37 protein-coding genes and 2 riboswitches (2 of these 39 running past the window's edge) are annotated in these 57,671 nt (G+C 64.9%); of the genes, 19 read left to right on the top strand and 18 right to left on the bottom strand.

The features are described from left to right. Positions 1-470: the 5' end (the start) of a cyclic nucleotide-binding domain-containing protein gene (locus ACN9MX_RS20100; RefSeq protein WP_363828499.1), read on the bottom strand. Its footprint begins 2,044 nt before the window's first position; the window shows 470 of its 2,514 coding nt (coding positions 1-470); it begins with the start codon at positions 468-470; the stop codon falls past the left edge of the window. Between the two features lie 167 nt (positions 471-637). On the opposite strand from ACN9MX_RS20100, the gene ACN9MX_RS20095 reads away from it, so the two are divergent. Further along, the gene (locus tag ACN9MX_RS20095) at positions 638-1,546 is read left to right on the top strand and encodes a tetratricopeptide repeat protein (RefSeq protein ID WP_414714645.1); all 909 of its coding nucleotides are present in this window, start codon (positions 638-640) and stop codon (positions 1,544-1,546) included. Positions 1,547-1,591: 45 nt separating this feature from the next. Here ACN9MX_RS20095 and ACN9MX_RS20090 read toward each other — a convergent pair whose 3' ends face one another. The 9 genes from ACN9MX_RS20090 to ACN9MX_RS20050 all read right to left on the bottom strand — a co-directional run bounded on the left by ACN9MX_RS20090 (position 1,592) and on the right by ACN9MX_RS20050 (position 25,235). After that, the gene (locus tag ACN9MX_RS20090; protein WP_426387700.1) at positions 1,592-5,554 is read right to left on the bottom strand and encodes a multiheme c-type cytochrome; all 3,963 of its coding nucleotides are present in this window, start codon (positions 5,552-5,554) and stop codon (positions 1,592-1,594) included. A 95-nt stretch (positions 5,555-5,649) separates the two neighbouring features. Then, on the bottom strand, positions 5,650-7,473 hold the full coding sequence (locus ACN9MX_RS20085; RefSeq protein ID WP_363828492.1) for a hypothetical protein: 1,824 nt from the start codon (positions 7,471-7,473) through the stop codon (positions 5,650-5,652). A gap of 3 nt (positions 7,474-7,476) precedes the next feature. Next, positions 7,477-9,450: a heme-binding protein gene (locus ACN9MX_RS20080; protein WP_363828489.1), complete on the bottom strand. Its 1,974-nt coding sequence runs from the start codon at positions 9,448-9,450 to the stop codon at positions 7,477-7,479. Next, positions 9,447-10,835, bottom strand: coding sequence for a multiheme c-type cytochrome (locus ACN9MX_RS20075; protein ID WP_363828486.1), 1,389 nt, complete (start codon positions 10,833-10,835; stop codon positions 9,447-9,449). The genes ACN9MX_RS20080 and ACN9MX_RS20075 overlap by 4 nt, the downstream gene beginning before the upstream one ends. Before the next feature lie 111 nt (positions 10,836-10,946). Further along, positions 10,947-17,444: a beta strand repeat-containing protein gene (locus tag ACN9MX_RS20070; protein ID WP_363828483.1), complete on the bottom strand. Its 6,498-nt coding sequence runs from the start codon at positions 17,442-17,444 to the stop codon at positions 10,947-10,949. Continuing rightward, entirely contained in the window at positions 17,444-19,246 is a 1,803-nt protein-coding gene (locus ACN9MX_RS20065) for a ShlB/FhaC/HecB family hemolysin secretion/activation protein (protein ID WP_363828480.1), read from the bottom strand. The genes ACN9MX_RS20070 and ACN9MX_RS20065 overlap by 1 nt, the downstream gene beginning before the upstream one ends. Positions 19,247-19,397: 151 nt before the next feature. After that, positions 19,398-20,147, bottom strand: a complete 750-nt coding sequence (locus tag ACN9MX_RS20060) for a hypothetical protein (RefSeq protein WP_133654360.1) — start codon at positions 20,145-20,147, stop codon at positions 19,398-19,400. Continuing rightward, entirely contained in the window at positions 20,134-22,173 is a 2,040-nt protein-coding gene (locus tag ACN9MX_RS20055; protein WP_363828476.1) for an adenylate/guanylate cyclase domain-containing protein, read from the bottom strand. Before ACN9MX_RS20055 ends, ACN9MX_RS20060 begins: the two co-directional genes overlap by 14 nt. A 5-nt stretch (positions 22,174-22,178) precedes the next feature. Next, on the bottom strand, positions 22,179-25,235 hold the full coding sequence (locus ACN9MX_RS20050) for a CHAT domain-containing protein (RefSeq protein ID WP_363828473.1): 3,057 nt from the start codon (positions 25,233-25,235) through the stop codon (positions 22,179-22,181). 454 nt (positions 25,236-25,689) lie between these two features. Between ACN9MX_RS20050 and ACN9MX_RS20045 the strand changes: the two genes are divergently transcribed. From ACN9MX_RS20045 to ACN9MX_RS20035, 3 genes are all read left to right on the top strand, one after another. Continuing rightward, positions 25,690-28,119, top strand: coding sequence for a TonB-dependent receptor (locus tag ACN9MX_RS20045; protein WP_363828470.1), 2,430 nt, complete (start codon positions 25,690-25,692; stop codon positions 28,117-28,119). 129 nt (positions 28,120-28,248) lie between these two features. Continuing rightward, positions 28,249-29,172: a formylglycine-generating enzyme family protein gene (locus tag ACN9MX_RS20040; RefSeq protein ID WP_363829430.1), complete on the top strand. Its 924-nt coding sequence runs from the start codon at positions 28,249-28,251 to the stop codon at positions 29,170-29,172. 22 nt (positions 29,173-29,194) lie between these two features. Continuing rightward, positions 29,195-29,437, top strand: coding sequence for a hypothetical protein (locus tag ACN9MX_RS20035; protein ID WP_363828467.1), 243 nt, complete (start codon positions 29,195-29,197; stop codon positions 29,435-29,437). 79 nt (positions 29,438-29,516) lie between these two features. Here ACN9MX_RS20035 and ACN9MX_RS20030 read toward each other — a convergent pair whose 3' ends face one another. From ACN9MX_RS20030 to ACN9MX_RS20020, 3 genes are read right to left on the bottom strand one after another with little or no spacing between them, the layout of a single operon-like run. Beyond that, the gene (locus ACN9MX_RS20030) at positions 29,517-30,911 is read right to left on the bottom strand and encodes an efflux transporter outer membrane subunit (RefSeq protein WP_363828464.1); all 1,395 of its coding nucleotides are present in this window, start codon (positions 30,909-30,911) and stop codon (positions 29,517-29,519) included. Then, positions 30,901-32,094 carry an efflux RND transporter periplasmic adaptor subunit gene (locus ACN9MX_RS20025; RefSeq protein ID WP_363828461.1) on the bottom strand — a complete coding sequence of 398 codons (1,194 nt, stop codon included), beginning with the start codon at positions 32,092-32,094 and terminating at the stop codon, positions 30,901-30,903. The genes ACN9MX_RS20030 and ACN9MX_RS20025 overlap by 11 nt, the downstream gene beginning before the upstream one ends. Then, positions 32,087-35,281 carry an efflux RND transporter permease subunit gene (locus ACN9MX_RS20020; RefSeq protein WP_363828458.1) on the bottom strand — a complete coding sequence of 1,065 codons (3,195 nt, stop codon included), beginning with the start codon at positions 35,279-35,281 and terminating at the stop codon, positions 32,087-32,089. Before ACN9MX_RS20020 ends, ACN9MX_RS20025 begins: the two co-directional genes overlap by 8 nt. A 352-nt stretch (positions 35,282-35,633) precedes the next feature. On the opposite strand from ACN9MX_RS20020, the gene ACN9MX_RS20015 reads away from it, so the two are divergent. The 10 genes from ACN9MX_RS20015 to cobJ all read left to right on the top strand — a co-directional run bounded on the left by ACN9MX_RS20015 (position 35,634) and on the right by cobJ (position 47,806). Then, positions 35,634-36,569, top strand: a complete 936-nt coding sequence (locus ACN9MX_RS20015) for a LysR substrate-binding domain-containing protein (protein ID WP_363828455.1) — start codon at positions 35,634-35,636, stop codon at positions 36,567-36,569. 118 nt (positions 36,570-36,687) lie between these two features. Further along, a riboswitch (cobalamin riboswitch) is annotated at positions 36,688-36,915 on the top strand. Between the two features lie 153 nt (positions 36,916-37,068). After that, positions 37,069-38,160: a HoxN/HupN/NixA family nickel/cobalt transporter gene (locus ACN9MX_RS20010; RefSeq protein WP_363828452.1), complete on the top strand. Its 1,092-nt coding sequence runs from the start codon at positions 37,069-37,071 to the stop codon at positions 38,158-38,160. Next, the gene (gene cobW, locus ACN9MX_RS20005) at positions 38,157-39,197 is read left to right on the top strand and encodes a cobalamin biosynthesis protein CobW (RefSeq protein WP_363828449.1); all 1,041 of its coding nucleotides are present in this window, start codon (positions 38,157-38,159) and stop codon (positions 39,195-39,197) included. Before ACN9MX_RS20010 ends, cobW begins: the two co-directional genes overlap by 4 nt. Continuing rightward, positions 39,197-42,961: a cobaltochelatase subunit CobN gene (gene cobN / locus ACN9MX_RS20000; RefSeq protein ID WP_363828446.1), complete on the top strand. Its 3,765-nt coding sequence runs from the start codon at positions 39,197-39,199 to the stop codon at positions 42,959-42,961. The genes cobW and cobN overlap by 1 nt, the downstream gene beginning before the upstream one ends. Continuing rightward, positions 42,958-43,563 carry a cob(I)yrinic acid a,c-diamide adenosyltransferase gene (gene cobO / locus ACN9MX_RS19995; RefSeq protein WP_363828443.1) on the top strand — a complete coding sequence of 202 codons (606 nt, stop codon included), beginning with the start codon at positions 42,958-42,960 and terminating at the stop codon, positions 43,561-43,563. Before cobN ends, cobO begins: the two co-directional genes overlap by 4 nt. Then, positions 43,560-44,189, top strand: coding sequence for a 5,6-dimethylbenzimidazole synthase (gene bluB, locus ACN9MX_RS19990; protein WP_414714644.1), 630 nt, complete (start codon positions 43,560-43,562; stop codon positions 44,187-44,189). The genes cobO and bluB overlap by 4 nt, the downstream gene beginning before the upstream one ends. Before the next feature lie 72 nt (positions 44,190-44,261). Continuing rightward, a riboswitch (cobalamin riboswitch) is annotated at positions 44,262-44,480 on the top strand. A gap of 170 nt (positions 44,481-44,650) precedes the next feature. Then, complete coding sequence (locus ACN9MX_RS19985; protein ID WP_363828440.1) at positions 44,651-45,715, top strand: cobalamin biosynthesis protein CobG; 1,065 nt, start codon at positions 44,651-44,653, stop codon at positions 45,713-45,715. Continuing rightward, a complete protein-coding gene (locus ACN9MX_RS19980; protein ID WP_363828437.1) occupies positions 45,715-46,344 on the top strand; it encodes a precorrin-8X methylmutase in 630 nt (209 codons plus the stop codon). Before ACN9MX_RS19985 ends, ACN9MX_RS19980 begins: the two co-directional genes overlap by 1 nt. After that, positions 46,341-47,060 (top strand): precorrin-2 C(20)-methyltransferase, encoded by a 720-nt coding sequence (gene cobI, locus ACN9MX_RS19975; RefSeq protein ID WP_363828434.1) that lies wholly within the window; start codon positions 46,341-46,343, stop codon positions 47,058-47,060. Before ACN9MX_RS19980 ends, cobI begins: the two co-directional genes overlap by 4 nt. Further along, complete coding sequence (cobJ, locus tag ACN9MX_RS19970) at positions 47,057-47,806, top strand: precorrin-3B C(17)-methyltransferase (protein WP_363828431.1); 750 nt, start codon at positions 47,057-47,059, stop codon at positions 47,804-47,806. Before cobI ends, cobJ begins: the two co-directional genes overlap by 4 nt. On the opposite strand, the gene ACN9MX_RS19965 is transcribed toward cobJ, so the two are convergent. Further along, on the bottom strand, positions 47,782-48,531 hold the full coding sequence (locus ACN9MX_RS19965) for a cobalt-precorrin-6A reductase (protein ID WP_363829424.1): 750 nt from the start codon (positions 48,529-48,531) through the stop codon (positions 47,782-47,784). The two genes, cobJ and ACN9MX_RS19965, sit on opposite strands and share 25 nt — an antisense overlap. On the opposite strand from ACN9MX_RS19965, the gene cbiE reads away from it, so the two are divergent. The 5 genes from cbiE to cobF are packed head-to-tail and all read left to right on the top strand — an operon-like array spanning position 48,530 to position 52,938. Then, positions 48,530-49,738 (top strand): precorrin-6y C5,15-methyltransferase (decarboxylating) subunit CbiE, encoded by a 1,209-nt coding sequence (cbiE, locus tag ACN9MX_RS19960; protein WP_363828429.1) that lies wholly within the window; start codon positions 48,530-48,532, stop codon positions 49,736-49,738. The genes ACN9MX_RS19965 and cbiE overlap by 2 nt on opposite strands. Continuing rightward, the gene (locus ACN9MX_RS19955) at positions 49,735-50,100 is read left to right on the top strand and encodes a cobalamin biosynthesis protein (protein WP_363828426.1); all 366 of its coding nucleotides are present in this window, start codon (positions 49,735-49,737) and stop codon (positions 50,098-50,100) included. Before cbiE ends, ACN9MX_RS19955 begins: the two co-directional genes overlap by 4 nt. Next, a complete protein-coding gene (cobM, locus tag ACN9MX_RS19950) occupies positions 50,097-50,879 on the top strand; it encodes a precorrin-4 C(11)-methyltransferase (RefSeq protein WP_363828424.1) in 783 nt (260 codons plus the stop codon). The genes ACN9MX_RS19955 and cobM overlap by 4 nt, the downstream gene beginning before the upstream one ends. Beyond that, positions 50,876-52,195, top strand: coding sequence for a cobyrinate a,c-diamide synthase (locus ACN9MX_RS19945; protein ID WP_363828422.1), 1,320 nt, complete (start codon positions 50,876-50,878; stop codon positions 52,193-52,195). The genes cobM and ACN9MX_RS19945 overlap by 4 nt, the downstream gene beginning before the upstream one ends. Further along, positions 52,192-52,938 carry a precorrin-6A synthase (deacetylating) gene (gene cobF, locus ACN9MX_RS19940; RefSeq protein WP_363828420.1) on the top strand — a complete coding sequence of 249 codons (747 nt, stop codon included), beginning with the start codon at positions 52,192-52,194 and terminating at the stop codon, positions 52,936-52,938. The genes ACN9MX_RS19945 and cobF overlap by 4 nt, the downstream gene beginning before the upstream one ends. 15 nt (positions 52,939-52,953) lie before the next feature. Here cobF and ACN9MX_RS19935 read toward each other — a convergent pair whose 3' ends face one another. From ACN9MX_RS19935 to ACN9MX_RS19920, 4 genes are all read right to left on the bottom strand, one after another. Beyond that, positions 52,954-53,157, bottom strand: a complete 204-nt coding sequence (locus ACN9MX_RS19935; protein WP_133654337.1) for a hypothetical protein — start codon at positions 53,155-53,157, stop codon at positions 52,954-52,956. A 163-nt stretch (positions 53,158-53,320) separates the two neighbouring features. After that, on the bottom strand, positions 53,321-54,862 hold the full coding sequence (locus tag ACN9MX_RS19930) for a SpoVR family protein (RefSeq protein ID WP_363828417.1): 1,542 nt from the start codon (positions 54,860-54,862) through the stop codon (positions 53,321-53,323). Positions 54,863-54,875: 13 nt separating this feature from the next. Beyond that, positions 54,876-56,183: a YeaH/YhbH family protein gene (locus ACN9MX_RS19925; RefSeq protein ID WP_363828414.1), complete on the bottom strand. Its 1,308-nt coding sequence runs from the start codon at positions 56,181-56,183 to the stop codon at positions 54,876-54,878. A 20-nt stretch (positions 56,184-56,203) separates the two neighbouring features. Continuing rightward, a protein-coding gene (locus ACN9MX_RS19920; protein ID WP_363828412.1) for a PrkA family serine protein kinase crosses the window boundary here: on the bottom strand, positions 56,204-57,671 show its 3' portion. Its footprint extends 476 nt past the window's final position; 1,468 of the gene's 1,944 nt are visible here — the last part of the coding sequence; its start codon lies beyond the right edge, outside the window; its stop codon occupies positions 56,204-56,206.

Below are 57,671 nucleotides of genomic sequence, written 5' to 3'. Positions count from 1 at the left end.
AGATTGGGATTGCCCTGCGTGCCGATGGCCATGACGACGGCATCGGCAATCACCTCCCTCCCGTCGTTCAGCGTCAGCCGATAAGGTGGCGCGAAGCGCTGGATTTCCTTCGTTTCGCTCGTGCCGTCACGCTTGCGCTCAACGATTTTCTGGATGCTGCCCGCGATCGGATCGCCGGTGCCGACGATCGCCTTCACTTCCGCATTATAGGCTATATTGATGGCCTGCGCGTCTGCCTGTCCGTTCCAGCGGTCGAGAATCGATTCGCGCTTGCCCGCCTCGAAATCGCAGTCCGACCGCAGCACGAGCTGGCTGGGCGTCGCCATCACATGCTTGCCCTTCTGATATTTGAAGATGGTGTCGGACAGATGGTCCGTCTTTTCTATCAGCAGGTGCGAAAGCCCCAGCGCAGCGGCGCGCGCGGCCGCACTCAGCCCCGCCGGCCCCGATCCGACGATCGCGATACGCACGCGGTCATTCAATGATTGTCCCCCGATATGCCCCTGTGTTCCGGCTGTTACCGGACGCTGTCCCGGGCGGCACTCTATCATTTCCGCAGCGTCACGCTAGAGAAGATCGCGGGGAACAACCGGGGAGTGCAAGAATAATGGGTTGGAACTGGAGGCGCGTGTTGCTGATGGGCGCGGTTGGCATCGCCGCTCTATCCATCGGCTATAATCTGACGCACGCGCCCGAGGAAACGAAGGTGCCAGCGCTGCCCTCCCCATTGGCAGCTGGCCAGGAGCCTGCCGATCCGGAGGCGGTGATACGCGCGCTTCAGGAACGGGTCGGGGCCAACCCCAACGATGCGGAGGGCTGGCAAAGGCTTGGCTGGGCTTATTTCGAAAGCGGCCGCCATGCCGATGCGGTGCGCGCCTATCGTCACGCGACAAAGCTCGCGCCCGGCAATGCGACCTTCTGGTCGTCGCTAGGCGAGGCCGCGGTGATGGAGAGCGAGCGTGATCCCATGCCGAAGGAAGCTGCGGACGCCTTTGACCGGGCCATCGCACTCGATCCGAAGGATCCCAGGGCGCGTTACTTCCTGGCGGTGCGCAAGGATCTTGCGAAGGATCATAAGGGCGCGATCCGCGACTGGCTCGCCCTGCTGGGCGACACGCCACCGGGCGCGCCATGGGAAACCGATCTGCGCCGGACGATAGAGCAGGTGGGAAAGATCAACGGCATTGATGTCGCGGAACGGCTGGCCGCGGTGAAGCCGACTGCGCTGCACCCGCCATTGGGTGCCGGCATGTCCGTGGCGACGGCGGCGATCCCTGGTCCCAGCCGCGAGCAGATGCAGGCCGCGGCACAGCTTCCCCAAGGACAGCAGGACGCGATGGTCGGGGGAATGGTGGCCAGTCTGGAGTCCCGACTGAAGGCCAATCCGGGCAATGTCGACGGCTGGATCATGCTGATGCGCAGCCGCATGACGCTGGGCGAGACGGGCAAGGCGGTGGCGGCCTATGCGCAGGCGCGGTCGGCCAATCCAGCGCAGGCAGCGCGGATCAGGGATGAGGCGCGGATATTGGGCGTGCCGGGCGCCTGAGCCACGCGCCGCCAGTCCTGTCGGGCCAGTCATCCCCGGCCAGTTTCAACGAAGCAAAGGCGGTCGCCAGCCCTTCATATCCACTTCGTCGCTGACCTTATAGGGTATTCCCCGGGAGGTCAGGAACAGCCGCTCCATTTCCGGGCGGGTAAAGGGGCGCGAGCCGAGGCGACCGAACACCGCGATCTGCCCGCCCGTTTCGTCCACCGCGCGATCGCGGTCCAGCCCTTTGGACAGCGCCAAGGCCGGCGAAGGCGTCCGTGCCCAGGCGATCAGCTCCGGCTTGGGCGCTGGCGAAAAGCCGTAGAAATTGGGCTGGCTGGCCGGACTGGTCAGCTGCACCACCTTCAGGCCATTCCGGCCATCCGCGACATAGGCGAACAGCGACGCGTTGGTCGTGCCGACGATCACATCCTCCACATCGGTCATCTGGCCACCAAACGTCTCCTTGGCGTAGACGACGGGACGCAGCGGATTGGTGATGTTGACGATTGCAAGCCCTTCGGACTTGGCCGCCACATAGGCATAGGTCCGGGCAAGATAGATCCGGCGCGCATCGGCCAGCGGCACGGTGGCGGACGGCACCGCCACCGGATCCGTAAGCTTCGTCACGTCGAACAGCTTCAGCCCTTCTGAATCCGTGACCCACAGATAGCGGAACTGGATCGCGCTGGCCCGCGCGTCCTTCATCGGGCGGACGGCGGCAAGACGGGGGTGAAGCGGGTCGCTGAGGTCCACCACGACCAGTCCGACATCGGCAGTGATATAAGCGATCTGCCCCGCAAGCTGGATATGCCGCGCCCCGTCGAGCACGCCGTCGGGATTCCACGTGACTGCCCGCTTCAGGAAATTGTTGCGGAAATCGCCATCGGCCATGGTCTCGATATTGACCATGATCAGCCCTTCGACGCTGTCCGTCACCGCCGCATAGCTGTAGATCGGCAGGAAGGGCTGTTCCTGGTTGATCCGGCGCAGTTCCGGCGTGTTGCGCAGCGGATTGACCGGCTGGTTGGTGGCAAGCGCCATGCAGGTCGCGTTCCTGGATGAAACGCCGCTGTTGTGGCCCAGCTTTGAGAAGGGCGCACTCAGGATCGGTTCGGAAATACCCTTGTTCGCGATGGATGCCACGTCATAGACGCGGAAACCGCCCTTCCCCTCGGCCACATACATATATTCGCCGCGCAGTTGCAGGCATCCGACGCGATCGGCCGTCCCCTTCACGACATTGCGGAACTCTTCCACGGCATGGGTCTCGCCGGAAGCCTTGCCGTCGAAATATTTGCCGCGCACCCAGTTCTTCAGTTCGCGCTTGTTCTGCTCGACGTGCAGCTTCCAGTAATCGGGATAGGCATATTTCTGCAGATAGCTGCCGATCACGGCCTGCGGCTCGTCCCATTCGGTGACGCGGATCGCCTCGAATCCGCTCTCCAGCCCGGTCCAGGCGTTCAGGCCGACGAAATTCACGAAATTGGTGCCGAGCAGCAGCAACTGCGACATGATGGCATTATTGTCGTCCTTGGCCGACAAATGACAATCCGTGCAGGTCTTTGTCTCCGTCCGGCGCACTGTATGCGGGAAATGGGGGGCAAAGGCCTGCGACGAAAAGCCGATGCCCGATATCGGCGGCTGCTGGATGTAGATGCGTTCGCGGTTGATGTTTGTGGATGACAGGACCAGCGCCGAAGTCGAACGAACCGGGGCCGTTTCATTGCCCTTGGTCGTCATGTGCTTGCCGAGCTGGAACATCTCGTCGCGCGCCACCTGCGGGTTATAGGTCGCGAAGTTGCGCGTTTCCTCTCCATCAAAATGGTGAAGCGAGGTCTTCCAGTTCGCTTCGATCGGCAGGTGGCAGCCACCGCAAGTGGTCGTCCAACTGAGGTGGCAGGTGAAGCAGGCCATGCTGTCGTCGCCATGCGCCCGGTCTTCCTTGGCGACGCCCGGCCCAAAGGCAAAGCTGCCGTCCTCCGCGCCCGAACGGCTCATCAGCTTGGCGCGAGCGGCCTTGGCGTTGAAATGCGGATTGGCCGGATCGACCGAATCCTTCACCAGCGACACTTCCCACTCCAGCTTCGGGTCGACGATCGAACGCTGGATCAGCCGTTGCCGCCCGCTGGCATCGAAATACCATTCGAACCGCCGCTTGCCGTCCGGATTGCGCAGCAGCGCAAGGTTCGTCCCCTTGGGCGGCGCGGCCGGGCCGGAGGTCAGCAGCGTCGGATAGGCGTCGGCCGTACCATGGCAATCCTTGCACCCGATCTCGATCGCATTGGCCACCTCGCCATAGATGAAGCCGTTGCCATGGCTGTCCTGCGCGAAATGGCAGTCGGCACATTGCAGGCCTTTTTCGGCATGGATGTCCATAAGATGCACGGACTTGCCCGGATTGGTGCCGACGGGGACGAACTTGCCCTCCCCTTTCCTGCGCCATTTTTCCGGGTCCTCGGGTGACACGATCTTGCCGTCCGCGTCGAGCAGATTGCCTTCGCGGTCGCGCTTGAACACGCCGCGGAAGTTCCAGCCATGGCCATGATAGTCCGCGAACTGCGTGTCCTTCGCCTTGTCGTTCAGGTCATAGACGTTGCGCAGAAATTCCAGGTCCGACCATTTGCCGCGGGGACTGGCCCCCTCGGGATTGCGTTCCAGCGTCTGGTGCACCTGCGCCGCGGTCGGATATTTCTGCTTTTCCGGCCACATCAGGGACGCGTCGGACTCATAGTCCCACATGGTGTAGCCCAGATAGCTGTTCAGGAAGATATTGGGCTGGTGCATGTGACAGTTCATGCACTGCGCGGTCGGGATCGCGCGGGTGAAGGCGTGGCGGATCGGATGACCGCTTTCCTTGACCGCGCCAACGGGATGATCGGGAGTGATCGTCTCGCCATGGGGCCCCTTCAGCCCACCATGGCTGATCTTGGCCGCAATGGTCGGATCGATGGTGGCGGTCTGCCCATCGCGGCCATATTGCGCATAGATCAGGCTGTGGCGGGGCTCGCGGTCATTGGCATAGACGACATGGCACCCGGAACAACCCGAATGGCGATAATCGCCGGGCTGGTCGTTCGTGCCCATGAACCACATATAGGGGTCGTTGAGGCGGGTCTTGTGAATGTTGAGTGCCGGGATCGCCACGCGCAGCCCCGTTCCGGGCCCGCGATTGGACTGCTTGAGGTCCGGTCGCCCGGGTTCTTCCAGCCGCTGGATCGAGCCGGTGGGATTGGGCAGGCCTATTTCCGCGAATTGCGTGTTGATATTGCGCCCGCCTCGCTCGAACACGCGGAAGACGTCGCCCGGTGGAATTACCTGCCACGTCGGCAGCGGATAGAGTTCGGCCAGCGCGCCGCGCGCCTTCTCCCCGGCGGTCAGGGTGCCGGGGGGCGTTCCGGGCGAGACGATCTTCGCCGGCTTGCCGTCCTTGGTGTAGGCTTCCCCGAAGATATAGTTCTTGAAGGGCACGATGCCGTTATTATAGGCCGCCCCGCCCCACAGCATCGCGCCCGATGCCATCAGGGATCGCTCCGCCGCCTCGATGACCTGCATGTGGCACGAGCCGCACGCTTCCCGCGCCACGCGATAGTCGCTGGGGTTGACGAAGCGGACGAATTCCGGCGCCTCCCGGTTCAGCAGCGTGTAGGTGCGCTGCGGATTGGCGGAGGAAGGGTAATGCCAGCTCCTGGGATAGCGGGGCAGGACATGCGCTTTCTCCCGCGCGGCGACATAGGCAGGATCCTCAAAGCCCAGAGCCGGATCGCCACGCACTGCCGCATTGCCGCCATGACAGTCGGTGCAACCCAGCATGACCGCCGGGGTGGCATGCATTGATGGCTCGTCCGTCTTGCTATGGCAGCTGTAGCAACCATCGGATTTCGCGGCGACCTGTTCGGCGGTCTGGCTCATCGGTGCGGGCGGCACGACGGCGTAATGGCGCTCCACCGGCTTTTCGGCGTCGGAGGCGTGGAGGATGGCGACGGGGATGAGGAGGGCCGCGAGCAGCAGGAGGAGCAGCGCCATTCCCGCAAGGGCAGAAATCCTGTTCCCGGGTCGGACCGCGGCGCGTGCCTTCGCGCGAGCACGATAATGCGACAGGGAGGCGGCGGGCCAGCGCATCAGTAACTAAGGATCAGATTTGCGAGCACCGAATAATAGTTTCGGTTGCGCTCGCTGTTGGTGAAAAGGTCGCGAAATCCCGCGCCGGGCAACAGGGTTGCACCCGACAGGCGGAAGACGATGTTCTGCGTCGCCTTGGGTCGCCAGATCGCAGCCGTCGACAGATCCCATCCGATGGACCTGGGAATGCTGCCCTCATTGCGCAGCGCCTGGAGCGTTGCCGTATTCTGGAACCATAGATGGTTGGCGTTGGCCGACAGGCGAAGTTCCGGCATCAGGTCGAAGTCGCCGCCGGCGCCGAGCAGGATGGTGCCGGGATTGTTGAAGTTCGACTGGCCCTGTTCCTTCGAGGAGCGCAGGGAGTTCAAGATTCCGTTCCGTCCGTTGACTCCAATGACGCGCCCGCCGCCGGCGAAGGGAATGGACTGCCTGATCCAGTAGCTGGTGTCGGCTCCCGCAAAGACTGGGTTTTCGAAAATCGCATCGAACCCGTTTTCGCGATTGTCATGAGGATTGCCATCGCCGCTGGCGTACAGGCCTGAGATGCGGAACCGCATCCAGTCCTTGTCGATGCTCGCTTCGGCCGCCGCGAAGAACGCCCTGATCTGCGCGGGACGCGAGGTGAAGAAGCTGTTCCGGTCCTCCCCCAGCGCACCATAGAGCGACGCCGTCAGGTTCACCCGCCCGATCCGTCCGTCCGCATTATATCCCAGATAGACGACATCATATTCCCGCCCGCGCAGGTCGCCGAGCAGCGCCGGACGGACCGGAAAGCCGTTATCGTCGATCTCGATGTCCCGCTTCTCGCGGTTCATGTTGTAAACGGCGGTGATCTGGCTGGTGAGGCCAGGGATCAGGAAGTCCTGGCGATAGAGATTGGCCAGGAATATCCAGTCCCGACGCGGTGACTGCACAACCGAATTGAGTCCGCTGTTAGTGTCCTTCTCCAATCGCCAGAAGGCAGCCAGATTGAACTGGAAGCGGTTATTGTCGCGATTGCCGAACAACCGGATTCCCAATTGCTGATCATTGAACAGGAAACCGCGAAAATCCGACTGAAAGGGCTGGATGCCGACGCGCAACGACCGGAAGTCGTAGCGATCGGACGTGTTGGCAAGGTGATAGTCGACAAAGGCTTCCTGCACGCCCAGAAAATGATCGGTACGATGGGACGGCCGGGAGGGCTGCACGAACAGCACGCGCCGCTCAGGCACGTCCGCATGGTTGACGTTGAGCGCCAGCGTCAGGCGATATTCGATCTCCGGCGGCTTGAAGGCGGTCGCCCCCTTGATGAGGGCCACGCCGCCGATGAAGGTCTGGCTGAACACATAGCTCGCGTCCTTGCCGAAGACGTCGATGCTGCCCGGCCGTTCCGTCGTCTGCACCCCGACCGGGATCGGAAAGGTCCGCGGCTCCAGCACCGTGTCGCTCACCGCATTGGCGACGAAGAACCAGTCGTCGCCCTTGATCGGCAGCCATTTCACCTTTTCGCGGTCGATCGGCCTGTCGCCCTTCAGCGTGTTCTGGTTATAGGGATCGAACCAGCGCTCCTTCACCACACCCAGGCTCTCTATCAGGCGCCAGCGGTCCGGGATCGGAACCTGGTCGGTCGGAAAGGCCTCTGGCGGAGGCGCGCGGACCGCGCCCTTGTTGTCCTGCGTCACCGCGTCGGGCAACGGCGCCTCATATCCGGGGCGACGGCGGCCCTCTATGGACTGCCCATCGGCGTCCAGTATCTCCTGCCAATTGTCCGGCGGAGGCGGCGGCACCGGCTCGCCCGGCTGCGCCAGCGCGAACAGGGGCAGGAGGGAGACGAGACCCATGCCCTACAGCCCCGCGCAGACATTTTGCGATGCGCTGGCAAGGAACGGCGCAAAGGGACAGCTTACATAGCGCAGCCGCACCGTCGCATTGCCCAGATCGACGACGATCTGATCAGCGCGGATCGCGGCGGGCGCATTGCCGATCCCGCCGACGCGCGCACCGCCATTGTGCAGACCAAGAAAGCTGATCATGTCGTCCTGATCGATGCCGTCGCCCGATACACCGATGCCGCCGACCAGAACATTGCCGCGATAAATGGGTACGGAACCCGGAAAGATCTGAATGCCGTTCTGCACCCGGTTCCGGTTGGACACGGTCGGGACAGCCGAGCAGCGCTGGGGCGTGTCGGTTGCGTTCGCGCCCGTCACATAAGCGAGATGCGCGGCAAGGTCGCCCACCACCAGCGCAGATTGCAGGCCGGTGGAGAAGGGATTGAACTGCGCGATTGGACGCGAAAAGGGTCCGTTCGGCCGCCCGACCTCCCCATCTGGGAAATAGGGTCGGGAAAGATTGCCATTGGCGCGGTCGGTAAAGGCATGCTGCCCGGTCAGCGCGGAAGGATCGTTGAGGAACGTCCGCGCCTTGCCGACAAAGGCAGCGACATCGGCGCTGCTGCTCGCCGACAGGTCTGCCGCCGCATGGGCGCCGGAGAAGAAAGCCGCCGTACGCGCCTTCTGCAGGCTGACGTCGGTGCCGAAGATTGGCGCATCGGGCGATCGGACGATCCCCAGTGCCTGCCCGCGCGTATCGACCAGGCTGATCGTCACCTGCGCCCGGCTGTCCAGCGGTTGGCGGATCTGCGCCCTGGCCCGGCTCATGACGGCGAAGGCTTCTTCAAGGATCGCGGTCACTTCCGCCGTAGTGAGCGGCTGCGCCACATCGCCACCGTCGGTCCCGGCGCGTATCGGGAAGCGGTCATTGCCCGATCCGTCCGTCAGCACGAAGGCGTCCATATTGGAAAATTCGGCTGATCGCGCCGGCCGGATGCCAGACGCCTCCGTGCCATAGGCGACGCCGGGCAGGATCGCAGGCGCCGGATCACCATAATAGCCGCGCACCGCGACCAGTGAACCCTCGCTTCCGTTGATCGCGGCAAAACTCACGGCACCCGTTGCGATCAGGCCGGAATAGGCTGCATCGGAATAGCGCAGCGAAGTGCCGTCCACCGTGATTCGATCGGCGCGGATAGCCTCGGGCGCTTCAAACCCCAGGGTTCCCGCCAGCGCGACATATTCCTCTGGATCATTATCATCATCAAGGACATTGCTGTCGGAGCCGTATACCCCGTCCGCCATGACGCCGACGCCGCCAACCACCACGCCATTCTTGTAGAGGGGAAAGCCCCCCGGATCGGCTGCCAGCCCCAATGGAGAGCGCTTCGGCCCGATCATCGCCTGTGAGCCGGACGAGACAAAGCGCGCGGACAGGTCGGAACAGGGCAACTGGCTGAACTGCACCCCGAACAGCGGCCCGCTTTCCAGCCCGGCGGTGGTCGGTGCCGGCGGGAAATGCTGCTGCACGATCATGCTCGCCGTGCGGGTGGAAAAGGCGTTGCCGCCGCTCGACAGATAGGCGCCGGTGATCGCCTTGGCGATGGCGCCGGCCTCGGCGGGAACGGTCAGGTTCTGCGCGTCGATATTATCACCATTGGGCGCCGCGCTGGTGATGGCGCTGGCGCGTGCCCCCGCCATGCGGAATATCGCGAGCACATTGCCCACCCGGTCGGTCACCGCGACCACGGCGGGCAGATTGCGCGCCTTCGCCTCCGCAACGGCATGCGCCACTACGGTTTCGACGTCCGCTATCGTAAGCGACTCCTGCGCAGGCGCTGCGTAGAGGCTGGACGGTGGCGGCGTTGGCGCAGGGGTCGACGTACCGCCGCCGCTGCCACCCCCTCCTCCACCGCCGCCGCAGGAGGCAAGAACCAGTACCGCGCCAGCGGCCAGGGCGCTCAACCGGTGGAGCCTGCCACTCATTGCAGCGCCCCGATACCGCGCGCCGCGCTGCCAAGAGATGCACGGAAATCTCCAGGGCGATAGCTGTTCGGTTCCTTGACCGCGGCATAGGCGCGGTTGACGTCCGCCCGGATCCCCGCCGCGGCGCCCACGGTGACGCGTCCGGATTTCACCAGGCTGTTGAGCAATGTATCGATCGCCATGACGGCCTGTACGGATCCTTCATAATCGGTGAAGCGCGGCGATATGGCGCTGCCCGCAATCTCGCGCACGATGGCGAAGGCCATGTCGCCCCGCATTCCCCCAGCGGCAAAGGCATCGGCCAGGGCCCGCGCGCTGCCTGCCAGTTTGCCAGCGGCAGCTATCGCCGCAGGGCGATCCCGCGCGATTGCCGCGTGGAACGATCGGCTGTCGGCGTCGAAACGCCCCGCAAGTCCCGGCGCTGCCACGCGCGCCGCCGCGGACAGCAGGATCATGTTTTCGTCATTGAAGGGGGGCATGCCTGCCGGGATCGGGCGGCCCGGATTGGCTTCCCAGGTCTTGCTGCGTTCCGCCTGGTCATAGATGCGGCGGTGGCAGCTCTGGCAATCGAAAAAGTAGAATTCGGGGAAAGTCCCCTCCATGCCCTTTGTGCCGGCATAGAGGGCCAGGGCGCGTTCCACGGCCATCGCCTGCCCGACCGCCCATAGCTTCAGGCTGTCGGTTCGCCCCTTGCGTCGTGCGTAATCGGCATCTTCATCATGATGCGCCTGCATCGATGAGAAGAGGTCGAGCTCGAAGGAGATGCGCGGATGGCCTGCCGCCATGATCCGATGCGTCACGAACTGACCGTCCCGCGCACTGCCGAAATGACAGTCGAGGCAGACCGATGCCCTCGTCTCCGGCTGGTCTAGTGGGGTCATGCCGGCTGCGACATTGGCGGCATGGCTTGCGCCCACCGCGTAATGGGACGCTATCCAGCCGCTTGCCGCGCCGTGGCACGCCTCGCAGCCGACGCCGTCCTGCGCCAGAAAACGCGTGCCGCGCGCTGCGGCCGGCGTGGAATGGCAGCCAAGGCACGCGGGCGCAGAGGACGGGTCGCCCAGTCCCAGCGTCGCCGCGATCTGTCGCCCCCGCGTGCCGTTCAGCACCGCGAAGGCGCGGCTATGGGCGCCGCCCGGCGTCGAAGGCTCCTGCCAGCGCATAAGCTCATCCTGGCGTACGACCTTGCCGTCGCCTTCCATCCGGCCGTGGCAGGTGGAACCGGCGCAGGAAGCGACGCCAGTATAGGTGCGAACAGCCGACGCGGCATCCGCCACACCCGAACCTGCACCCGGCAGAGCGGACAGCAGCAGCCATCCCAGCAGCATGGCGACCAGCGCCATCCCGCCCAAGGACCTGCCTATCACCCCGACCTTGCCCCTCATTTGTCACGCCCCCGTGCAGGCTGATTCGGGCAGTTTCCCCTGCGTCAGCCGCGCATTTCTCTCTACGGGATCAACCCGTTGTTTCAATCACGTTTTGCCCACGCCGCCCGATCAGTGCGTACCACCGTCCCCGCAGCCCGCTTCGTCAGGTCCACCGCAGGAGCGTTCCCAAAGATCCTCATTGCCCGCACCTGTCACAGGTTCGTCAATCAGGGGTGGATAGCCCTGTGCGACGATGTCGCGCAGTTCGATCAGGGACAGGGTGAAGATGCGGCTGACCGATACCGAAGGGTCCAGCACGCCGTTCCATGTGTCGCGGCTGTCAAAGCTGACGCTGGTGCAGGCAGCCGGGCTGCCGATGAGGCAACCGTTGATCCTCGATCCCAAGGCATAGCCGCCGTTGACCGCAACCAGCGGGATCGTTTCCAGGCCCTGCGCGAACGCCCCCGTCGAGAGGGCCAGACGCCCGTTGATGGCGATCTGCAAAGCTGGACCCTGCGAACCGATCACCAGATTATTGGCCGTGAATCCGCGCCGGTCCGGGATCGCTACCGAGAGGCCGCTATTCTGGATGAAGAAGGCCTGGGACGCATTGGCCCGGATTGTTCCCGCACGCAGGATGCCGGCATCGTCGACCGGGCCGTCATTCTGCGCCAGGCGCAAATCCCTGGCGGTGATCGATCCTGTGGAACCGATGTCCGCTATGGCCGACAGAGATGCCGCCATGATGATTGGGCTGTCGAGCGTCAGCACGCCGCCCAGTGCGCCATTGCCGTCGCTGATGTCGATCAGGCCGGCGCCGGCTATGATTTCCAGCCGTCGGCCTGCCGTGAGGGCCAGCCCTCCTTGCCCTGATCGCCCGATCAGCCGCACCGCGCCCTGGACGCGCAGATGCCCGCTGGTGCCGATCGTCAGCATCCCGCCGCTCGCCAGATTGGCCGCGCCCAGTGTCAGGTCCTGCACGATGATGTCCGGCGATCCCGCAACGCTGCGCGCCGGGGCATTGAAGGCGATCTGCGTCGCCGTTACCCGCGCCAGTTCCGCCGCTGACAGGCTGTAGGTTCCAGCGACGTCATTTCCGCCAATATAGGCCGGCTGCTGCAGGTTGATGGCATTGAAAACGACCTGTCTCGTTCTGTTCACGCTGCCGAGTTGGGCCGAACCGCCCAGGACAATGTCGCGCGATCCGATCGTAATCGTCCGGGCGGATGCGGAACCGGTCAGCGTCAGCAGGCCGCCGCCGTTCAAAAGGATGTCGCCCGCCAGCGATATCACATCGCCGAAAATTGCCGAACTAGCAGCCGTGGCCGTCAGCGAATCTCCGGCAGAAAGCCGGGTCGCATTGATCAATCCGCCTGAGAGGGTCATGCCGGTTGCAGCACTGGCGTCGGCGATGGACAGAGCGCCACCCGCTTTCAGCAGCAGCGCTCCTGTCGATGCCGTCGCCTGCGCTATCGTCATGCCGCCCGTCGCGCCAAGGCTGACCGCGCCGCCACTCGCGGTGATCGGACCCGCCGATGCGATATCGCTGACCACCAGGCGGCCGGCGCCCGCATCCAGCAGGCTCTGACCGCCAGCAACCAGGCTGGCGGCGTTGATCCCCTGCGCGGACAGCGTCAGATTTCCGCCAGCGGTCAGCACGCTGCCGGCGGCGAGATTGATATTGCCCGCCGCGCTGAGGATCGTCAGATCGTTGACCGCGCGCAGACTGCCCGCCGAGGACATGGTGATGTTGCCCGGCGCGGTGAAAAGGATGCTGTCCGCAAAAAGGCTGTCACTGCCCTGCGGTCGCCCGACATGGCTGAAATCGATGCGTGTTCCCGACACGCCCGTCAGCGCACCGGTCGCCATGATATCGCCAGCCCCGGCGAAAGCGAAGGAGAGTGGCCCGTCGCTCACGAAGTCGGCATTGCCACCGATCCGCACGAGGTTGGTCGCGCCCACGGAAACGCCCGAAAAGCCGGCGGTCGGGATGCCGAGACTGGAAAGCCGGGCCGATCCAGTGACCCTCAGTCCACCATTGGTGGCCGTGCTGCCGTCGGTCAGGCTGACGAGACCGCTCGCGTCTCCACTCGCGCTCATCAACAATGCGTCGATCAACCGCTGCGCGCCCGGTGACAGCAAGCCGTCATCACGATTGGCAAAGCTGGCGGTGCCGCCGCTGCCCAGGCCGGTGACGCCCGCGGCAGAGGCGCCGCCCGGCGCTTTGCCGCCGATCCCGCCCAGTCCCCCCTGTCCGTCCGCGCGCAAGGTCATGCCGCCTAGCACATAATCGCCATTGCTGGAATCGAACGCCGCAAGGCCGCCCGCGCCGTTTCCACCGTTGCCGCCCAGGCCGCCGGACAGGCCCGCATTGCTACCCACGCTGCCATCGGCGCCCAGCCCGCCCTGGCCATTTGCGGTGATGCTGTAAGCGGGCATTTGAGGCAGGGCGCCGCCCAGCACAATGCGTGCATCCGCAATCCGTAATGTCGCCGAGCCAGCCAGGCCATTGCCGCCCGCTCCACCATTGCCGCCGACCGGCCCGGCAGTGCCAAGAGCGCCATCGCCGCCCGTCGCATCGCCGCTGATGCGCAGCGCCAATCCGGTTGTCGCCGTCGCGCCGGAGCCAAGTGCGAACAAGGCCGCGCCGCCGGTCGCATTGCCGCCGTCCGCCCCCAAAAGACCCGCGCCGCTGCGCACGCCGCTTTGGCCGCCAGCCCCGCCGATCGCTTCCGCCAACACGCCGATATCGCCGGCATCCAGCAGGGTCGAGGCTCCGGTCAGACCCAGCGACGCGCTTCCGCCGAATGCATCGCCGCCGCGCCCGCCGCTGCCATCATAGCCAGTGCCGCCTGTACCGCCCAGACCGGCAGCGGTGACGCGCAGCGTCCCGCTCACTGTCGTCGCGCCGAATGAGAGGCCGAGTGTCGCGGCGCCGCCCATTCCGAAGCCACCCGCGCCGCCGGTCCCGCCACCGCCGCCCATGCTGCCGATGCCGTCGGCGCTGACGGTCAGGTTCGCGAAAAGGGGATCGACGTCGACCAGCATCGCGGCGCTGCCGCCCGTTCCCCGGCCACCCGCACCGCCGCCCGTAGTGCCGTAGAAGAAAATCGGGTTGCCATTATTGTCGAAGCTGCTGAAGCCGCTATTGCCCGCCTGACCGCCAATCCCGTCGGCATCGACGGTGACAGCGCCAATGGCATGGCCTTCGTTCAGATAGGAAAAAGCTGCCGTGCCGCCCAGCCCGTCGCCGGCCGCCGCGCCGGGTCCGTCGCTGCCATTATTGCCGCCCGCGCCGCCCATGCCCTCCGCCGAGATCAGCAGCGACGGCGCGGTCAGCACGCCGCCCGCCAGCGTCACGTCCGCCGTCCCGCCCGTGCCAAGACCGCCTGCGCCGGCGCGATAAAATCCGGCGCCGTCGGCGCCGGTTTCCGCGCCATCGCCACCCTTGCCCGTTGCGCGGACGATAGCCGCGCCCGTGATCGTGACGGCCCCACTGCTTCCCGCAGCCAACAACAACCCGGCAGTACCGCCCGTGCCGGTTCCGCCATCCGCGCCGTCGGCCTGAAAGACCGGATAGCCCATGCCGCCGGCGCCGCCCGCATCGATGGCAAGTGTCGTCAGTCCCAGCGTCCCGCCGCGCGATTGCAGCGCAGCGTTGCCGCCAAGGCCCGCCCCCGCGATCGCCGCGGCTGATGATGGACTATTCGCACCGTCCGCCTCCCCGCCGGTGCCCTGCGCGCTCAGCAGCAGCGTGCCGAGAGTGGCACCGCCGCCCGCGATAAGGAAATCTGCCGTACCGCCCTGCCCGTTGCCTGCACGGAAGGACGTTGTGCCGCCGCCCTCGCATATAAGGCAGTTTTCGCCGGCGGCGCCGCCAGCGCCGTTCGCTCTCGCATCCACCAGATCGGCCGTCAGGCTGCCCGCCAATATGTTGACGTTGATCGTGCCGCCCGTGCCATTGCCGGCATCGCCGCCGTTGAACGTTATGCCATCGATCGGGGGCGCCGAAGCACCCTCGGCCGACAGATAAAGGTTGCCGAAGCGAAGAGCGCCGTCGCCCGCCGAGCCGACCCGGTTTTCCACAAGGATGCTGCCACCCAGCCCGTCGCCGCCGCGACCCGCGACGCCGTCGGAAGCTGCGCTGCTGCCAACGCCATTGGCTTGCAGCGTCATGTCGCCCAGCGCCGAAAAGTCGCCATCGCTGGCATAGAGCAGGACCGATCCGCCCGTGCCGTTCGATCCGTTCGCGCCCGATGCGCCCCCGCCATTGGCAGAGATCCGGCACGAATAGTTGGGGCAGTCGCTGAGCGAGAAGCTGCCACGCTGCCCGCTCGATGCACTGGCGAACAGGGCCACATTTCCACCCGTCCCGCTGCCCGCCAGGCCGGGCGCATCGCCGGCAAAGCCACCCGCGCTGACATAGAGTCCTGCCGCGCTGAAACTGCCGCCCGCAGCGCCGATGGTGATGCTTCCGCCAAGGGCGTCGGCGGTGCGCGGCGTCAGGAAGGTCGATCCCGCAAAGGCGGCAAAGCCCGAGGCGTCGGCAGTGGCGAACAGGTCCTGCGCGATCGCGAGGCCTCCGCCATCATGCGCCGAAATGTTGATCCGCCCGCCCCGCAGCATGCCGCCCGACGCCCCTCCGCCATAGGCCGTCGCATCGGCGTAGAGCGAAACGGATGTAAGGATGTTCAGGCTGCCCGTGCCGCCCACGTCGATGTCGATGCCGGTTGTGCCGGGGATCGCCGCGCCATAGCTGCCGCCGTCCGTCGCATAGCCCGGCGCGGTGCTGACGTCAGCGAAGAAGCTTGTCCAATCGTGCCTGCCCGCGGATATGGCGACCCGGATATCGCCGCTCGTCGCGCTGCCCGCCGCGCCCGTGCTCGCGATGCCGCCTGTCGCCTGCGCTGTGGCCCGAACGGTGCCCAGATCCAGGCCACCCTGTATGAAGGCGCCGGACGTGCCGTTGATCGCGATGCTGCCGCCAACGGCATTGCCGCCGTCCACCGGCGGCACCGACACCTGGAACGCCGTTCCCGCCGAGGCGTCGAGCGTGGTGCTGCCGAAGCCCAGACTCCCTCCTTCCGTGCCGGAGGGCCCGGCAGCGGTCAGTGCCGAAAGGGTGATCGATCCGCCTGTCGCGTTGCCGGACCTGTCGCTGCCATAACCCGCATAGCCCACCGCATTTGCCGTCAGGCTGGCGGCGGTGATCGATCCGCCGGTGGCGATCAGATTGATGATGCCGCCATTGGCGTCGCCGCCGACCAAGGGTACCGAACTGACGCCCGCTTCGCCATCCCCGCTGGCATCCAGATTGAGAGTGCCGGTAACGCCGATCTGTCCGTTGGTGGAGGGCGCGCCGCTGCCGCCGAAGGCCAGCAGGTCGATGCGCCCGCCTGTGCCCCCGTTGCCGGCTTTCAGGTTCATGTCGCGGTCGACGGTGATCGTGCCGGACTGGTCGGCCTGCAGGGTGATGCTGCGTTCGGCGGAAAGCGCGACATTGCCCAGGAAATGGGTGACCGTGGCAGGGCGGATGACGATGTCGCCGGTCGCCGCGCCGGTCACGTCGTTTTGCCAGTCGCCTGACCCGATGCTGAAACCTGCGGCGGCCGTCGCGGTGGCATTGCGCGTCACGATCAGGTTGCCGCCGGCGTCATGGGCGATGTCCGACCCGGCGGAAAGGACGATGGCGCTGCCGTCCGGCGTCACCGACGTTGCGGGCGTATAGCCGACATTGCCCGACAGCAGCATGGTCAGCGCATTGTTCTTCGGCACCGCGACCATGAAGACGCGCTGCAGATCGGTACCCCCGGTCGAGGCCGGGCCCGTTGTCGTGCCGCTGTGGACGACGCCGTTGGCATCAGTGGTGCCGGCCGTGATCGCGATGTCGAACAGGCCGTTGTTGATCCTGATATCGGCGGCTTCCGCGGCGACATAGGCGGCTGAACCGTTGACGTTGACGGTTCCGCCTTGCACCACGCGCGGCGCGACCAGCGCCACATAACTGCCGGATGAAAGTGCGTTGACCTGAGCGCCCGGAAGAAGTTCGACCGAGGATGTGCTGCCCGCCGGACCAGCGAAACGGACATTGTTCCTGTCAAGTCCGTTGCTTGTGTCGATCGCGTTGGTGGTCAGGACCAGCGACCCGACGTTGAAGACACTGTTGGCGCCTGCGATGATGCCGCCCGGCGCATAGAACCAGACCGATCCGCCGGTGGTGGGCGGGCTGCCGACGATCTGGCTCTGCACCGTGCCGTTGAGCGCGATCACGCGCGATACGGGCAGGCCATTGCCATCCAGGGGTAGGATACGGTTCAGAACCGTGAAGTCGCTGGAAGAGCTGAATGTGACTGTCCTGCCCTGAGGCAGGAAGTCGATCGTGCCGGCGCTGGCCGCTCCCCTGTCATCGGGCGTCCAGTCAATGACCGCTTGCGTCGAGTTCAGCGAGATCGCATCGTTTCCAGGGGAACTGCCCTGCGAGATATAGACGTCGGGATTTGGCGTATAGCTGCCCTGAAACGCTTTCTGGCCAACTGCCGCGCCGGCGCCCAGGCCGACCGCGAGCGCAACCGCGCTGGTGCGGCCCAGCAATGTCCAGAGCGAGAAAGCGCCATGCTTCGTCCTCATCAACGCCTCCATGGCAGGATTTGCGTGGTCAGGGAAAGGAGCAGCCGCGTGGCGCCCCTGTCGGTCTGGAAACCTGCCTTGCGCAGTGGCGTCGCCACCGTCAGGTCGAGCCGCGCATGATTGTCCCATGTCGCGCGCAGACCGCCGCCCGCCGAATAGAGTTTCTGCGGATCAAGCCCGGCGAAATTGGCGCTGTGATGCCACATCCAGGCGGCATCGAAGAAAAGAAAGGGCTGGAGCGCGATCGCGCCCGGCTCCCGTGGCGTGATCCGCCCGTAGCGCAGTTCCGCGCCGATCCCCAGGCCACTGTCGCCGGTGATGACGCCGGGATCATAACCGCGGCCGACGGTATAATTGCCAGCGCTCATCTGCTCATAGGAAAGCAACACGTCAGGGCTATATTGCGCCCTGGGCGACAATGCGAAGGTCAGGTCCGGGCGCGGCCGATACTCCGCCTGGACACTCGCTCGCAGCACGAAGGCTGAAGGATCGCCGTCCAACTGGCTGATCGGCGTTCTGGGGAAGGCGCAGTTGACGAATGCCGCGCCGCAGGTTTCGCTCGCGCCCAGCCCTTCGATCCCCTGGCGCAGCTCGGCCATCCCGCCCAGCCGCCAGCGAGGCTCCACGCCGGAATAGCCGATCGTGCTGACAATGCTCTCAGGATCGATCAATTCCCCCTCCAGCCGCAGGAACAGCACGCGCAGCCGGTCGCGGGACAGCGGTATCTTTGGGGTGGCGGTGCCGAAACGCAGATCCTGGTTGACGACCTCCAGGCCGCCCGTCGCAAGCAGGGTGCGCGCCTGACGCCGCACCAGCGGATAGGCGAGCGCCGCCGTGGCTATCATGGTTTCCGATGACAGCGGCACGCCGCGGACCCCCGGTTTGCTCCAGGCGTAAGTGAGGTCGCCCGACAAGCGCAGCCCATCGCTGCCAAGCGCCATGCTGTGTCCGACCTGCAGCACCGTCTGTTCGCTCGGTTGAGCGGTGTTGAAGATGCTGAACAATGTGCTGTCGCCCAGCCCGGTCATGTCGTTGAAGCGCACCCGCGCCAGCCCGCCGAAGCGGCCGACGGCGTTGCTGCCGTAATTCTGGACATTGACGTCCAGTTGAACGCGCTGGCGCACCACCTGCACCTCGCCCACCACTTCCCCCGGCGCCGTGCCCGCGGGGCGCAGGGCGAGGCGAACATCATAGCCTGGGAGGTCGCGGGCCAGCAGCAGATGCCGTTCCGCGTCCCGCACGTTGAAGACCGGCTGACCCTTCAACGCTTCCATATGGGCGGCGATCAGCCTTTCGCTGTTGCCCGCGTCGCCGCGCACCTCCACCGCCACCAGCCGGGCCATGAAAATGTCGAAGCGAACGGTCCCGCCCTTCTCTATGCGCTGGGGCGGAACCTGCACGGCCGCCAGATAGCCCATCTGCCGCAGCATGGTTGCGGCCCGGTCGCGCACTTCGCACAAGGTCGCTATGGGCACTTCGCGCCCGGCAAATTCGCGCCAGCTATCCTCAAGCGCGGCCGGATCGACGATGCGCAGTCCCTCGAAACGGACATCGGCGAAATTGACCTGAACGTTCGCATAGCGCGGATCGGCCAGGGGGCATGGCGCGCGTTCGACGCCGCCGACCACAGTGAGGCGGCTGCCCCGATTCGCCGCTTCGTCCGTCAACTGCCCGCGTGTCAGTTCCTCGCGCGTCGGAGCGCGGGGCGCGACCTGCGCCGCCGCCGCCACAGGCAAGACGATCGGCAGCATCAGCGCCAGCGCCAGCGCCGCCGCCGATCCGCTCAAGGCGGAAGCCCGCATGTGCCCCTTGTTCCCCATATCTGTCCCCAAACGGTCCAAGGCAGCCTTTCCCTTAGGGCTGCCTCACTCCCTGTCTTCAGGCGCGGGCTTCTGCCCGTCACCCTTTCCCCGCGATTGACCGCCGGTTAACAGCGCCGGCGCGTCCCGACAATCAATTCCGCGCGGCCCCGTTGGACAGCGCCGCCATGTCCACCAGCAGGTCGAGCTGCGCCGTGCATTGGCGCGCGATCAGGCTGGATGCGATGCCGTCCAGCCCCGCCGTTTCCGGGCTGACCAGTGCGAAGCGAACATCGGCTGCATGCGATCCGTCGCTCAGGCGATAGGCGGCACCGTCACGGACTGGCGCGGCGGCCGGCCAGCCAGTCACTGATTCGCCGGCTGCGAAGCTCGCCGTCGCTTGCACGCCATCGCCGATGACGCGTACCGTTCCCGATTTGGCCGGATCCGCACGCCACAGGCGCACCGCGGCGGGGTCGGCAACGCAAAGTGTTCCGGATTGCGCGACATCGACCATCCAGAGATTGGGTCGGCGTGGCGGAGCGGCCGGCGTTTCGCCAATGGTGCCGCGTACTGCCCCGGTTCGGGCGCGCCGCACCCGCTTGGTATCCAGCAGGGCGGAGAGCATCACATTATTAGCGGGTGCCGCACTGGCGGCGGCGGCGACGTTGAAGCTGCCGGGCCCACGCAGCGTCCGCGTGCCCCTCGCATCCAGCAGCGTCACCACATCGCCCGCTTTCAGCGTGAGCGATCCGCCATCGCCCAGCTTGCTTCCCGGCTTGTAGGTCGCGGCCGAGGGTCCGGTGGCGCGCACCACCATGGTCTCCGCTGCGGCCTGCCCGCCCAGCCCCGCCACGACATATCCGGCCAATGCGCCGCGCGCGGCAAGCTTACCCCAGACCATAGCTACTTCCTTCCCCGATATGCTCATAACGATATAGCAGATTGGCGATGGCCGCATCGTCCGGATGATGGTTAACCATCATTTTGAGACGTTGCCGCGCACCGTTCTGCGCTTCGGCATCCTCGCCATCGAATGCCGCCAATATCTGCGCCAGTGCCGCGCGTTCTCCGGCGGGAAAGTCCGGCGCCGGCTCGAACAGATCGACCGGGGTCGATCGGCCGCGCAGTCGCACCCGCCCCATCGGACGCCACCAGTCCAGCCCCGACAGCAACATCGCTTCCCGGCTTGCCAGGACGTTCGTTTCCAGCGCCTTGTTTGCCGCTTCCAGCCGTGATGCCGTATTCATGCTGTCGCCGAGCGCGGTATATTGGATGCGCCCTTCACCGCCGAAATTGCCGACGATCGCTTCGCCATGATGCAATCCGACGCGGGTCCGCCCGATCGGTGGCACGCCGGGGGGCAGGTCCCGACGGAACGCCTCCCCCGCCCGCCACATGGCGTAGGCGGCGAGAGCGGCGTTGCGTCCGTCGTCCCGCCGGGCAATGGGCGCGCCCCAGAAGGCGACCACCGCATCGCCAACGAATTTGTCGATGGTTCCGCCATGGGCCAGCACCACATCGCTCAACATGTCGAGATAGCGATTGAGCAACTGGGCGACCATTTCCGGCGCAATGGCGTGGCTGAGCTTGGTGAAGCCCTCCAGGTCGGTGAAGAGGGTGAAGATCAACCGCTTTTCGCCGTGCAGCGCCAACTTCTCCGGCTCCGCCAATATCTGCGCGGCGATGTCGCGGGGCAGATATTTGCCCAGCGCCGCCTGCGCGAAGCGCCGCTGCTGCGAGGTCACGGCCCGCGCCGCCACGCCGATGGCCGTAAAGGCCAGCACCCAGCCCAGCACCCATCCGACCGCCGGCAGCCCCTTGGTGTCCCATCCCCGTGCCTGAAGCCAGAGGGGTACGCCCGCAATCGCCCCGGCCTGCAGGGCCAGCGCCGGCACCAGCGCGAACCATCGTAATTCCGCCAGGCTGGTCAAGCCCGCCGCGCAGACGACCAGCAGCGCCGCGAACCAGCGCCACCCCTCCGGCACCGCGGCCAGGCGAGCGCCGTCGAGCAATTGCGCCAGCATCGTCGCGTGCACTTCAAGCCCGATCATGGTCGAACGTGCCTGCCGCCCCGATAACGGCGTTTCGAACTGGTCGATATCGACGATATCACCGCCGATCAGCACGTGCCGCCCGCGCACCATGGCGGCAAGCGCCGGGGCCATGGCGGGGTCGGCCAGGGTATCGATCTGGAGACTGGGAATCACCGGCTCCTCCGACCCGTCGGCCTGCCTGATCGGCAGGCGGAAGCGGATTGCGCCGCGATAGTCGCGAAAGGATGCGGAAGGCTGCATCGCCAGCGTCAGCAAGGGGGGCTGTCCTGGCGTCGGGACGGGCCAGCTTCGCACCACATTGTCCGCATCGGTTTCCAGCCGGATACTGGCGGGACGGACCCTGGCCGTCCGCGCCTCGCCGATGAACCGATCAAGATATTGCTGCTGCTCGAAAATGATCTGTTCCTGATTGTCGCCCAGATTGGCGTAGCCGAGCCAGACCGGTGTGCGCATGGCGTGGAGGGTGGAGAGCAGTTCGCCATCCTCGTCCTGCGGCTGGTCGAACAGGATGTCGATCCCGATCGACTTTGCCCCCATGGCATCGATGTTCCGCAGCGCCCGCGCCAGCAGGCCCCGGTCGAGCGGCGACCGCTTGCGCGTGGCTATCAGGGTCTGATCGTCATAGACCAGCATCAGGATGCGCTGGTCCTGCGCCACGCGGGGCGCGAAGGTCGCGGCTCGCCAGTCGTAAAGGCCTCTCTCCGCATCGGCGGTCAGGACTTCTCGCGCCCTTCCGCCGCCCAGGGGACGGTTCCAGTCCCACCCGGCCAGGAACAGCGCCAGCAGCAAAAGCGCCCCCGTCGCTGCCAGGCGCCAGCGTCCCGTCTCCCGCACCAGTCGCGCGCCGCGGCGCAGCAGGCCCCGCATCGGCATGATGATCAGCGGCGCGCGATCAGTGGACGCGCGCCGTCGCCGATGATGGCGAAACCCGACCAGTAGAAGGGATGGGAGGTTTCCGCATCATCCATCAGCCTGATCTGCGCGGCCTGCAACGCCTCGGCCATGGGCTGGTCCGCCCCGGCGGCAAACAGGCCGGCCATGAGCCGCTCGGTCGCATGATAATCCTCCGGTGCGGGCCAGTGGCTGGCGATGACGGCGCGGCTCCCCGCGCCGATGAAGGCCCGCACCAGCCCGTCCAGCGCCCCGCCGCCGCCCGAAAGTCCCGCCGCCCGCGTCGTCTCCACACCGGCCGCGCCCGCCGTGTCGCACGCGGACAGAACGACCAGGTCAGCGTTCAGCCGCAGGTCGAAAATCTCGCTGAACTGCAACAGGCCGTCCGATTTCCGGTCCGGCGCGAAGCTGGTGAGCAGGGCCGGGCGCGCCGGGCATCCCGGATGCGGCGGCGTCACGAGCCCATGGGTGGCGAAATGCAGGATGCGAAAGCGGTCGAGGTCACTCCGCGCCATCACCGCTTCGTCCGTGAAGGCAGTGCCCGTAATCAGTTCGCTGCCCTGCCCGCCAATGGCCTGCGCCGCTTCCCGCAACTCCGTGGCGGGGATGGGACGGTTCCATTGCAAGGGCGACCAGCCGCAATCGGCCGTGGACCCGCTGGACAATGCGCCCCGGCTGGAGGCCGTCAGCACCGGCCCGGCAAGCGGCGCATTGTCGCCGAAGCCGATATAGCTCTGCGTCGCGCTGGAGGGCGCCGCCGCCCGGGCGTCGCGAAAGGCTCTCGCCGACAGGGCCGTGCTGACCGCATGGTCGCGGCCCAGCCAGTCAATGCCGCGAAAATCGAACTCGTCGCCCCCTTGGGCGATACGAGCCTCATAGGCGTCCACGCCTGCCTGACTGGCGATCAACAGATTGACCGGCAGTTGCAGCATCGCGCCATCGGGCTCGAAGATCAGGTGCCGTACCGGCTGCAACCGCTGCTCCACCGGTCCGAACAGGTCGAGATACAGGCTGCGCGCCACCGGAACGTCCAGCGCGTAGGTGGTCTGCGCGCCATTGAGATCGATGGAGATCGTCTCGCGCAGCGCCGTGACCTTGCGCGCCACATCGGTCGCGCTGGCCGCCAGCCGATATCCGGTCGCGCCGTCGGCATCGATCCAGAGGGCGTAAAGCGCGTCGCCCAGTTGCGCCAGCTTGTAATAGCCTTCGCCCGGTTTCAGCGTCGCCTGCATTTCAGCCAGTGTCAGCCCCTGCGGACTCAGCGCACGATATTGGGGATAGGCCGCCAACGCTGCCAGCGTACTGGCCTGATCGGCGGCAAGCTGGTCAATGTCGGCCTGCGCCTGCGCGAGGTCGGGCAACAAGGCGCCCTGCCCCTCAGCCGCCTGCCGCAATTGCGCCAGGGCGATCCGCCCGCGCTCTATGTCGCGCGACAAGGACACCGACTGGCGGAAAAGCCGCGCTGCCTCTCCGTCCCCGGCGGACAGCTCGCGGCTCAGTTGCTCCAGCGTATCGGCCGCGCCGGGGCGCATCAGCATCTGCGACGCCGCGAACAGATCGGCGGTCAGTTCAGGTCGCGTGGGAATTTCCTGCGCCAACAGACTGAAATAGGGCTGAAGCTGGTTCGCCATGCCGGTCAGCGCGGCGCGGTTCTCCATGGCGGAGGCGACGATGCCGCGATAAATCTTCAGCGCATCCTCATTGCGGCCCCGCCGGATCAGGAATGCGCCCAGCCGCGCTCGTGCGCCGTTCAATGCTATGGTTTCAGGATATTGCGCGCCCAGCAATGCCAGCGCCTCGTTCAGTTGACGCTCTGCCTGCCCATAATCCCCCTGCGCTTCATATGTCAGCGCGATCTCTCCCAGAAGCTGGGCGCGCAGGCGGGTGATCGACGTGACGCGCCCGTCACGGATCGCGACGGCGCTGGCCAGCGCTCTTGTCAGCACATCCCGCGCGGGCGCCGGCTGGCCCGACAGGCGCAGGATCGTGCCCCGCAATTGCTGCGCCTGCGCGTCCAGGATCGCCGCCCGCTCGGCCGGGGTAAGCCTGTTGTCCTGCCGCACTCCCAGAGCCCGTGCCTGCGACGCCCCGCTGCTCATTCCCGCAGCCAGCTCCGGCGGCAGGGAAACCGCGCCGTCACCATCGGTCGGGGCAGTCGCGCCGGCGGTCATGGGGCGATCGAGTATCGCAAGCGCGCCCGCTATGTCCTGCCGGTTGATGTGATGCATCGCCTCGAAATTGCGGCGCAGCCGGATCTGCACGGCATCGGCGGTGGCAATGCCGCGCGCATCCGCGAAGGCCGTGTCCGCCTGATCGAACAGACCCAGGTTGGACAATTGAAGGCCCCGGTTGACCAGATATTCATGCGCCCGGTTCGCCCGCTCGGTCGGAGTCAGCTTCGCCGTATCGGGATCGCGCGCGAGCCGGTCCGTCAGGCTGTCGAAGAACTCCGCCGCTTCGGCATAATTGCCCGACGCATTGCGTCTGTAGCCTTCGGCTAGCACCGTTTGCGGGTCCAGCGCCGCCGCCTGCAAACGGGCATAGCCGGCACCATTCGCGCCCACGGTCGCGATATCGAGCTTACCCGGTACGATCCGCCCTGAAATGACCGAGCGGAGCCCAAGGTCAAGAGCGCTTGCATAGGCCGCATAGCCCTGCGCGACATAGACCGTCTTGCCGCGCTCGACGGTCAATATGCGATAGGGGCCGACTGCGCCGGTACAATTGCGCATGAGCGCCGCGCCAATTCCGGGCAGGTTGACGCCGCCGGGCGCACCGCATTCGACCGCCCTCTTGCGGGAAGCGGCAAGCCGATCCAGCAATGCCTGGCCAGCATCGCCCGAACCGCTTCGCAGCGCGAAAATCTGACCTACTGGACTAGCTGCATCTCGGCACACCAGCGTCCACGCGCGATCGAACATCGTCCGCGCGGAGGGATCGCCCGACGCGCTCTGCGCCTGGCACAGGGCGCCGCCCTCGCTGCCGATGCGAAAGCTGTCGCTCAGCAATAGCCGGTCGCCCGTCGCCTGCGCATGCGCCGTCATGGACAGACTCAATGCAGCCCATCCGGCAGCACCGCCAACCAGCTTCCCCAATATGCCCAAGACCTGTCCCCCAAACCTTGCCGGATATGTCCGTGCAGGGCCCCCTAGAGCGATTTCCAAGCGATCGGAATGATCGCCGGTCAGGAAATCGCGGTAAAAAGCTCAAACGGCGATCTAATGGCCGTTGCTGCTTGATCGGGTCGTCATAACGCCGCCCGATGCCGCGCCGCAAGGTGAAAGGCGCCTGCAAGCGGCCCGTTCCAACTCCTCCTACTGGAAGGTGAGGCAGGGAAGTAACAGTCGCGTAAGAATCGATCTCTCTTGCGCAATTTTTATTGCATCCCGTGATGGGGCTGATCTAGATTAGATTTGAATAATATTCCTGAAATGGGCGCAGACCCCTATCAGTCAAAAACATAATTATAATGGTCAGTGTGTTAAAAGGGAGGATGATATGACAGGATTTCCGCGCCACGAAAACATATTGCGTTTATCGGCCTCATGCCTTGTTCTCGCACTGTCGAGCATTTCTATCGCCGCTTTTTCGCAAGAAACGGAAAATTCCTCCGATTGGTCGGGTAACGAAATTATCGTTACTGCCACGAAACGCAACGAATCTATCCAGAATGTGCCCTTCTCCATCAATGCGCAGACCGCCGAAGCCATGCAGCGCATGGGCGCCACCTCCATCGAAGACGTATCGCGTAGCGTCGCGGGCCTGACGGTTCAGAATCTTGGGCCGGGGCAGAGCCAGGTCTCCGTGCGCGGCGTATCCGCCGGCCAGGTCGTTCGCGACCAGCCGGGCGTAAAGGAACAGGTTGGCGTCTATCTGGACGAGTCCGTGATCTCCATGTCGCTGTTCACGCCCGATTTCGATCTGTTTGACCTCGATCGCGTGGAAACGCTGCGCGGACCACAGGGCACGCTGTTCGGATCCGGTTCGGAAGGCGGCACCGTCCGCTACATCACCAAGCAGCCGAAACTCGGCCAGACCGAGGGCACGGTCGAAGGCGGCGTCAATGTCCTGAAGGGCGGCGATGTCGGTTATTCGGGCAAGGGCGCGATCAACCTGCCCCTGGGCGAGACGGCGGCAATCCGGGCCGTGGGCTATGCCGAACATTATGCGGGCTTCATCGACGCCATCGGCCCGGCCGCGGGCAAGAACATCAATGACGGCCGCCGCTATGGCGGACGTCTCAGCCTGCTGTGGGAACCCGCGCCCGGCATCAAGGTGACGCCGCGCATCATCTATCAGGATATCAGGACAAACGGCTTCAACCGGGAGGACAGCTATCACCTTTATTATAACCCGCTGATCAGCCCGTCGGACGTTTTCCCGGAACGCACTCAATATCTGAAGCTGCGCGAGGAATTCCGCGACAAGACCACGCTCGCTGACCTGACGGCCAACATCGACATGGGGTCGGACATCGCGTTGACCTCGATCACCACCTATATTCACCGCGACATTCTGGTCAGCCGTGATGCGTCCGCGTTGACCGGGTCGGTGTCGGTCACGCCCTTCGTGATGTCGCTGGGCGTGGCGCCTGCTCTCGCCAATCTCCCATCCAATCTGCGGGACACGACCAGGCTCAAGCAATGGACGCAGGAACTGCGGCTTGCCTCGACCGGCGGAGGGCCGTTCCAATGGGTGCTGGGCGGCTTCTACAGCCATGTCGACCGCACCTATGAACAGCGCTTGCCGACGCCGGGCTATGACGCCATTGTCGACGCGACGCTGGGTGCAGGCACTTCGGCCGGGGCAGCCAATGGTTTCCCGCTCGATTCGCCCTATAACGCCGACATTCCTTACATCATCAAGCAATATGCCGCATTTGGCGAGGCAAGCTACAAGCTGGGCCAGTTCAAGCTGACGGCGGGCGGTCGCTATTATGATTTCAAGGAGACGCGCGATTTCAAGACAGGCGGTCTCTTTTCCAACGACGACAACCGCGTGGGCGACAAGACCGGTTCGACCGGTTTCTCCCCCCGTTTCATCGCCAGCTATGAAGCCAATCGCGACCTGACCTTCAACGTGCAGGCGTCCAAGGGTTTCCGCCTGGGCGGGGTCAATGATCCGCTGAACCTGCCGCTCTGCAATGGCGGCGCCACCGGGCCGGACGCGGCGACCTATGGCAACCGTCCGACTTTCGACGACGAGACGCTCTGGAACTATGAGGCCGGGGTCAAGGCGTCAGGGCGGGGCATCACGTTCAACGCCGCGTTCTTCTACAACGACATCAAGAACCTTCAGGTCACGGCGGATGCGGGAAGCTGTTCCTCGCGCGTCCTGTTCAACGTGCCTAAGGCTCATACGGCGGGCCTGGAAGCAGAACTGAGCGCCCGCATCTCCCCCAATTTCGATCTGTCGCTCAGCGGCAGTTATATCGACTCGAAGATCGACAGCAACGTCACTGACGCGGGCGGCGCGATCATCGCCGGCATCCGCAAGGGCAACCGCCTGCCCACCGTGCCGAAGTTCCAGATGGCGGCAGCGGCAACCTATACCGCGGAGATCGCGACGGAGACCGATTGGTCTTTCACCGCCAGTGTCCAGCATGTGGGCGATCGCTACACCCAGCTTGCCGATCAGGAACCGGGTGCGGGCAGCTTCGCCAATTCCATCTATTATGATCCAGCAACCGGCGCCTACGGCACTGGCGCCTTCAACTTCGGTTCCTACAGGTTGGGCGCCTATAATCTGGTCAACCTGTCGACCGGCGTCAGTTGGAACAGCGGCCTTTCGGTCACCCTCTATGTGAACAACCTGTTCGACGAAAATGCGCTTTATTCGTTGGACCGCGAGCGCGGCGGCCGGGGCCGGTTGGGGTACAATATCGGTACACCGCGCAAGATCGGCGTGACCGTCCGCAAGGACTTCTAAAAAGCCGCCTGCTATCGGGACGCCGAAGGCCGGAGCGGCTTTCGGCGTCCTTATTTTGAGCGATACAGCCGTTCTGTCCGCCGCTATGGTCGGCGAATGATCGAGACCGGGAACGCAATCGCCACAGCCATGCGCTTTATCGATGGCGGCCTCTTCGCGATGGGTTCGGACCGCTTCTATCCGGAGGAAGCGCCCGTTCGGCACGTGCGCGTTGACGGCTTCTGGATCGATGAGACGCCCGTCACCAACCGGCAGTTCGCGGAATTTGTCGACGCGACGGGTTACCGCACCTTTGCCGAAACCCCGCCAGATCCGAAGGATTATCCCGGCATGCCACCCGAAATGGCGCGGGCCGGGTCATTGCTGTTTCAGCGCACCGCCATGCCGGTCGATCTGAACGATGTCAGCCAATGGTGGCATTTCAGCTTCGGCACGGACTGGCGTCATCCCCACGGTCCCGACAGCAATCTGGACGATCTTTGGGATCATCCGGTGGTTCATGTCGTCTTTCAGGACGCGGATGCCTATGCCCGATGGGCGGGCAAGGCGTTGCCGACCGAGGCGGAATGGGAATTTGCGGCGCGCGGCGGGCTGGACGGCGCGGATTATGCCTGGGGCGACGAACTGGCGCCCGGCGGCATTTGCCAGGCCAATTACTGGCAGGGCCTGTTCCCCTACAGCAATCTGCTGGAGGACGGCTATGAACGGACCTCGCCAGTGCGCTGCTATGCGCCCAATGGCCATGGCCTTTACGATATGATCGGCAATGTCTGGGAATGGACCGTCGACTGGTATGCCCAGCCCAGGATCATGCGCAAGACGAAGGGAAGCTGCTGCGTTCCCGCGAACCCGCGTGGCGGCACGAAGCGCGAAAGCCTCGATCCCGCCAATCCCGACGTGCCGATCCCGCGAAAGGTGTTGAAGGGCGGCTCCCATCTGTGTGCGCCCAGCTATTGCCAGCGCTATCGCCCTGCCGCACGCCACCCGCAGGCGGTGGACAGTTCCACCAGCCATATCGGCTTTCGCTGCATCGTCCGCGACGCGCAGCGCTGAATATCAGAAACGGAAATCTATCATGCTCAACATGCCCTGGGACCAGCCCGCCACCATGATCGACCTTGACGGAAAGGCGCCGATCATCGGCACGATCCGCGATTGCGCCCAGCATTTTGCTATCTTCAAGCCCCATGCGAAGGAACAGGCGCGCATCCTGCTGACCCAGCCAGTCCATCGCGAAGGCCGCAAGACACGGACCTGGGTGCTGGAACCATGGGAGATCGAAAAGCTGGTCGAACGGCTGAGGGCGGAAGCGCATTAGAGCGGGTTTCTTGGTTTTCCGCGATTTCCTGACCTTCGGATGACGCCACCCGACTGGAAGTCGCTTCAACCAGGGATCTTCAAACGGCCCCGCCCAAGGCCTTCACCAGAGCGACGCTCGCCCGCATCCGCTGGGTTTGCACCGCCAGCAAAGCCCGCTGCGCTTCCAGCGCGTCGGTCTGCGCCGTCACCACTTCCAAATAATCGGACGCGCCATCGCGATATCGCGTGAGCGCCAGTTCGCTGGTCCGCCCGGCGGCCGTTGCCGCGCCGCGCTGGCTCACCGCCTGATCGGCCAGGTGCCGGTTCGCCGCCAGGGCATCCTCGACCTGCCGGAATGCGCCCAGCACGGTTTCGCGATAGCCCGCCGTCATTTCCTCATATTCCGCGCGCGACATTCTGACCCCCGCCCTGCGCCGTCCCCCGTCGAACAGTGCCAGGACTGCGGATGCCGGACCTAAACCCCAGAAGCTGCTTGGCTTGCTGAACAATTCGCCATGACTGGCCTGATAGCCGCCGGACAGTCCCAGCGTCAGCGTCGGGAAGAAGGCTGCCCTCGCCACGCCGATCCGTGCATTGGCCGCAAATATTCGCCGCTCGGCAGCGGCAATGTCCGGCCTGCGCTGCAACAGTTGCGAAGGGGCGCCGACCGGCAGTTCGGGCGCCCTGAGCGGCTGCACCCGCACCGGGATCGAAAAGTCGGACGCTATGGCCCCCACCAGCGCGGCGATCTCATGCTCGGTCGCCGCCCGCTCGTTGGCGACGGCGGAAATCTGCGCCTGCGCATTGTCCAGCACGGTCTTCGCGCGATTGACGTCGATGCCGGACGCTATGCCGCCATCATGCCGCGTCGTGGTCAGGCGATAGGCCTTGCCGAACGCATCCACCGTCTGGCGCAGCAATTCCGCCTCCGCATCCAGCCCGCGCAACCGGGCATACGCATCCGCCACAGCCGCTTGAAGGCTGAGCCGGGCAGACGCAAGATCGGCTTCGCTTGCCTGCGCGTCAGCCCGCGCCGCTTTCACGCTGTTGCGGATGCGGCCCCACAGGTCCAACTCATAGTCGAGCGTCGCCCCGACCGAAAAATCATCATAGACCGGGGCCACCCCATTGCCGCCGAAGCGATTGCCCGACAGCCGCTGACGGCTCGCATCGCCCCCTGCCTTTACCTGCGGAAACAGGTCCGCCCGCTCGATCCCTGCCGAAGCCTTCGCCTGGTCATAGCGCGCCAACGCCGCAGCCAGGGTCGGGCTGGCTTGCTCCGCCCGCGCCTCCAGATCGTTCAGCACCGGGTCGCCAAAGGCTTCCCACCACTGGCCACGCGGAGCCTGATCCATCGGCGTCGCAGCCGTCCACCCTTCCAATTCCTTAAAATCCCGTGGCACCGGGGTTGCAGGCGGCCGATAGTCCGGTGCCATCGAACAGCCCGTCAGCCCCACCAGCAGCAGAAACGCAATCCTGCGATCAACCCCCATGGACCACATCCTTGGCAGCGCTCTGGACCCGCACCCTGTCGCCGCTGCGAATGGCGTCGGGCGGCGTGTCGATCACCCGGTCTGTTCGCCGAACCCCGCTGGAGAGCAGCACGACATTGCCCTCGTCGCGGGAGATGGTGACGGGCTTGACGGTCGCGCGGCCATCCCCTCCCACCACCGCTACGGTCGGTCCGTCATTGCCGTAGAGGATCGCGCTTCCCGGCAAGGTCACGCCATTGCCGGATCCCGCCGGCACCTTGAAGCGGACCTGCGCGTAAGCACCCGGCTTCAGCGCGCCGTCGCCATTGTCGGCCTGTAACTGCACCAGCACCGCGCCCGACTGCGTATCCACCGCGCCCGAACTGCTGGTCAGCCTCGCATCGAAGCTGCGTCCTGGATATTCCGGCAGGGTCAGCGTTGCCGCCATGCCGGGCCTGATGGCGGCCGAATAGCCCTGCGGCACGCGCACATAGATGCGCATCCGGTGGGTGTCCGACACGGTGAACAGTGGCTGGGCCGCCGCATTGCCCGCCACCACCAGCGCCCCGATCTGCGCCGACCGGCTGGTCACCACGCCGCTGAACGGCGCCGACAGCCGGGTGAATCCTTGCAGCGCCTGCAAGCGCTTCACATTGGCGAGTGCCGCATTGGACAGGGCCTTGCGCGCGGCAAGATCGCCGGCCTTCTCGTCCGCCTCCTGCCGTGAAACGGCATCCTGCGCCAACATAGACGACCACCGCCGGGAGGTGGTGGCAGCCAGCCGTTCATTGGCGAGCGCGGTCTGGTAATCCGCCTGCGCCTGCGCGAGCTGCTGGTCGACCTCCGGCGCGTCCAATATGGCGAGCGGCTCGCCCGCCCGGACATGATCGCCGATATCGGCCAACCAGCGCCGCACATAGCCATTGGTCCGGGCAAAGATCGCCGCGCTGTTATAGGCCTGAACATTGCCGGGCAGAACCAGCGCGTCGCCCTCGCCGGCGGTGGCGGGCATCACGACCGCCACGGTGGGTATGGCGGCGTCGGCGGCCACCTGCTTCAACTCATTGGTCGCGTGGATGCGCGATGCGATGCCCAGGCCGACAACAGCGACGGCGATGACCGCCGCGCCGACGCCCACCCGCTTCAGCGTGCGGCTGTCGGGTCCTTGTGCTTCGGGATGTTCGATGGGGTTGTGCTCAGACATGGTGGGGCTGCATTTCCAGGGAAGACGCCTTCTGCCCATGTTTGCGATGGACGAAGGCAAAAATGGTGGGGACGAAGAAGAGGGTTGCGATGGTCGCGCAGATCAGGCCGCCGATGACGGCGCGGCCAAGCGGCGCATTCTGCTCGCCGCCATCGCCCAGGCCGAGCGCCATCGGTCCCATTCCGATGACCATGGCGAGCGCGGTCATCAGCACCGGGCGAAAGCGCACCATGCCGGCCTCCAGCGCGGCCTTGCCGGCATCGCCGAGTTCGGCGAGCTTTTCCCGCGCAAAGCTGACGACCAGGATGGAGTTGGCGGTCGCCACGCCCATGCACATGATCGCCCCGGTCAGCGCCGGTACGGACAATGTCGTGCCGGTAATGAACAGCATCCACACAATGCCCGCCAGCGCCGCGGGCAAGGCGGTGATGATCACGAAGGGATCGACCCAGCTCTGGAAATTGACGACGATCAACAGGTAGATCAGCACGATCGCCCCCGCCAGACCCCAGCCAAGCCCCGAAAAGGCCGTGTTCATCGTCGCATATTGGCCGCGAATTGTGACGGTCGTGCCCTTGGGCAGTTCCTTCTCCAATGATTTGATCGCCCGTTGAACATCGGCGGCGACCGCGCCCAGATCCCGTCCCTGCGTCGTCGCGAAAATGTCCAGCACGGGCGCAATATCATAGTGCGTGACAACCGGCACGGTGTTGGACCGCCGGATCGTCGCCAGCCCGCCCAGCGGCTGAACAGGGGCGCCGGACGCACTGCTCGACACCGGCACATTGCTGAGATCGCTCATCGATCCCACAAGATATTCCGGCGCCTGCGCCACCACCGGATATTGGACGCCGTTTTCCGGATTCACGAAATAGACCGGTGCCGTTTGCGAAGTACCCGCAAGCTGGCTGGCCAGGCTGGTCGTCACGTCGCGCTCCGAAAGTCCATATTGCCCGACCCGTGAACGGTCGACCTCCACCTCAAGCTGGGGCGAGCGTGCCGGCTGCTGGATACGGGCATCGGCCAGCCCGGAAATGGCCGCCATCCTCGCCAGCAACTTCTGGGCATAGGCGCGGTTGCCATCGGCATTCTTGCCCGCGATCTGCACGTCGATGGGTGCCGGCGCGCCGAAATTCAGGATCTGGCTGGTGATGTCGGCCGGCAGGAAGGCGAAGCTCGTTCCGGGGAAGCGACGGGGCAATTCCCGCCGCAGCTTCGCGACAATCTCGTCGGTCGGCCGGTGATCCCTCGTCAGGGCGATCAGCATGTCGCCATCCTGCGGGCCAATGGTGCCGCTATTGTTGTAGATGGTGTTGATGCCGCTTACCGGCAGGCCGATATTGTCCGTGATGGAGGCGAGTTCCTCCGCCGGAATCATCGAGCGGACTTCCCGCGCGATACGATCGAAGCGCGCGGCGCTGTCTTCGATCCGCGCCCCCACCGGTACGCGCACATGCATCGCGATCTGGCCGGAATCGACCGAGGGGAAGAAATTGCTGCCCAGCATCGGCAGCAGCGCGAAGGACAGCAGCACGATGGCCATGAAGCCCAGCAGGAAGGGCTTGCGCGCATGGAGAGCCCGGTGCAGCAGCCCGACATAGCCGCGCCTGGTCTTCTCGAAGCGCTTTTCGAACCCGCGTTGGAACCGGACCAGCGGATTGCGGGAAGCGGGCGCCCCGGCCAGGTGCATATCGCCCCCCTCGACATGGGGCTTCAGCAGATACATCGCCATGGTCGGCACCAGCGTCCGCGACAGGATGAAGGACGCAATCATCGCGAATACGACGGACAGGGCCATCGGCACGAACAGGAAGCCTGCAACTCCGGGCAGGAAGAACATCGGCACGAAAACGATGCATATGCACAGCAGCGATACGAAGGCTGGCGTCACGATCTGCGCCGCGCCGTCCAATATGGCTTCGATCACGCCCTTGCCCTGTTCCAGATGCCAGTTGATATTTTCTATGGTCACGGTCGCATCGTCGACCAATATGCCGACCGCCAGGGCCAGGCCGCCCAGCGTCATGACGTTCAGCGTCTGGCCGAAAGCCGCCAGCGCCGCGATAGCGGCCAATATGGCGAGCGGGATCGACAGGGCGATGATCACCGTCGAACGCCAGGATCCCAGGAACAGCAGGATCATCAACGACGTCAGCGCCGCGGCGATCGCGCCTTCATGGATGACGCCTTCCACGGCTGCCTTCACGAAGAGCGACTGGTCGCCGATGGGCAGGATCTTGAGCGCGTCGGGCAGGCCCGCGGCAATCTGCGGCAGTTTCTGCTTGACGCCGTCCACGATTGCCAGGGTGGAGGTCGCGCCGTTCTTGAGGATGGTCAGCAGCACCGACCGGCTGCCCTCGACATGCACGATATTCTGCTGCGGGCCGCTGCCGTCGCGAACATGCGCGACGTCCCGCATGGTGATGGTCGCGCCGTTCACGACCTTGACCGGCAGGTCGTTCAGAGCCTCTATGGAGGACGGGGCGTTGTTCAACTTCACGCTATATTGCGTTTCGCCGATCTTGACGAAGCCGGCCGGGTTGATCTGGTTCTGCGCCGCGATGGCAGCGCCCACATCCTGCGCCGACAGACCCTTCGATTGAAGCGCCAGCGGGTTGAGGTCAATCTGAACCTGCCGCTGCTTGCCGCCGGACGGGAATGGCATGGCAAGACCGGGCACCGTGATCAGGGGCGGGCGGACCTGGTTCATGCCCATGTCGAACAATTGCTGTTCCGACAGCCCCTTTCCCGACAGGGCAAGCTGGAGGATGGGAACGGTCGACGCACTATAGTTCAGGATCAGCGGTGGCGTAATTCCCGGCGGCATCTGGCGCAGGACGGTCTGCGACACCGATGTCACCTGCGCCGTGGCGGTCCGGATGTCGGCGCCCGGCTGGAAATAGATCTTGATGACGCCGATACCCTGAAGCGACTGGCTCTCGATATGGTCGATATCATTGACCGTCGTCGTCAGCACCCGCTCATAGGGATTGACGATGCGGTTCGCCATGTCCTCCGGCGACAGGCCCGCATATTGCCAGGCAACGGCCACCACCGGGATGCGGATGTTGGGGAAGATGTCGACCGGGGTGCGCACGGCCGCCAGAACCCCGCCGATCGCGATCAGGATTGCCATTACGATGAAGGTCAGCGGACGATGCAGGGCAACCTTGACGATATCGATCATTCACGACTCCACGCAAGCGCCGCCAGGTGATCCCCGCCGCACATGAAACGCGACCTCTCCGGATATATTTTTCGCCTTCTGGGACAGTGACGAACAGCGCCAGGAAATGCGCATATCTTTTTTTCGCATTTTCAGGCGATTGTCCGTGACCGGCCTGCCTGACAATGCGCCCAAGAATGCGACGACATCCCCGACCATGGGCGGAGTGCTGCGGCAATGAGGGGGCATAGCCCGCGCACATCCGCCCGACGGTCATGGGACACCGCCGCATTCGAAAACGCCCATGCGCCCTTGGACATTCCACGTCTAATATATAATATGGCATGATCGATATCTTTGACGACATGATAATATGGACCTGCGCCACCTTCGTTATTTCCTGTGCGTCGCTGAAGAGATGCATTTTGGCCGCGCCGCGCTTCGCCTCGGCATATCCCAGCCGCCGCTCAGCCAGCAAATCCGCGCCCTGGAGGAGGAGCTTGGCGTCCGCCTGTTCGATCGCACCAGCCGCAAGGTGCGCCTGACGGAGGCGGGCCGGCTGTTCGAGCCGGAAGCCCGCAGGACGCTTGCCCAGGCCGACCGCGCAGCACAGATCGCGCGCATGGCGCAGCGTGCGGAGATCGGGCGGCTGGGGCTGGGTTTCACTACGTCCGGACCCTTCGTGCCGCCGATCGCGCGCGCGCTCTACCGCTTCCGCAAAGCCCATCCGGACGTCGAACTGATCCTGCGCGAACAGGGCCGCGACGAACAGATAGAGGGGGTCGCCAGCCGCCAGCTCGATCTTGGAATCTTGCGTGATTTCACGGCATTGACGCTGTCTGATGGCTTGCTGTCGCAATGCCTGCTCAAGGAAGAGATGGTGCTGGCGCTGCGCGCGGATCATCCGCTGGCGCTAAGGGCGGCCCCACCCCGGATTGCCGACCTTTTCGATGAACCGCTGGTCCTGTACGGCGCACCCAATGGCACAGGCTTCACGGAACATTTCCGGGCCCTTTGCACGGAGGCTGGCTTCGTCCCCAAAATCTCCCATGAAGCCCGCAGCCTGGCCACCCTGCTGGGCCTGGTTTCGGCGGGGTTCGGGCCTACGGTCATACCCTTGTCAATGGCGCGGCTGCACCTTGACAATGTGGTCAACCGCCCGTTCGACTTGCCGGTCATGAGTTCGCTCTGGCTGATCCACGATCGGGAACTGTCGCCCACCGGCCTGGCGTTCCTCGATACCCTGCTCGAAGAATGCCGGTCGACCGGAATCACCTCCAGCGACAGCCGATGCGCCACCGCGCCATGACGGAGGTCATCGCCCAATGCCTCATCAGGGAACGACCGCTGATGAAGGCGCCGATGAAGCGCCCCTTCCCATTTCTTTTCCCAGCCTCTATGCACGGCCGTGAAGATCGGTTTCGGTTGGTCTTCATGATCGCGCCGGTGCCCTCGCAAGGGGCTTAATAGGGAATGCGGTGATGAATCCGCAGCTGTCCCTGCAACTGTAAGCGGTGAGCGAGACGCATAGCGATCCTCCGGAGCGCCGGATGATCAGCCACTGGGCCGGACGCTAAACCATGCGAGGCCTGGGAAGGCCATGCGCCGAGCCGTGACCCGCAAGCCAGGAAACCTGCCTGCGTCTGGTCGCTCTTGCCTTGGTCCAGGGGATGGCCGCGGCACGGTCCTCCGTCTGAGCGACGCTTCTCGCAGCGGGAGCTGCTGTCCGCATGCCGGGCGCAAGAGCGTCCGTCCGGCATGAAGGCGGTTTCCGTCCGGTTTCGCAGACGCCGACGGGATACCGTCCGATGACCATTTCCTCCGATGCGCAGGCATCGATGCAGGCGCCTCCTGGCGGCCTGCGTCGCCGCGCCACCGGCATGTTCGCCGGTCTCATCGCCGCCAATCTGGCCGCCTGGATCGCGGCCTTCACCATCTTCGCGGGCGATCCCGTCATGCTCGGTACGGCGGTGCTTGCCTGGAGCCTGGGCCTGCGCCATGCCGTCGACGCCGATCATATCGCCGCCATCGACAATGTGACCCGCAAGCTGATGCAGGACGGCCAGCGGCCCCTTACGGTCGGCTTCTGGTTCGCCATCGGCCATAGCGGCATCGTGCTGATCGCCGCTGTCCTCATCGCATTCGCCGCCAATGCCCTCAGCCGCGTCGAAGCCGCAGGAGCCATTGGCGGCACCATTGCGACGCTGGTGTCCGCGACCTTCCTCCTTGCCATTGCGGCGATGAATCTGGTCATCCTGCGATCCGTGCTCAAGACCTTCAATCATGTTCGAAGGGGTGGCGCCTATATCGATGAAGATATGGACATTCTTCTGGGCAATCGGGGTCTCCTGTCGCACCTTTTCCGCCCGCTTTTCCGGCTGGTGACGCGAAGCTGGCACATGGCGCCGCTCGGCTTTCTTTTCGGTCTGGGCTTCGATACCGCGACAGAGGTTGCCATTCTGGGCCTTTCCGCCGGCCAGGCCGCCAGCGGCCTTTCCATCGCGACCGTCCTTATCTTCCCCCTGCTCTTTGCGGTGGGGATGGCGTTGATCGACACCACGGACGGCGCGCTGATGATGGGCGCCTATCAGTGGGCGTTCGTGAAACCGATCCGCAAACTCTACTATAATATCACCATAACGCTGATGTCGGCTCTGGTCGCGCTGCTGATCGGCGGGATCGAGGCGGCGGCGCTGCTGGGCGACAAGCTCGGCCTCAGCGGCGGCATCTGGACCCTCGCCGCCGATTTGGGCGCCCATTTCAACAGCCTTGGCTTCATCATCATCGGCCTGTTCGCCGCCTGCTGGCTGGCGAGTTGGGCCTTCTATCGCTGGAAGGGCTTCGACGAGATCGAACTCATCCCCGCCGCTGGCCACCAACCGCAAGGAAATCCCGCATGAAAAAGGTATCTGCAACCGTCATCACCGGCTTTCTGGGTGCCGGCAAGACCACGCTGATCCGTCACCTCATCCAGCATGCCGGCGGCCGTCGTCTGGCCCTTATCATCAATGAATTCGGGGATGTGGGCGTCGATGGCACGCTGGTTCAGGGGTGCGGCGACGAAGCCTGCCCGGATGACGACATCATCGAACTGGCCAATGGCTGCATCTGCTGCACCGTGGCCGACGATTTCCTGCCGACCATGCAGAAACTGCTCGATCGCCCTGTCCCGCCTGATCACATCATCATAGAGACCAGCGGCCTTGCCCTGCCCAAGCCGCTGGTGAAGGCGTTCCAATGGCCCGACATCCGGACGCGGGCCACGGTCGACGGCGTCATCGCCTTGATCGACGCCGACGCGCTCGCCGCCGGCCGCTTCGCCCATGACGAAGTCGCGCTCGCGGCCGCCCGTGCTGCGGACCCCACGTTGGATCATGACAGCCCGATCGAGGAATTGTTCGAAGATCAACTCGCCTGTGCCGACCTCGTCCTGCTCAACAAGACCGACCTGGTGGAGCCGGACCGCCTGGTGGCGTTGGAGCAGGAACTGGCCCGGGAAATCCGACCCGGCGTCCGCATCCTCCGCACCGCCAGGGGAGAGATTGATCCCGCTATCCTGCTCGGTCTCGACGCGGGCGTGGAGGACCAGATCGATGCACGCCCCTCCCACCATGACGATGAGGAGGATCATGACCATGACGATTTTGACAGCTTCGTCGTCGATCTGGGCGAACTTGCCGGGCCAGAGCCGCTGCTGACGGCGCTCGCGCAGAGCATCGCCGCGCACGACATATTGCGGGTCAAGGGCTTCCTCGCCATTGAGGGGCGCCCGGCGCGCCTGGTTCTTCAGGCGGTCGGTCCGCGCATCCAGCATCATTACGACCGGCACTGGCAGGCCGGCGAGCCGCGCCGATCCCGGCTGGTGGTGATTGGCCAGCGCGGCATGGACCGCGCCGCGATAGAGGCCGGAATCGGCGCCCGGATGGCGACCGCCTGATGCATCTGCTGACCGCCACGCCCGGCACCGTCTCCAATGGCGACGAAGCCATAGACCTCGGCCAGTCACCGGGGGACATCGTGCTGCTGACCGTGGCGGACAGCGAACTGGCCTGTTTCGCCAGCGCGGCCCATGCGCTCACGCAGGAACTGGGGGAAGGCGCGCCGCGCATCCGGCTCGCCAACCTTCTCCAGCTAAAACATCCCTATTCGGTCGACATGTATGTCGAGAAGGTCGTGGCCCATGCCAAATTCGTCTGCGTCATCCTGCTAGGGGGCAAGAGCTATTGGCCCTATGGCATTGATGAGATTGCAAATATCGCGCGGGAGAAAGGCATTGCCTTCGCCGCCATCGCCGATGATCGGGAAGATGATCCAGAATTGCGCGCCGCTTCGACCGTTGGCCCGGAAAGCTGCGGTCTGCTGCGCGACTATCTGCGGCAGGGCGGCATAGCCAATGCCATCGCTTTCCTGCGAAAGGCCGCTGATCTTGCCGGCTTCGACGCGGGCGCCGTCGATGCGCCCGTCCCGGTGGCCGATGCGGGCCTTTACCTGCCTGGTCACGATCGCCCGACCCTGGATCAGGTCAAGGCCAGATGGCAGGCCGGTCGGCCCACCGCCCTTTTCCTCTTCTACCGTGCCCTGCTGATCGCCGGTACGCTGGATGCGGTGGACCGCATGATCGCGGGACTGGAGGCCGCCGGCCTTAATGTCCTTCCTGTCCATGTCCGTGCCTTGCGCGAACCATTTGCCAGGGATTTCCTGCGCCATCAGATGGCGGGAACCCCGCCGGACGTCATCCTCAACGCCACCGCCTTTGCCGCCAGCGCGCCGGGAGAGCCGCGCACGCCCTCGATCCTTGAGCTGGCGGACTGCGCGATCCTCCAGACGATCTTCGCCAGCGCCGAGCATGACAATTGGGAGGCCAGCGCGCGGGGATTGGGCCCTCGCGATCTTGCGATGCACATCGCCCTGCCGGAGGTGGACGGTCGCCTCTTCACGCGCGCCGTCGCCTTCAAGGCTGTGGCGCGGTTCGACGAGCTTACGGAATGCGGCATCGTGACGCCTCATATTCTGGAAAATCGTGTAAGCTTTGTTTCACAACTTACTGCAAACTGGTCAAAACTCAGAAGGTTACCAGCCAATGAGCGCCGGGTCGCGATGGTTCTGGCCAACTACCCCAACAGCGAGGCCCGCATCGGCAACGGCGTCGGACTGGACACGCCCGCAAGCGCCGCCGCCATCTTGAAGGCCCTGTCGGAGGCGGGCTACCGGACGGGCACTGCTCCCGCCGACAGCACCGCACTGATGCAGCTCATGACCGGCGCCGTCACCAACGCCTCTCCGGATCGCCCCGGCGAGGTCAGCCTGCCGCTCGGCGCCTATCAGGCGGCCTTCGCCGCGCTGCCCAAAGCGGCGCGTAATGCCGTCCAGGACCGCTGGGGTCCACCCGAAGCCGATCCCTTTTTCCGCGACGGCGCCTTCCACCTGCCGGCGCACCGTTTCGGCAACATCGTCGTCGCCGTCCAGCCTTCCCGCGGCTACCATATCGATCCCAGGAGCAGCTATCACGACCCGGCGCTGCCGCCGCCCCATGCCTATCTCGCCTTCCATATCTGGCTGGCCGACGCGTTTGGAGCGCATGCCGTCGTTCATGTCGGCAAGCATGGCAATCTCGAATGGCTGCCGGGGAAGGCCGTCGCCCTGTCGGAAAGCTGTTTCCCGGAAATCTGCGCCGGACCGATTCCGCAAATCTACCCGTTCATCGTCAACGACCCCGGCGAAGGCACCCAGGCGAAGCGCCGCATCGGCGCGTGCATCGTCGATCATCTGACGCCGCCGCTGACGCGCGCCGAGAGCTATGGTCCGCTCAAGGAGCTGGAGGCGCTGGTCGATGAATATTATCTTGCCGCCGGCATGGACCCGCGCCGGCTGGAAACGCTGCGCAAGGACATATTGGCACTCGCCGCCGCACAGGGACTGGACAGGGATGCAGGCGCGCGAGGAAGCGGAGACGAGGCCTTAGCCGCGATTGATAACTATCTGTGTGAGCTCAAGGAAATGCAGATCCGCGATGGATTGCATATCTTCACGCAGAGCCCGGAAGGCCGTCTCCGCCGGGATCTCCTCATCGCCCTCGCCCGCTGTCCCAGAGGGATGGAGGAAGGCCAGCAATCGCTGCTGCGCGCGCTGGCCGATGATCTGGCGCTGGATTTCGATCCCCTGGATTGCGTGATGGGCGAGGCATGGACCGGCGCACGCCCGGCCGCCCTGGAGGCTGTCGCAAAGGCCCCCTGGCGCACCACGGGCGACACGGTCGAACGGCTGGAACTCTATGCCATCGACCTGGTGGACTATCTGTCCCGCGAACAGGGGAATGACGGCATTCAGCGGAAAGGTGCCCCAGGCCGACGGAGCGAGGCCGTTCTCAAGGCCATCGAAGCCGATCTCGCCCCCCGCGTCGATGCCTGCGGACGTGCCGAAAAGGCCGCGCTCCTCGACGCCCTTGACGGCAAATTCGTCGCTCCCGGCCCTTCCGGAGCGCCCACCAGGGCCCGGCCCGACGTCCTTCCCACCGGCCGCAATTTCTATTCGGTCGATACCCGCGCCGTGCCCACGGTCGCCGCCTGGAATCTCGGGCAACGCTCCGCCGATCTCATCGTGCAGGACTATCTCCAGCGCGAGGGCGACTATCCTCGCGCCATCGCCCTTTCGGCCTGGGGCACCGCCAATATGCGCACGGGCGGCGACGACATTGCGCAGGCGCTCGCCCTGATGGGCGCGCGTCCCCGCTGGGACTGGGCTTCCGGCCGCGTCATCGGGTTCGAGGTCATGAAGATCGCGGAACTGGGCCGCCCGCGCGTCGACGTCACCTTGCGCGTTTCGGGCTTCTTCCGGGATGCCTTCCCGGAGCAGATCGACCTTGTCGACAGCGCAGCCCGCGCCGTCATGGCGTTGGACGAACCGGAGGAGGACAACCCGGCGGCAGCGCGCCACCGGGCGGAAACCGCGGCGTTGATCGCGGAGGGCATGGCGGAAAAGGTCGCGCTGCGCCGGGCAGGCAGCCGCGTCTTCGGGTCGAAACCCGGCGCTTATGGCGCAGGCCTTCAGGCGATGATTGACGAGAGGATCTGGCATGACAGGTCGGACCTGGCCAATGTCTATCTCGACTGGGGCAGCCATGCCTATGGCGGCGGGGTGGAGGGCGACAGCGAACGCAGCCTCTTCGCCCGGCGCCTGACCGACGCCGACGCCCTGATACAGAATCAGGACAATCGCGAGCACGACCTGCTCGATAGCGATGATTATTATCAGTTCGAAGGCGGCATGGCCGCCGCCGTCGAGCATCTCTCCGGCAGGAAGCCTCTCAGCTATCATAACGACCACAGCCGCCCCGAACGTCCTGTCATCCGCACGCTGGAGGATGAGATTGGCCGTATCGTCCGCGCCCGCGTCACCAACCCCAAATGGATCGCCGGGATGATGCGCCACGGCTATAAGGGTGCGTTCGAAATCGCCGCCTCGGTCGACTATCTGTTCGCCTTCGCCGCCACCACCCATGCCGTCAAGGACCATCATTTCGACGCCGTCCATGCCGCCTTCATGGAGGATGAGACGGTCCGCGCCTTCATGGCGCAGGCCAATCCGGCAGCCCTGCGGGAAACCGCCGCCCGCCTCCACGAAGCGCTGGACCGCGCCCTTTGGAAGCCCCGGTCGAACAGCGCCGCCATGCTTCTCTCCCAAATCAAGGATGCCTCGCAATGATCGAACGCACGCCCGAACAACATGCCGAAAAGATGAAGAAGAAACAGGCCGCCCATGACAGGATCATGGCTACCAAGACGCAGGAAAAGGGCCTGTTGATCGTCCACACCGGCAAGGGCAAGGGCAAGACGACCGCCGCCCTGGGCATGGTGGTCCGCGCCATCGGCCATGACAGGAAGGTGGGCGTCGTCCAGTTCGTCAAGGGCGCGATGACCACCGGAGAAAAACGGGTGTTCGATGCGTTTCCGGACAATGTCGAATTCAAGCCGATGGGCGAAGGCTTCACCTGGAATACGCAGGACCGGACCCGGGACATTGCCCTGGCGCGCGAAGCGTGGGATGAGGTGAAACGCATGATCGCCGATCCGGCCTATGACATGGTCCTTGCCGATGAACTCAACATCGTCCTGCGCTACGACTACCTGCCCGTGGCAGAGGTCCTGGAAGCCGTGACCGCCAGAAGCCCGATGAAGCATGTGCTCATCACCGGCCGCAACGCGCCCGAAGCGCTGATCGACGCGGCCGATCTCGTCACCGAAATGACGCTTGTCAAACATCCCTTCCGCAGCGGCGTGAAGGCCCAGCCGGGAATCGAATTCTGACACACACCGCCTTCGACATCGCCGCCTTCGAGGATCTGGTCCACCTGCGCCGCGACGTGCGCCATTTCCTGACCGACCCGCTGGACGAAAGCGAGGTGGAAAGGCTGCTCGCCCTTGCGCACAGCGCCCCGTCCGTGGGGCTTTCGCAGCCCTGGCGGTTCGTCCGGATCGAAACGCCGGGGCTGCGCGAGGATCTCGCCGTCCATGTCGATGCCCAGATCGCCAGAGCGGGCAAGATCTACGATGGAGAGGAGGACCGGCTCTACCGCAGCCTCAAATTGCACGGTCTGCGCGAAGCGCCCGTGCTGTTCGCCGTCTATTGCGACGAAGGCACTGAAACGGGGCACAGGCTGGGCGCAATCACCATGCCGGAGGCGCGCCGCTACAGTTGCGTGATGGCCATCCACACATTGTGGCTTGCCGCCCGCACGCGCGGCATTGGGCTGGGCTGGGTGTCGATACTGGATCCCGCGACGGTGGATGCGATGCTCGCCATTCCCGGCAACTGGCGCTGCCTCGGGCTGATATGCCTGGGCTATCCTGTAAGCGAAGAGGCTACGCCGGAACTGGAAAGACGGGGCTGGGAACATCGCACCGACTGGCATTCCGCGATCGTCACGCGCTGACGATTGCCGCTGAACGGCTCTTTCCTTTCCCGTCCTCCCCGCCTATGAGGCGTTGCTGGAACGGGTTCCGCCCGCTCCATCGATCGCGTCGGTGCCCCGCGAGGGGCTTAAATGGGAACGCGGTGCGGGAGGATGCTCCCTAATCCGCGGCTGTCCCTGCAACTGTAAGCGGCGAGCAAGGCAAGGACGGCCCCCCATCCGGGATGGCCAGCCACTGGAGCAATCCGGGAAGGCCCGTGCCAAGGCGACGACCCGCAAGCCAGGATACCTGCCGAACGCAAAGGTCGCTCTAGCCATGGTCCAGGGGATGGTCACGGCTCGGTTCTCCGCACGGGCGACGAATGCGGCTGGGGGACATCCTCCGGTCGTCGTTGCGACGTGGGAGGTGAAGTTCGTTGCCAGACGCGCAAAGCGCATCGTCCGCCGCCGTTCGCGGCTGGTGTCCATCGGCATGGCGTCCGATGACGGCAGGCGACGGATTGCTGGTACGGGTGCGCCCCCGACTGGGCCGCCTCACCGTGCCGCAGGCCATCGGACTTGCAAAAGCGGCGCGTTCGCACGGCAACGGCCTGATCGACCTTACCAACCGCGCCGCGCTCCAGCTTCGCGGCGTGGCGGAGCAAAGCCATGCTCCACTGCTCCGGCAACTCATCGCTCTTGGCCTCGCCGATCCCGATCCTGGCCGTGAGGCTCGCGGCAATGTCCTGCTCACGCCCGATTCCTCGCCAGGGGACGACACGGAAAACATCGCCCTCAGCCTGATCGAGCATCTTGATGAAATGCCCGAACTTCCCCCCAAGATCGGGATCGCCATCGACGCCGGCCCTGCGCCCTGTCTGGCAGCTGTTCCCGCGGACTTCCGCTTCGAACGCAGCGCAACGGGCATGCTGCTGCTGAGGATGGACGGACGGATGCTCGGTTCTACCACCAGCGTCGAAAACGCGGCTCGCGACCTGAGCGCCCTTTTCCACTGGTTTCTGGCCACGGGCGGGGCAGCATCTGGCCGCGCAGCCCGGCACAAAGCTCCTCTGCCAACCGTTGCGGATGTCGCGCCCGCGCCGTCCCGCCCGCCTTCCCAAGCGCTGGCGGCGGCAGCCGGCCCGTTTCACGGCATTCCCTTCGGCCAGTTCCATGCCGACAGCCTCATCGCGCTGGCGGAAAAAGGGAATGTCTGCGCCGTGCGCATCACCCCCTGGCGCGGCCTGATCCTCGAAGGAGCCAAGGAGGATGCCGACAACCTCTCCATTGACCGGCTGCTCGGAATGGATGCCTGCCCTGGCGCGCCTGCATGCCCGCAGGCCAGCGTTGCGACCCGCAGCCTCGCCACCCGGCTCGCACCGCTGGTCGATGGCTCCCTGCATGTGTCGGGCTGCGCCAAGGGCTGTGCCCGACAGGTGCCTGCCGACCTTGTTCTCACCGGCAGGCAGGGCCGCTTCGACCTGTCCCGCAACGGCCCCGCCGGATCATCGCCGGAGTTGGCCGGCATGACCGCCGACCAAGTCCTCGCCCATTTTGGAAGGCCCTGATGCCCCAAAACTATGAAACCGATGGCGCCGCCATCTACCGGCAGTCCTTTCGCATCATCCGCGCGGAGGCTGATCTCGGCCGCTTCTCGCCCGAGGAGGAGCGCATCGCCGTGCGCATGATCCATGCGGCGGGACTGGTCGAACTTGCGTCCCGGATCCGCTTTTCTCCCTCCTTCGCAGAAGCTGCCATCGCCGCTCTTCAGGCCGGCGCCCCGATCCTCTGCGACGCGCGCATGGTGTCCGAAGGGATCACCGCAAAGCGCCTGCCGGCCGCCAATCCCATCCTCTGCACGCTGAACGATCCGCAAGTGCCCGCGCTGGCGGAGCGCATGTCCAACACCCGCTCCGCCGCCGCGCTTGAACTCTGGCGGCCTTATCTGGCAGGCGCGCTTGTCGCGATCGGCAATGCGCCGACGGCTCTGTTCCATCTGCTCGACATGCTGGAGGATCCCGCCTGCCCTCGACCGGCCGCGATCATCGGCTGTCCCGTCGGCTTCGTCGGAGCGGCAGAATCGAAGGAGGCGCTCTGGCACGCCCAACCCGTCCCCTGTTGCGTCGTAGAGGGCCGCCTTGGCGGCAGCGCTGTCACGGTCGCGGCGGTCAATGCCATTGCGAGCCCGGCGGAATGACAGGCGGGACCATCCACGGCGTTGGCCTGGGACCGGGCGCCCAGGACCTGATGAGCGTCCGTGCCGACCGGCTGATCCGCGACGCGCGGCATATCGCCTATTTCCGCAAGCGGGGACGGTCGGGTCATGCCCGCAGCATCGTGGAGGGCATGTTGCGCGCCGATGCGGTCGAATTCCCGATGGAATATCCGGTGACGACGGAAATCCCGCTGTCCGATCCCCGCTACAATGACCTTCTCTCGGCCTTCTACGCCGATTGCACCGCGCATCTGGAAGGACTCTCCGCGCGCGGGGAGGATGTGGTCGTCCTCTGCGAGGGCGATCCCTTCTTCTATGGCAGCTTCATGCATCTGCACAGCCGGCTCGCCGCGCCGGTGAAGATCGTCCCCGGCATCACCGGCATGTCCGGCGCCTGGACCGCCAGCGGCACGCCGATCAGTTGGGGGGACGATGTCCTGACCGTGTTGATGGCGACGCTGCCCGAAGAGGAACTCGTCCGCCGCATCCGTGACAGCCATGCGCTGGCGGTGATGAAGATCGGCCGCAACCTCCCCAAGCTGCGCCGCGCGATCGAAGCGGCCGGCCGACAGGACAGCGCCTGGCTGATCGAATATGCGACGATGGCGGATCAGCGTATCACGCCGCTGGCAGAGGCGACCGATGTCACCGCCTATTTCTCGATCCTGCTGATCCATGGACAGGGCCGCCGCCCATGACCGGCTGGATCGTGGCAGCGGGCCTTGGGCCGGGCGCGGATGCGCTCGTCACGCCAGAGGTGTCGGATGCACTGGCGCAGGCAACCGACGTCATCGGATATATCCCCTATGTGGCCCGTGTGGCGCAAAGACCGGGCCTCATGCTCCACGCATCGGACAATCGCGTCGAACTTGAACGCGCTGCCCATGCCCTGACCCTTGCCGCCCAGGGCAGGCGGGTCGCAGTGGTGTCTTCGGGCGATCCGGGCGTGTTCGCCATGGCTTCGGCCCTGTTCGAAGCCATGGAGGCAGGCCCGCAGGACTGGCGCGATGTCGATGTCCGCGTGCTCCCGGGCATCACCGCCATGCTCGCCGCCGCGGCACGCGCGGGCGCTCCGCTCGGCCATGATTTCTGCGCCATCAACCTGTCCGACAATCTGAAGCCCTGGCCGCTGATCGAACGCCGCCTGCGCCTCGCGGCACAGGCCGACTTCGCCATGGCTTTCTACAATCCGCGATCCCGCTCCCGGCCGGAAGGCTTCGGGCGGGCGCTGACGATCCTGCGCGAGGAATGCGACGAGGATCGACTTATCCTGTTCGCCCGCGCCGTTTCCACGCCCGAAGAAACTCTGCGCATCGTGCCGCTGAGCGAGGCGACCGCGCAGATGGCGGACATGCGCACCATGGTCATCGTCGGTTCCAGCCGCACCCGGCTGATTAGCCGATCAGGGCCGCCGATCCTCTATACGCCGCGCTCCGCCGCATGACCCAGCCATTGCAGCACCGCCGCAACCTCATGCGTCATCAGCGCGGCCGGACAGGCCGGGCGCTCGATCATCACGACCGGCAATGCCAGTTGCCGCGCCGCAATCAGCTTCGCCTGCGCGCCATCGCCACCAGCATTTTTCGAAACCACGCAGTCGATCCCATGGGCGCGCATCAAATGCATTTCGGCCTCCACCGTAAAGGGGCCCCGGTCGATCACCAGCGCATGTCGGGGCAATTGCGGGACAGCGTCGGGCATGTCGACGAAGCGCAGCAGATAATGATGCTGCGGCTGTGCAGCGAACACATCGACATGCACGCGACCCACCGCCAGCATCACGCGGCGGGCGGCTCCCGCCAGCGCCGCCACGGCGCCGGCCATGTCGGGCACGCGCGTCCACTGGTCCCCCTCAGCCGCAGTCCACGGGGGACGGGTCAACATGATATGCCCGACCCCCGCCTCCCGCGCTGCGGCAACGGCATGCTCGCTCATCGTCGCGGCGAAAGGATGGGTGGCATCGACCAGATGGGTGACGCTCTCCTCCCGCAAATAGCGCACGAGGCCTGCAATCCCGCCAAAGCCGCCGACACGCACCGGCACCGGCTGCGCCCGTGGCTTCTCCGTCCGCCCGGCGTAGCTCAGCAGCGCGCGCGCCCCACGCTCGGCCAGAGCTGCTGCGAGCGCGCTGGCTTCGGTGGTCCCGCCCAATATGAGGATGTTGGAAATGCCCGATACTCCTGACGGTGCCTGGCTGACGATCATCGGCATTGGCGAAGACGGCGCCAGCGGCCTGTCATCCGCCGCCCGCGCCGCGCTGGACAGGGCCGCGTTCATTGCCGGATCGCCGCGCCATCTTGCGCTGTTGCCAGCCCTTAGGGCCGAAACCTTCGGCTGGCCAGCCCCGTTCGAGGAAGGGATTCCGGCGCTGCTCGCCCGCCGGGGAATGCCGACCATCCTGCTTGTTTCCGGTGATCCCTTCTGGTTCGGCGCAGGGGCCGTCTTGACGCGCCATCTGGAAGCCGGAGAGTGGACGGCGCATCCCGCCCCCTCCTCATTCTCGCTTGTCGCCTCCCGGCTGGGCTGGCCGCTTCAGGAGGTGGAATGCCATGGCCTCCATGCCGCGCCGCTGACGCGACTGCGCTCGTGTCTGGTACCCGGACGGCGCGCCATATTGCTGTTGCGCGACGGACGGGCAGTGCCCCAACTCGCCGCCTGGCTGACGGAACAGGGCTTCGGTTCCTCGACCCTGCACGTGCTGGAAGCGCTGGGCGGCCCTCGCGAGCGTATCCGACAGTGCACGGCCGAAAGGCTGGACATCACCAACATCGCCCATCCTGTGGCGATCGGCCTGTCCGTGGCTGGCGACGGCAGGACGCTCCCTCGCGCCAGCGGGATCCCCGACGACTGGTTCGACCATGACGGCCAGATCACCAAGCGTCCCGCCCGCGCCCTGACCCTGTCCGCCCTCGCCCCCCGCCCCGGCGAAATGCTGTGGGACATCGGGGCAGGCTCCGGCTCTGTCGCCATAGAATGGCTGCTCACCCATGGCTCCACACGAGCCATCGCGTTCGAGGCTGATCCGGAACGTGCCGAGCGCGCACGCGCCAACGCCGTCCGTCTGGGCGCCGACCGTCTGACCATGGTTGCGGGGAAGGCGCCGGACGTGCTGATCGGTCGAGATCCCCCCGACGCCGTCTTCATTGGCGGAGGACTGAGCCAGCCCATGCTTGAAGCCCTGTTCGCGATGCCTGGTGGCCGAACGCGACTTGTCGCCAATGCCGTCACCCTCGAATCCGAAGCGCTGCTCGCCCAATGGCAGGCGGAGAAAGGGGGCGACCTGCTTCGCATCGAACTTGCGCAGGCGGTGCCGTTGGGCACTCGGCGCGGCTGGCGTTCCGCCTATCCGCTGGTGCAATGGAGCGTGTCGCTATGATCGTCGCGGGCTTCGGCTTCCGCCAGAGCGCCTCGCTCGCTTCCTTGGAGTCAGCGCTTGAGGGGGCGATGGGCGCAATGATCGCCGTCGACGCGCTTGCCACCATTGATCGCAAGGCCGCGCAGCTTGCGCCCCTGGCGCGCCACCTTGCCCTTCCCCTCATAGCCGTAAGCGCGGAAAGCCTGTCGGATCAGCCCGTGCTTACCCGGTCCGCCGCCAGCATGGCCGCCTATGGCGTGGGCAGCGTTGCCGAAGCGGCCGCTCTTGCCGCCCTGAGGCCCAAGGGGCGGCTTTTCGCGCCTCGTGCCCTCTCTTCCGACCGCCTCGCAAGCTGCGCCATAGCCGAAGGTCCTGACGAATGACTGTCCATTTCATCGGCGCCGGTCCCGGAGCGCCCGACCTCATCACCCTGCGTGGCCGCGACCTGATCGCGCGCTGTCCGGTGTGCCTCTATGCCGGATCGCTCGTGCCGGCCGCCCTCCTCGATCACTGCCCCCCGGACGCGCGGATCGTCAACACGGCGCCGCTGACGTTGGACGAGATCATCGCCATCATCACGGAGGCCCATCAAGCGGGGCAGGATGTCGCGCGCCTGCATTCCGGCGACCTGTCCATCTGGTCGGCCATGGGCGAGCAGCTTCGCCGGCTGAAGGCGATCGGCATACCGTTCAGCATCACGCCCGGCGTCCCCTCCTTCGCCGCCGCCGCCGCCGCCATCGGTGCTGAACTGACGCTGCCCGAACTCGCCCAGTCGCTGGTCCTTACGCGGACACCGGGCCGGGCCAGTTCCATGCCGCAGGGTGAGAGCCTGGCTGCTTTCGCGGCAACCGGCGCGACGCTTGCCATTCATCTTTCGGTCCACAATCTCGCGCAGGTGGTGCGCGACCTGACGCCGCATTATGGCGGCGATTGCCCCGTGGCGGTGATATGGCGCGCAAGCTGGCCGGATCAGCGGATCGTTCGCGCAACGCTTGGCACCATCATGGCGGCCGCTGCGGATGGGCCCGAACGGACCGCCATGATTTTGGTGGGCCCGGTGCTGGGCAGCGAGGATTTTGCGGAAAGCAGCCTCTATGCGCCTGGTTATGACCGCCGTTTCCGACCGGCCAGCGCCGACTCCATCTTCATCGACAAGCCATGACGCCGGGCCTTCTGATCGCGGCGCCCCGATCCGGATCGGGCAAGACCACCGTCACGCTCGGCCTGCTGCGCGCCTTTTCCCGTATGGGCATCAGGGTCCAGCCGTTCAAATCTGGCCCCGACTATATCGACCCAGCCTTCCAACGGGCCGCCAGCCGCCGTCCTTCGTTCAATCTCGATAGCTGGGCGATGTCCCCATCGCAGATGGCCGCGATCGTGGGCGGCGCGGACGCGGACCTGATGGTGGCCGAAGGCGCGATGGGACTGTTCGATGGCGCGCCCGCCGCAGGGGAAGCCGGCAACGGCGCGAGCGCCGATCTCGCCGCGCTGTTCGGCTGGCCCGTGATTCTCGTCATGGACGTGTCGGGCCAGAGCCAATCCGCCGCCGCCATCGCCAGCGGCTTTCGCGGACTGCGCCCCGACCTTTCAATGGCCGGCGTCATCCTAAACCATGTCGCCAGCGAACGCCATGAACGCTTGATCCGCGTGGCGATGGAGGAGGCTGCGATCCCGATATTCGGCGCGATCCCGCGTTCCACGTCGCTACGCCTGCCTGAACGTCACCTGGGTCTGGTCCAGGCCGCCGAACAGGCTGATCTGGACGGAGCCATCGACCGCATGGGCGATATCGTCGAGGCCCATGTGGACCTGAATATCGTCCTTCGCGCGGCTCGTTCCGGCGCGCGGCACTATCGCGGATCGGGCCTGTCGATGCCGCCGCCTGGTCAGCGTATCGCCGTCGCGCGTGACGAGGCCTTTTCTTTCACCTATGCGCATATCCTGTCGGATTGGCGCGATTCTGGGGCGGAAATCCTTCCCTTCTCCCCGCTGGCGGACGAAGCCCCGGCAGCCCAGGCCGATGCGGTCTGGCTGCCCGGCGGCTACCCTGAACTGCATGCGGGCAGGATCGCGGGGGCGGGCCGTTTCCTGTCCGGCCTCCGACGCCACGCGTTGGACCGCCCGATCCATGGCGAATGTGGCGGCTATATGGTGCTGGGGCAGACACTGATCGACGCCGATGGGCAGGCGCACGCCATGGCCGGTCTGCTCGGCCTCGTCACCAGCTTCGCGGAACGGCGCCTCCATCTGGGCTACCGGCGGGCGCGGTTGCTGGCGCCCATGGCCGGCATGCGCGCAGGAACGGTGCTGAACGGGCATGAATTCCATTATTCCACCATCGTCGAGCAACCCGACCACCCGCTCGCCCAGGTGACCGACGCCGAGGGGCAGCCGATTTCCTCCACGGGATCGCATCGCGGCCGTGTGACCGGCGGTTTCTTCCACCTTGTCGCCCACTCATCGAAAGCCGTCCCATGATCAGCATCGACCTTATCGGCATCGGCACGGGCAATCCGGATCACCTCACCCGCGCGGCGGAGAAGGCGATGAACATGGCCGACATGATCCTGCTGCCCCGAAAGGGCGATGCGAAGTCCGACCTTGTCGACCTGCGCCGCGCCATCTGCGCGCAGCTTCTCACGCGGGACGTGAAGATCGTGGAATTCAACATGCCGCGGCGAACCGACAGGAGCGACTATGTCGGCGCCGTCCTCGACTGGCATGACGCCATCGCAGGGCTATGGATGGAACAGATCGCCCTGCATCTTCCCGATGGCGGAAGGCTGGCGCTGCTCGTCTGGGGCGATCCGTCGCTCTATGACAGCAGCCTGCGCATTGCCGCCCGCCTGCCCGGCGCAACGGTGCGCGTCATTCCCGGCATCACCAGCATACAGGCGCTGACGGCTGCCCATGGGATCTGCCTCAACGACCTTGCCCAACCGGTGCTGGTCACCACAGGCAGGCGCCTTGGCCAGCAGGGTTGGCCAGCCTGCTCCGACACCCTGGTCGTTATGCTGGACGGCCATTGCGCCTTCCAGACCCTGCTGCCTGAGGATTTCGATATCTGGTGGGGCGCCTATCTGGGACTGCCGCAGGAAAGGCTGATCCACGGACCCCTGACGATCAAGGGGGACGAAATCATTTCATGCCGCGCCGAACTCCGGCGGCAGCACGGCTGGATCATGGACATCTATCTTCTGCGAAGACGCGGGCCCGGCTGACCGGCCCGGAGGCCATCAGGCCACGTTCGGCATCAGTTCGATGATGGGCCTGGAGGCGGCCTGCGGCATGCCGCCAGATGCGGTCTCGGCGCGACGACGAAACTCCGCGGCCATGGCCTGATGCATCATTCGCGCGGAAGCATCAGCGGTCGTGGCCGCCAACTGATCATGCATTCTTGCCCGGTCAAGACATTCTTCTGGCGTAAGAGCATTCGTCATGAATCAAACTCCTGCCTGTCGCGGACATCATCTTCTCCATCGCCTTCAGAGCGAAAGATCCGACCTTGAGCCGCGAAAAACGGGGCTCAACTTAGCCTTTCCCATCATCGATTGAAAACAGAATCTTGTTCCGACACCTGTCCCGTCCGTCGCATGCAACGGTTCAGCGCAGCCAGGCCATGTTCGGCTGCGCGCTATGGCTTTTCAGCTCCTTGCGGGTTTCGGACTCCACTTCCTTCAACAGCACCTCATACCCCCAGAGATTGGCGAGATTTTGCAATACCATAGCGGCATCGCCCTCATCCAGCTGCACGCCGTCCAGCACTGAATGCTCGACGATCAACTTGCGGTCGCCGGACAGGTCGACATCGACCACCTGTATGTCCGGCTCCTGTCGCCCGATTTCATATTCCCGCGCCAGCGATCGCCGGATACGACGATAACCGCGCTCGTCGTGAATGGCATCCACCCGCAGTTCCGAGTCGCCCTCCTTGTCGAGTATCTTGAACAGGCGCCATTGGCGTATCAGATGCGGGCTGAGAAACTGCGAAACGAAGCTTTCATCGCGGTAATTGGCCCAAATGTCCTTGAGCACCTCCATGGGGTCGCCCGACCCGGCGATGTCGCCGAACCATTCGCGATCTTCCTCGGTCGGCTCCCGGCAGACCCGCTCGATATCCGACATGATGCCAAAGCCCAGGGCATAGGGATTGAAACCACCAAATTGCCCTGAATCATAAGTGGGTTGATAGACGACATTGGTATGGGACGAGATGAATTCCATGAAGGCACCGTCGGTCAGCCATCCCCGTTCGTGCAGTGTCGTCATGATGCGATAATGGGTATAGGTCGCGGCGCCCTCATTCATCGCCTTGGTCTGGCGCTGGGGATAGAAATATTGAGCGATCAGGCGCACGATCCGCAATATCTCGCGCTGCCAGCTTTCCAGCCGAGGCCCCGTTTTTTCCAGGAAATAGAGGATATTCTCCTGCGGCAGTCCCAGCGCCGCGCGCCGGGCGTCGCTGGGGATCGCATCGGCTCTCGCACCCGTCGGCACTGTCCGCCACAGATCGTCATAGATGCGATCGCGATATGCCTGCCGTTCCGCTTCCCGTGCCGCCTCTGCCTTCAGATCCCTTGGCCGGACGCGCGGATAGCGATGGACGCCCTGGTTCATCAACGCATGGGCGGCATCCAGCACCCGTTCCACCGGCAACTGGCCATAGCGCTCCTCGCACTGCGCGATGTAGCGTTTGGCAAACTCCAGATAGTCGAGGATACCTTCCGCATCAGTCCATTGTTTGAAAACATAATTATTCTTGAAGAAATGATTATGTCCAAAGGCCGCATGCGCGATGACCAGCGTCTGCATCGTCGCGCTGTTTTCCTGCATTAGATAATTGATGCATGGGTCGGAGTTGATGACCAGTTCATAAGCAAGGCCGCGCAGCCCCTTGCGGTACATCATCTCGTTGGTGACGAACTGCTTGCCGAAGGACCAGTGCTTGTAGAAGAGCGGCATGCCGATGGAGGAATAGGCATCCAGCATCTGCTCCGCGCTGATGATTTCTATCTGGTTGGGATAGATGTCGAGCTTCATTTCCTGGAGCGCGATAGGTTCCACCGTTTCATAGATGCGATTGATAAGCGCGAAATCCCAATCGCTTCCTGAAAACAGAGGGGCAGGTGCCAAAGCGACGGTCATGCCATTGCCACCATCATGAACTCCGCTCCGCCACGCCCTTGCGCTGAAACAGTTCGCGAAACACCGGATAGATTTCGCGCCGGTGATGCACCTTTCGCATCACGAAATTGCGGTTGGCGTCGCTCACAGGCGCATAGGCCTGCCATAGGCCGGTCGTCGTTCCGACCATCTCTATATCGGCGAATTCCTCTCGCCCGACTTCCAGATATGCGAAATATTGGCTGAAGGGCAGGATCTCCTGCTGCATCAGACTGACCACCCGGCCATTGTCGGATTGCATGGTGTCACCGTCCGACGCCTGCGCCACATAGATGTTCCAGTCATCCGGACGGAAGCGTTCCTGCACCACTTCGATCAGCTTCTCCAGCGCGCTCGACACCAGCGTGCCGCCCGTCACCGTGCTGTAGAAGAAGGTCTGTTCGTCAACCTCCGCCGCCCGATCGGTATGGTGGATGAACACCACCTCCACATGCTCGTAGCAGCGCGACAGGAACAGATGCAGCAGCGCGAAGAAGCGCTTCGCCAGATCCTTCATATGCTCCGTCATGGAACCGGAAACGTCCATCAGGCAGAACATCACTGCCTGGGCCACGGGCTTGGGCACTGTTTCGAACCGGCGGTAGCGCAGGTCGACAGGGTCGATATAGGCGATCAGGTTGCGGCGCCGGATGATGGTCGATCGTTCCTCGCGCAGCGCTTCCAGACGAACGGCATCGTCGGGCGAGGGAGGATCGCGCGCCTCGATCAGCGCGATCTCCTCGTCGATCCGTGCCAGATCCGCGCCCTTGGGACGCCGCAGGGCCAGTCGCCGCGACATGGCCTTCTGCATGGTGCGCGGGACGGACAAGTTGGAAGGGTTGCCGGCCGTCGAATATCCGGCGCGCCGGATACCATCGACCGCACCGCCTATCAGCCGTCTCTTGGCCAGGTCGGGCAGTTCCAGGTCGTCCAGGAACAGGTCCAGAAACTCCTCCCGGCTGAGCGCGAACTGGAAATCGTCATTCCCATCGCCCTGCCCGGCCTTCGACCCAGAGCCCGCGCCGCCGTCGGGGCGCTTGATCTTGTCCCCCTCCATATAATCACGGTTGCCGGGGAACACCCGTTCGCGGCTTCCTCCCTGCGCCGCGCGATGCAGCGTTGGTTCGTGGATGACATCGCGCTGGATGGAAATCTGGCCTTCCTTGTCCAGATCCTTGATGCTGCGATCCTTCAGGCTGTCGCGCACCGCCTGTTGCACATATGCCCGCGCCCGTCGCAGGAAGCGCTGCCTGTTGACCAGGCTCTTGCCCCCCGGATTCAACCGTCTGTCGACAATGTGCATGGTGCCCTACAGGCCCTCCATCAACCGGCCTGCTTCACGCGGATATACCATTCCACAAGTCGCCGGACCTGCCGTTCCGTATAGCCTCTTTCGATCATGCGCGCGACGAATTCATCATGCTTTGTCGCGGTTTCGCCGTCCTTTTTCGATCCGAAGCTGATGACCGGCAACAAGTCCTCGACCTGGCTGAACATCCGCTTCTCAATGACCTCGCGGATCTTCTCGTAACTGGTCCAGGACGGGTTGCGCCCATCATTGCTGGCCCGCATCCTCAGGGCGAATTTCACGACTTCGTTGCGAAAATCCTTGGGGTTGGCGATGCCGGCGGGTTTTTCTGTCTTGGACAGTTCCTGGTTGATGACCTCCCGATCGAGCAACTGCCCGGTATCGGGATCCTTGAAATCCAGGTCCTCGATCCACGCGTCCGCATAGGCGACATAGCGGTCGAACAGATTCTGGCCATAGTCATGGTAGGATTCCAGATAAGCCTTCTGGATTTCATTGCCGATGAACTCTGCATAGCGCGGAGCCAGTTCGCCCTTGATGAACTCCAGATAACGGGATTCCACCTCGGTGGGGAACTGTTCCTGCCGGACCATGCCCTCCAGCACATACATGAGGTGCACGGGGTCGGCCGCGATCTCGTTGGTATCATGGTTGAACGTGGCTGACAGCGCCTTGAACGCGAAGCGGGTCGAAATGCCCGACATGCCCTCGTCCACGCCCGCCGCGTCGCGATATTCCTGAAGGCTTTTCGCGCGCGGGTCTATTTCCCGCAGCATCTCGCCATCATAGACACGCATCTTGGAGTAGAGGTTGCTGTTTTCATGCTCACGCAACCGCGTCAGCACGGAAAAGCGCGCCAGCATGTCCAGGGTCCCCGGGGCGCAGGGCGCCTTGTTGAGATCGGATTCCCTCAGCAATTTTTCATAAACGTGCCGTTCTTCTGTCGCCTGCAGGCTGTAGGGAACCTTGATGACATAGATGCGGTCAATAAATGCTTCGTTGTTCTTGTTGTTCTTGAAATTCGCCCATTCCGATTCATTGGAATGGGCCATGATGATGCCGGTATAGGGAATGGCGCCGATATTTTCCGTACCGATATAATTGCCCTCCTGCGTTGCGGTCAGCAACGGATGGAGCATCTTGATCGGCGCCTTGAACATCTCGACAAATTCGAGCATTCCCTGGTTCGCCCGGTTGAGGCCGCCCGAATAGCTGTAGGCGTCCGGATCATTCTGCGAGAGCATCTCCAGTTTGCGGATGTCGACCTTTCCGACCAGCGAACTGATGTCCTGATTGTTCTCGTCCCCCGGCTCGGTCTTTGCGATGGCGACCTGCCGCATGCGCGAGGGCATCATGCGCACGACCCTGAACTGCGAAATGTCGCCGCCGAACTCGTCGAGCCGCTTGCGGCACCAGGGGCTGATCATGCCGGTCAGCCGCCGCCGGGGAATCGCGTAATTTTCCTCTATGAAATCGCCATGC

Source organism: Sphingobium sp. R-21, from assembly GCF_049913335.1.
Taxonomy (GTDB): domain Bacteria; phylum Pseudomonadota; class Alphaproteobacteria; order Sphingomonadales; family Sphingomonadaceae; genus Sphingobium.
This window is presented reverse-complemented; position numbering and strand designations above follow the sequence as displayed.

Bases quoted from the DNA above. Each gene is read 5' to 3' on its own strand.
- ACN9MX_RS20095 (WP_414714645.1), top strand. From the start codon at position 638: ATGGGCGCGGTTGGCATCGCCGCTCTATCCATCGGCTATAATCTGACG.
- ACN9MX_RS20090 (WP_426387700.1), bottom strand. From the start codon at position 5,554: ATGGCGCTGCTCCTCCTGCTGCTCGCGGCCCTCCTCATCCCCGTCGCC.
- ACN9MX_RS20085 (WP_363828492.1), bottom strand. From the start codon at position 7,473: ATGGGTCTCGTCTCCCTCCTGCCCCTGTTCGCGCTGGCGCAGCCGGGC.
- ACN9MX_RS20080 (WP_363828489.1), bottom strand. From the start codon at position 9,450: ATGAGTGGCAGGCTCCACCGGTTGAGCGCCCTGGCCGCTGGCGCGGTA.
- ACN9MX_RS20075 (WP_363828486.1), bottom strand. From the start codon at position 10,835: ATGAGGGGCAAGGTCGGGGTGATAGGCAGGTCCTTGGGCGGGATGGCG.
- ACN9MX_RS20070 (WP_363828483.1), bottom strand. From the start codon at position 17,444: ATGAGGACGAAGCATGGCGCTTTCTCGCTCTGGACATTGCTGGGCCGC.
- ACN9MX_RS20065 (WP_363828480.1), bottom strand. From the start codon at position 19,246: ATGCGGGCTTCCGCCTTGAGCGGATCGGCGGCGGCGCTGGCGCTGGCG.
- ACN9MX_RS20060 (WP_133654360.1), bottom strand. From the start codon at position 20,147: ATGGTCTGGGGTAAGCTTGCCGCGCGCGGCGCATTGGCCGGATATGTC.
- ACN9MX_RS20055 (WP_363828476.1), bottom strand. From the start codon at position 22,173: ATGCCGATGCGGGGCCTGCTGCGCCGCGGCGCGCGACTGGTGCGGGAG.
- ACN9MX_RS20050 (WP_363828473.1), bottom strand. From the start codon at position 25,235: ATGACGGCGCATGCGCAGGCGACGGGCGACCGGCTATTGCTGAGCGAC.
- ACN9MX_RS20045 (WP_363828470.1), top strand. From the start codon at position 25,690: ATGACAGGATTTCCGCGCCACGAAAACATATTGCGTTTATCGGCCTCA.
- ACN9MX_RS20040 (WP_363829430.1), top strand. From the start codon at position 28,249: ATGCGCTTTATCGATGGCGGCCTCTTCGCGATGGGTTCGGACCGCTTC.
- ACN9MX_RS20035 (WP_363828467.1), top strand. From the start codon at position 29,195: ATGCTCAACATGCCCTGGGACCAGCCCGCCACCATGATCGACCTTGAC.
- ACN9MX_RS20030 (WP_363828464.1), bottom strand. From the start codon at position 30,911: ATGGGGGTTGATCGCAGGATTGCGTTTCTGCTGCTGGTGGGGCTGACG.
- ACN9MX_RS20025 (WP_363828461.1), bottom strand. From the start codon at position 32,094: ATGTCTGAGCACAACCCCATCGAACATCCCGAAGCACAAGGACCCGAC.
- ACN9MX_RS20020 (WP_363828458.1), bottom strand. From the start codon at position 35,281: ATGATCGATATCGTCAAGGTTGCCCTGCATCGTCCGCTGACCTTCATC.
- ACN9MX_RS20015 (WP_363828455.1), top strand. From the start codon at position 35,634: ATGGACCTGCGCCACCTTCGTTATTTCCTGTGCGTCGCTGAAGAGATG.
- ACN9MX_RS20010 (WP_363828452.1), top strand. From the start codon at position 37,069: ATGACCATTTCCTCCGATGCGCAGGCATCGATGCAGGCGCCTCCTGGC.
- cobW (WP_363828449.1), top strand. From the start codon at position 38,157: ATGAAAAAGGTATCTGCAACCGTCATCACCGGCTTTCTGGGTGCCGGC.
- cobN (WP_363828446.1), top strand. From the start codon at position 39,197: ATGCATCTGCTGACCGCCACGCCCGGCACCGTCTCCAATGGCGACGAA.
- cobO (WP_363828443.1), top strand. From the start codon at position 42,958: ATGATCGAACGCACGCCCGAACAACATGCCGAAAAGATGAAGAAGAAA.
- ACN9MX_RS19985 (WP_363828440.1), top strand. From the start codon at position 44,651: ATGACGGCAGGCGACGGATTGCTGGTACGGGTGCGCCCCCGACTGGGC.
- ACN9MX_RS19980 (WP_363828437.1), top strand. From the start codon at position 45,715: ATGCCCCAAAACTATGAAACCGATGGCGCCGCCATCTACCGGCAGTCC.
- cobI (WP_363828434.1), top strand. From the start codon at position 46,341: ATGACAGGCGGGACCATCCACGGCGTTGGCCTGGGACCGGGCGCCCAG.
- cobJ (WP_363828431.1), top strand. From the start codon at position 47,057: ATGACCGGCTGGATCGTGGCAGCGGGCCTTGGGCCGGGCGCGGATGCG.
- cbiE (WP_363828429.1), top strand. From the start codon at position 48,530: ATGCCCGATACTCCTGACGGTGCCTGGCTGACGATCATCGGCATTGGC.
- ACN9MX_RS19955 (WP_363828426.1), top strand. From the start codon at position 49,735: ATGATCGTCGCGGGCTTCGGCTTCCGCCAGAGCGCCTCGCTCGCTTCC.
- cobM (WP_363828424.1), top strand. From the start codon at position 50,097: ATGACTGTCCATTTCATCGGCGCCGGTCCCGGAGCGCCCGACCTCATC.
- ACN9MX_RS19945 (WP_363828422.1), top strand. From the start codon at position 50,876: ATGACGCCGGGCCTTCTGATCGCGGCGCCCCGATCCGGATCGGGCAAG.
- cobF (WP_363828420.1), top strand. From the start codon at position 52,192: ATGATCAGCATCGACCTTATCGGCATCGGCACGGGCAATCCGGATCAC.
- ACN9MX_RS19935 (WP_133654337.1), bottom strand. From the start codon at position 53,157: ATGACGAATGCTCTTACGCCAGAAGAATGTCTTGACCGGGCAAGAATG.
- ACN9MX_RS19930 (WP_363828417.1), bottom strand. From the start codon at position 54,862: ATGACCGTCGCTTTGGCACCTGCCCCTCTGTTTTCAGGAAGCGATTGG.
- ACN9MX_RS19925 (WP_363828414.1), bottom strand. From the start codon at position 56,183: ATGCACATTGTCGACAGACGGTTGAATCCGGGGGGCAAGAGCCTGGTC.